Genomic DNA, 55,121 nt, shown 5'->3' with positions numbered 1-55,121 from the left:
TCGGCGGCTGCGACAGGTGCCGGCTGTTCGACATTCTGCGCCACCGTGCTGGCGGTCGTCATTGAAGAGACTTGGGAAGATACCTGGGGAGCAGCGGCCTGTGCAGACGCTGCCGGGTTCGGCTGCGGTGCGGGCACGGCTGCGGGCATGGCTACGGACTGTGTTGCAGGGACGGCCACCGGCTGCGGCGTCGCGGCAATGGCTGTCGGCTGTACGGACGGCGTTGCCGGGCGAATGTCCGGCGCACCCGCCTTTTCAGCGGAAGAAGGCGAAAGCGACGGCGGCTCGCGCGTCACCTTTTCGCCGCGCGCACGCGCTGCACTCCAGGCGGAGACGAGCTTGGCCTCGGCAATGCCCTGAATGGACGGCGCCGGTGCCTTCTGGCTGGCGCTGAATGCCGACTGGAAGGTCTTTTCATACGACGCATAGGACATGGCCTCGCCGCCAGCAGAGGGCGGGCAGGCATCCGTCGGGGACAGCGGCTGGCCATCCGGCGTCGATACGTTGAAGACGTAGCGCTTCTCGCAGACATCGACCTTCGGCGGGACCTTGGTGGTCTCAAACGCGTCGTAACCCTGCTTCAGCATCTTCCAGAAGGAATAATTCGGGTCGTTCTTGTAGCGCGCCATGTTGGCGGCGGTCATGCGGAACGGGAATGCCTGAATCTGGAAATCGCGCTGGCCGCCCTTGAAGGCGTCGCGACCAAAGGCGTAAATCTCGGCGACCTGTTCGTCGGTCATCGAATAGCAGCCCGATGACGAGCAAGCGCCATGCACCATCAGGTGCTGGCCAGTGCGGCCATTGGCGCGGTCATAGGCGTTGGGAAAGCCGATGTTGAACGACAGATAATAGTTCGAATTCGGATTCATCTGCGCGGGGCGGACGGTGTAGAAACCTTCCGGCGCCTGACGGTCGCCCTCGATATATTTCGGCCCGAGCTTGCCCGACCATTTGCAGATTTCATAGGATGCAATCTGGTCGTATTTGCCGTTGTTCTTCTGCTTCCAGACCTCGAGAGTGCCTTCTTCCTTGAAGATGCGCACCATGATCGGCGACGTGCGGGTCATGCCCTTCGCCTTCATCTTCGCAACAACCTTTTCGGGAAGCGGTTTTTCAGCCCTGAGGCTCAGATCGGATACGGACGAACCCTGACAGCCCGCGAGGAGCGCGGTTGCCATTACGGAGGCTAGAATTGCGGTTCTGATCTTCATGTCGCATCAAGTCTGTTAGAGCTACGCCAGAGACTTTATGAGCAAAAGTCAATTTCCTGAAGGTCCAATCCTATAAACGAAACCTTACGGTATCGTTTATGAATTCTTGCTCAGATAGCTAAAATCCAGCGCGTCGGCAATATGGCCGAATTTGCAGCATGATGCAAATCCGGGAAGCGCGAGGCTTCCCGGATGCAATATCAATCAAGTGATGATGAAAATCAGAGGTTGCGGCCGATTGCGAGGAACTTCTGGCGGCGTTCCTGCTTCAGCGTTTCGCCGTCGACATCCTTCATCGAACGCAGCGATGCGGTGATGATGTCGCCAGCCGCATCGATGACGGCTTCCTTGCCGCGATGCGCGCCGCCCATGGGTTCGGGAATGATGCCGTCGATGACCTTGAGGTCGAACAGGTCCTGCGCGGTGATGCGCATGTTGGAGGCGGCATCCTTGGCGCGGGTCGAATCATGCCAGAGGATCGAGGCCGCGCCCTCGGGCGAGATCACCGAATAGATCGAATGCTCAAGCATATAGACGCGGTTCGCCACCGCGATTGCAATCGCGCCGCCGGAGCCGCCTTCACCGATGATGATCGAGATGACCGGAACGCGCAGCTTGAGGCATTCCGCCGTCGAGCGGGCGATGGCTTCCGCCTGTCCACGCTCTTCGGCGCTGACGCCCGGATAGGCGCCTGCCGTGTCGACAAAGGTGATGAGCGGCAGCTGGAAACGGTCGGCCATTTCCATGATGCGGACGGCCTTGCGATAGCCTTCCGGGCGAGCCGAGCCGAAATTGTGCCTGAGGCGCGTCTTGGTGTCGGAACCCTTTTCCTGTCCGATGATCGCGACGGCCTGGCCGTTGAAGCGACCGAAACCGGCCTGGATGGCTTCGTCATTGGCGAATTTGCGGTCACCGGCAAGCGGGGTGAATTCGGTGAACAGCCGGTCGATATATTCCAGGCAGTGCGGACGGTCCGGATGGCGGGCGATCTGCGCCTTCTGCCATGGGGTCAGCTTGCGGTAGATGTCCTTCAGCGCATCGGCCGAACGCTTCTCGAGGCGACGAATCTCGTCGCTCATCTCGACGCTGCCCTGTTCCTGCGCGAGCTTCTTCAGCTCAAGAATCTGGCCTTCGAGGTCGGCGACGGGTTTTTCAAAATCGAGATAGTTGTACATCGGGCCTGACTGTTCGTGCTTTTTCCAAAGGGAGTAGCGCTATTGCGAGCCTGAAAAAGGCTGTTTTACGGCGCCTTACATATTCACTGCGGGCTCATCTTGCAAATTTTCGGTTTTCTCATAACCGGACAGAAGCTAATCGGCAAGCGGATGATGCTCGCTGACAAGCTTATGCAGTCTTTCCTCCAGCACATGCGTATAGATTTGCGTTGTGGAAATGTCGGCATGGCCGAGCAATTGCTGCACGGTGCGCAGGTCCGCCCCGTTCTGCAAAAGATGGCTGGCAAAGGCATGGCGAAGCACGTGCGGCGAGATGGCGGCTGCCGACAAGCCCGCTCGTGCCGCAAGCCCCTTCAATTCGCGGGCAAAAACCTGGCGCGCCAGATGGCCGCTTTCCGAAAAAGCCGGAAACAGCCATGGATTATCGTCGCTGCCGGGCAAGGAATCCCGCAAGGTCAGAAAACGTTGCAAGGCTTCGCGCGCCTTGGGCGAAAGCGGAACCATGCGTTCCTTGGAACCCTTGCCGCGCACCAGCAGAAAACGATGGTCAGTGCGCGCGACGGTGACGGGCAGGCCCACAAGTTCCGAGACGCGAAGCCCAGTGGCATAAAGCGTTTCGAGAAGCGCATGAAGGCGCAGCGCCTTGATGCGCTCGGCTGGCTCCGTTGTTTCATCGGCTTCAAGCACTGCCCGGTCGAGAAGCCGGGTGACGTTTTCGACGCTCATGATCTTCGGCAGCGGCTTTTGCTTTTTGGGCGCATCGACGGTGCCGGTCGGGTCGTCCTGCCGATAGCCTTCCGAATAGAGAAAGCGGAAGAACTGGCGCAGCGCCGACAGGCGCCGGGCCTGCGAGGTGGCGGCAAAGCCTTCCGTCGCCATGGCATCGATGGCGCTGCGGATATGGTCCGGCCCGGCCTCGGTGAGATTGACGCCGCGGGCTGCCAGCACTTCCGCCACCGCTTCCAGATCGCGCCGGTAGGATTCAAGCGTGTTTTCCGCCGCTCCGCGTTCGGCGCTCATCATTTCCAGAAAATTCTCGATCGCCAGCGATGCGCGCATCGTCACTCCTGCGGTGTCTGTGGCGATTGGGTGTCCGTGCCGGCGGTTTCCGCCGGGGCAGGCTCGGCCGTGGGGCGCGCGATCGTGACCGGCTTCAGTTTCGAGGACGGAATTTCGACGGTAATCTCGCGCGTGTCGGGCTCCACGAAATTGGCAAGCGCATACATCGCGCCATAGATGATGGCGGCGGCAAGGGCGAGAAAGGTGACGAGGCGCGTCAGCGTGGGCATGCATCTTTTATGCTGTGGCATTGAGACGAAAGCAAGGAGGGCGGACGAAAGCGAGGATGGTGACGAAAGAGCGGGCAAAAAAAGCCCTGCTTCCGGTCCTCCGCATCGCGAAAACCAATCAAAGCAATTGACGTCGCCCCGTTTTTCATGTGGAACCGGAACAAATGGACGAGGTCAATGAGCAGTACGGCAAAACAAAACAATCTACATGAGAAAGCGGCGCAGATCCGCGATCTGCTCGGTTCGAAAGTCGTGGTGCTTGTGGGGCTGATGGGCGCGGGCAAATCCACCGTCGGGCGCAAGGTGGCGAGCCTGCTCGGCCTGCCGTTTCGCGATGCCGATACGGAGATCGAAGCGGTTTCCCGCATGACCATTCCCGAACTGTTTGAAGCCTATGGCGAGGTCGAATTCCGCGATCTGGAACGCCGCGTCATCATGCGCCTTCTGGAAGACGGGCCGATGGTGCTGGCAACCGGCGGCGGGGCCTATATGAATGCCGAAACACGCGCTGCAATTGCGCGGGCAGGCGTTTCCATCTGGCTCAATGCCGAGATCGATATTCTGATGGAGCGCGTCTCGCGCCGTCAGAACCGCCCGCTTTTGAAAAACAGCGATCCGCGCGGCGTCATGCAGCGGCTGATGAACGAGCGTTATCCCGTCTATGCGCTGGCCGATATGGAACTGATGTCGCGTGACGACAAGAAGGAAGTGATCGCCGCCGAACTGATCGATGTTCTGGCCGATCATCTCGAAAGATTAGAGGCATAAGGGCTGTCAGACCGACAGAACCGGTAATGTCCTCGCATGTATTGGAGACTACGCATGAACGCGCCTTCCATCGCCGGTGTCACCACCGTTCCCGTGTCGCTCGGCGACCGCTCCTATGATATCCTCATCGGTAAGGGACTGGTTGACCGTGCGGGCGAGGAAGTGGCAGAGCGTCTGAAAGGCGTGCGCGTGGCGGTGGTGACGGACGAGAATGTCGCCAAGGCGCATCTTGAGCGCCTGACCGAAAGCTTCGTCAGGACCGGTATCGATGTGACGCCGGTGATTGTCACGCCAGGCGAGAAATCAAAATCCTTTGCAACGCTGGAAACCGTCACCAATGCCGTCCTGGCGGCGCGGCTGGAACGCGGCGATGCGGTGGTGGCGTTTGGCGGCGGCGTGGTTGGCGATCTTTCGGGCTTCGTTGCCGGGATCGTGCGGCGCGGCATGAATTTCGTGCAGATGCCGACCTCGCTGCTGTCGCAGGTGGATTCCTCCGTTGGCGGCAAGACCGGCATCAACACCGCCCACGGCAAGAACCTCGTCGGCGTCTTCTATCAGCCGCAGCTCGTGCTGGCCGATACGGACGTGCTCGATACGCTGAGCCCGCGTGAATTTCGGGCCGGTTATGCCGAAGTTGCGAAATATGGCCTGATCGACCGCCCGGACTTCTTCGAATGGCTGGAAAAGAACTGGCAGGAGGTTTTTTCAGGCGGCGCGGCGCGGACGGAAGCCATCGCCGAGTCCTGCCGCTGCAAGGCGGCTGTCGTTGCGCGTGACGAGCGCGAAACCGGCGACCGCGCGCTTCTCAATCTCGGCCATACGTTCGGCCATGCGCTGGAAACGGCGACCGGCTACGATTCCAGCCGCCTCGTGCATGGCGAGGGCGTCGCCATCGGCATGGCGCTGGCGCATCGCTTCTCGGTCAAGATGAACCTCTGCGGCATCGAGGATGCGGAGCGCGTCGAAGCGCATCTGAAGGCCGTCGGCCTGCCCTATCGGCTGTCGGATGTGCCGGGCGGATTGCCGCCGGCAGAAAAACTGATGGATTATATTGCGCAGGACAAGAAAGTGGCGCGCGGCGCGCTGACCTTCATCCTGACGCGCGGTATTGGCCAGTCCTTCATTGCAAAGGACGTGCCGCCAGCCGCCGTGCTGGAATTTCTGAAAGACCGTCTGGAAACGAAATAATACCAAGTTAACTGATTGAGACTTGGTTAGGCTCGTGCGGCGATTGAGCAACTTCAGGGCGTGATGCGTCAGCATCCTGGCGCCCTGCTATAAGAGGACAAGGCGAATGGCTTTCGGGCTTTGGGTCATGTGCGGCATCATCCTGCTCTGCGTCATTCTCTCGGCGTTTTTCTCAGGCTCCGAAACGGCGCTGACCGCCGCCTCACGGGCCCGCATGCTTACGCTCGAACATAATGGCGACGAGCGAGCGGGGCTGGTCCAGCGCCTTATCAGCCGCCGCGACCGGCTGATCGGCGCGCTTCTGATCGGCAACAACCTCGCCAATATTCTGGCTTCCTCGATTGCCACCAGCATCTTTTTGAACCTGTTCGGCGATGCGGGCGTCGCCTATGCCACGCTGGCGATGACGATCATTCTGGTCATCTTCGCTGAAGTGCTGCCGAAATCCTGGGCAATTTCCGGTCCCGACCGTTTTTCGCTGGCGGTTGCGCGCGGCGTGTCGCTTGTCGTCCTGATCCTCGGTCCGATTTCCAGTGCCGTGAACTGGATCGTGCGCGCGATCCTCAAGCTGTGCGGCGTCAATCTGGCGGCAGGCCGTTCCATGCTGAGCCCGCAGGAGGAACTGCGCGGCGCGGTGGAGGTGCTGCATCGCGACAAGTCGCTCATCAAGGAAGACCGCGACCAGCTGGGCGGCCTCCTTGACCTCAAGGAACTGGAAGTCAGCGACGTGATGGTGCACCGGACCTCGATGGGCACTGTCAATGCCGATGCCGCGGCGGAAGAGATCGTGCGCGATATTCTGGCGAGCCCCCACACGCGCATGCCGCTCTGGCGCGACGATATCGACAATATTGTCGGCATTATCCACACCAAGGATCTGCTGCGCGCGCTCTACGATGTCGACAATGATTTCACCCGCATCGACATCATGAAGGTCGCGCGCAAGCCGTGGTTCGTGCCCGACACGACGACATTGCAGGACCAGCTCGACGCCTTCCTCCGCCGCAAGGCGCATATCGCCATCGTCGTCGATGAATATGGCGATGTGCAGGGACTGGTGACGCTGGAGGACATTCTGGAAGAGATCGTCGGCGATATTGCCGACGAGCACGATATCGACATGCAGGGCGTTCGCCTGCAGCCTGACGGCTCGGTGATCGTCGACGGATCGCTGCCGATTCGCGATATCAACCGTGCGCTTGATTGGTCCTTGCCGGATGAAGAAGCGACCACGATTGCCGGTCTCGTCATTCATGAGACCCAGACGATCCCGGAAGTGAAGCAGGCTTTCACTTTCCATGGGAAACGCTTTTCCGTGCTCAAGAAGGAAAAGAACCGCCTGACGCGCTTGCGCATCGTGCCGCTCGACGCCGATGGAAAACCTGCCCCGATTGTTGCGGCTTTACCGCGCTGACAGCCCTTCAGACGAACTGTTGCAGCCGCCCTTCGATGCCGTGCAGGCCTCCCGTCACGACGGCAGTGGCAAACCGGCAAAAAACAAAATAGCCTTCGTGCAAAAGCGAGGAGAGAAAATGTACCCCGATATCAAGGAAGCCAACGGCGCGTGTCACTGCGGCACCGTGCGTTTTCGCGTCAAATTATCGAACGGCCTGCATACGGCCCGGCGCTGCACCTGTTCCTATTGCCGGATGCGCGGGGCCGTGGCGGTTTCGGCTGATCTTGGCGGGCTGGAAATCCTTGAAGGCGAAGACGCGCTGACGCTCTACACCTTCAATACCGGCATAGCGAAACACTATTTCTGCTCGAAATGCGGGATTTACACCTTCCACCAGCGCCGCTCCAATCCGAACCAGTACGGCGTGAATGCCGCCTGTCTGGAAGGCGTCTCACCGTTTGATTTCAAAGCTGTTCCGGTCAGCGACGGCGTGAATCACCCGTCCGACACTCCAAACCGAAAGGGGTCGGGTGTGGTGGGGTATCTGCGTTTTGAGCCAGCCGTTGACGGAGACTAATTCCGCGCCCGTTGCTTCTGTTCGTTCTTCTCCCTTGAAAACACCGTGGGCGGCAGCGGGTCGAGGCCGCGAATAATGTCCGCTCCCTTTTCGCCGATCATGATGGTCGGCGCATTGGTGTTGCACGATGGAACACGCGGCATGACCGAGCTGTCACAGACCCGCAGGCCCTCCAGTCCTCGCACCTTAAGATCGAGATCGACAACGGCCATGGCATCGGTTCCCATCTTGCAGGTGCCGACCGGATGATGATCGGTCTTGGCATTGGCGCAGGCATAATCGAACAGCTCGTCATCGCTGGCGACCTTCGGCCCCGGCAGGCGCTCGGCCATGACATAGGGCTTCAAGGCGTCCTGGCTCATGATTTCGCGGGCGATCTTCAGGCCTTCGAGCGACATTTTGCGATCATGCGGATCGCTCCAGTAATTGGGATCGATCAGGGGGGCGACTGTCGGATCGCTGGAGGCAAGCCGTATCGTCCCGCGCGAACGCGGATGCAGATAGGCGGAATTGAGCGTCACGCCGGCATTCTTGAGCTTCTCGACACCGGCTTCAATGCCTGATCCCAGCCCCAGATGGAACTGGATATCCGGCGAGCGGGCATCCGGGTCCGCATACCAGAAACCACCGGTTTCAAACAGGCTGGATGCCACCGGGCCGGAACGCAACAGCATATATTGCAGGCCTGCGGCAAGCGTGCGGTGCAGCTTTGCCACGCCGTCATAGGTGTGGTCGCCGGTGCATTCGGCGATGACAAACAGGTCGAGATGATCCTGCATGTTTTCGCCCACCCCCGGCAGATCGTGTTTCACACCAACGCCGACCTTTTTCAGATGATCGGCGGGGCCGATACCCGATTGCAGCAGGAGCTTCGGTGAGCCGATAGCGCCGGACGAGACAATCACCTCGCGGTTTGCGCGCAAGACCTCGCCGCTCATCAGCGCAACGCCGGTTGCGCGCGTCTTCTCAAGCACGACGTTGGCTACCTGTGCATTCATGCGGATTGTCAGATTCTGGCGCCCCTTGATCGGCGCGAGATAGGCAAGCGAGGCCGAGGAGCGGCGGCGGTTGCGCTGGGTGAGCTGGTAAAAGCCGACGCCCGCCTGCTCACGCCCGTTGAAATCGGGATTATAGGGAATGCCCAGCTCCTGCCCGGCGCGGATATAGGCATCGCAGATCGGCAATGGCGCGGAAGGCATCGAAACGCCCAGCGGCCCGCCATAGGAATGATAATCATCGTTGAAGCGCTGATTGTCCTCGGCGCGTTTGAAATAGGGCAGCACATGGCGATAGTCCCAGCCGGTGCAGCCATCCTCTCCGGCCCAGAGATCATAATCGGCGGCATTGCCGCGCGTATAAATCTGCGCATTGATCGAGGAGCCGCCGCCGATGACTTTCGCCTGCGTATAGCGCAGCACGCGGTTTTTCAGGTGCTTTTGCGGAACGGTTTCAAAACCCCAGCTGGCAACGCCCTTGGTCATCTTGGCGAAACCCGCAGGCATGTGGAACAGCGGATTCCAGTCGCTTCCGCCCGCCTCCAGCAGCAGCACTTTTGTCGACGCATCTTCGCTCAGGCGATTGGCGAGAACGCAACCGGCGGGCCCGCCGCCGACGATGATATAATCGTAATCCATCGCGCTACCCTTACAGTTTTGCAATCGACAGGCCGCCATCGGCATGGATCGCCGAGCCTGTCGCAAAGATGAAATCGCCACCGGCAAGCCCGGCCACGATCGCGCCGACATCGCCCGCCTCGCCCCAGCGCTTCATCGGCACCAGACCGGCTTCGATCAGTCCGTCATAACGCTCGGCAACTTTAGCTGTCATATCGGTGCGGATGATGCCGGGGCGCACCTCGAACACGCCAATCCGCGCTTCGGCAAGACGCAGCGCCAGCCCCTGCACGAAGGCGGTGAGGCCTGCCTTGCTGATGCAGTAATCAAGCCGCTCGGGCGAGGTCATCACCGACGAAACAGAACTGATGGTTATGATGCTGCGTGGAAAGCGCACTTCGGCTGCGGCCAGCATGGCCTTCACCACGGCCTGCGTGAAAAACACCGTGCCGCGCAGGTTCACATCCATGATCGTGTCGAAGTTCTCAGGCTTCAGCCCCAGAAAATCGCCGCGCTCGACCGAACCCATGCCTGCATTGTTGACGAGGCAATCGATGCCGCCGAATTCCTTCATCACCGCGGAAACGGTTTTCTCATGCATTCCAACGGCGGCGAGATCGCTTTCAAAGAAAGCCACCTTTCCGCCAAGACCGCGCAATTCATGCGCGACGGCCTCGTCGCATTCACGGTCGGTGATCGCCAGATCGAAACCCTTGGCGGCAAGCGCGCGGGCAATGCCAAGCCCGATCCCGCGCCGCCCGCCGGTCACCAGCGCCACAGGTCTTTGACGGTTCATGCCAGCACCTCCCGGTTCAAATGGTCCGCCACGCGCAGGGCTTGCGCGGCAATGGTCAGCGCCGGATTGACCGCCGCCGATGTCGGCAGGAATGACGCATCGACCACATGGAGATTGGGATGGTCATAAGCGCGGCACCAGGGATCAAGCGGTGCCGTCGCCGGATCGTTGCCGATGCGCACCGTGCCACATTGATGCGACGGCGTGCGCCGATCAAAGGCCCGCGACAGCACCACCGGAAAGCCCGCCGCACGCAGCGCAGATTTGAGCTTTTCCACCAGCATCAGATGCGCCTTCCAGTTGCTGCGCATCCAATGCAGGACGATGCGGTCGCCATCCACGCTCACGCGGCTTTCCGGCGATGGCAGGTCTTCGCTCATGGCGTAGAAATCGATTGTATGCCCGGCAATGCGGTTCAACAGCCATTCGGGCACTTGGCGCATATTGGATTTCAGGATCGCCCCCGACACGCGACCCAGCAATTGCACATTGCCGAGCGGCGGCCCGCCTGCCCCGTCCGACAGATAATAATCGTTAAAACCGAATGTCTTCTGGTAGACGCTGTCATTGCGATAGCGCGGATCGAAAGCGATCACCGCACTGGAATTATGATTCATGAAATTGCGGCCGACCTGATCGGAACGGTTCGCCAGTCCCGAACGCAGCAGAAGCGCCGCCGACTGCACAGCGCCCGCTGAGAGAATAACCAGCTTCGGGCGCAGGACCAGCGCCTCACCGTTCTTCACATAATGCACCGCCACAATAGTCTTTCCATCCGGCCCCGCTTCCAGCCGCGTCACACGCGCGGAAGTTTCGAGCCGGACATTCCGATATTGAAGCGCTTGCGCAAGCGGGCAGCTTTCCGCGTCCATCTTGCCGTCATCGCAATTGGGATGCGCGTCCCACGGCGTCTTGGCCTTTGCCAGCCAGCGCTCGATATCAACACCCAATGGCAAGGAAGCTGGATGAAGTCCCGCCTTTTTCAGCCGCGCCCGCACATCGGCAATCGGGCGCTCGTCGCGCACCGGCGCATAAGGATATGGCTTTGAATGATGCGGCTCGGTCGGGTCGTCGCCCAGTTCGCCGCGCACCTGAAACAGCTCTTCCGCCTTGCAATACCACGGCTCCAGTTCCTCATAGGCAAAGGGCCATGCGGGCGACACGCCTTCCAGATGCGCCAGCTCCTCAAAATCCTCGCGCCGATAGCGGATCAGCACCGCGCCATAGAATTTGGAATTGCCGCCGACATTGTAATAATTGCCGGGATTGAAAGGCGTGCCGTCCGGCTCATGCCAGAACTCTTGCGGGCGGAAGAAACCGCGCTGAAAAATGGCGCGCGGGTCGCGGTTTTCCGGCCTGTCGGCCAGGCGCTCTCCCGCCTCCAGAATAAGAATATCCGCGCCCGATGCGGCAAGACCGGCGGCCATTGTCGCGCCGCCGATACCCGATCCGATAATGACGATATCCGGCTGTCCTCCCAAAGCCGTTACTCCCTACCTAGCCTGCGGCATCCACCAGCCCGTCCGCGCACCGATATGCATGTTGAGCGTCTTGGTCTCGGTGTAATCCTCCACCGCATGACGCCCCAATTCGCGCCCCAGACCGGACTGGCGATAGCCGCCGAAAGGCAGTTCCGGCGTGCCGTCCATGAATGTATTCATCCAGACAGTACCCGCCCGCACCTTGCGCCCGATGGTCATGCAGGTATCGAAATCGCGGCTCCACACGCCCGCCGAAAGCCCGTAATCAACCGCATTGGCAATCGAGATCGCCTCATCCACCGTATCGAAGGACAGCACCGACAAAACCGGCCCGAACACTTCCTCGCGCGCCACGGCCATGTCGGCCTTTACACCGGCAAGGATGGTCGGTCCCATATATTGGCCAAGGCCGAGGTCCAGCACATCGCCGCCATGGGCAATCGCAGCGCCTGCCTTTTTGGCCTGATCGACATAGGCGCCAACCTTTGTCAGATGCTGCGGCGTGATGATCGCGCCGACCTGCGTGCTGACATCAAGCGGATCGCCAACGATCACCTTTTTCGACAGATCGGCCACACGCCCGACAATCTCATCGACAATCGAACGGTGCACGATCAGGCGCGACCCGGCATTGCAGCACTCGCCCGCATTGAACCACGCGCCGAACACCGCCGCGTCGATAAAGGCATCCATATCCGCATCCGGGAACAGGATTTGCGGGTTCTTGCCGCCAAGCTCCAGCGACACTTTCTTAAGCGTTTGCGCCGCATTGGCCATGGTCAGCTTGCCGACGCCGGTCGAGCCGGTGAACGACACCATGTCCACATCCGGATGCGTGCTCATATGCTGGCCGACATCGGCACCCGTTCCGGTGACGATATTGACGACGCCGTCCGGCACACCTGCCTCGGCCAGAATTTCACCGAGCAGCAATGTCGAGCCAGAGGTCAGTTCCGAAGGCTTCACCACTGCGGTGCAACCGGCAGCCAGCGCGAAAGGCAGCTTTTGCCCGACGATCAGGAACGGGAAATTCCACGGCGTAATGATAGAAACAACGCCAATTGCCTCGCGCAGCACGACACCAAGCGTGCCATCACCCAGCGTGTTGTAGCTTTCGCCATGCAGGTCGCGTGCAAGCGCTGCCGCATAACGCCAGATATCGACAGCGCCACCGATTTCTCCCCGCACTTGGCTAATTGGTTTGCCGGCTTCAATCGCATCGAGATAGGCAAGCTCTTCCGCCCGCGCCTCGATCAGATCAGCGGCTTTCAGCAGCACCAGCGAACGCTGCGAAGCAGTTTTCGACGACCAGCGCCCATCATCGAAAGCCTTGCGGGCGCTCGCAACGGCGCGTTCCACATCGGCCTTGTTGCCCGCCGGATAACGGCTGACGGTGACGCCATGGCCGGGCGCCACGCGCTCAATCGTTTGGCCGCTCTCACTTTGCACCCATTTGCCATCGATCAGCATGGAGAATTCGCGGACTTCCAGCCCGGTCAACGGCTGCGGTTTCACAACAACGCTCATCACCATTTTCCTTCAAAATTCGCTTCGCGCTTTTCGGTAAACGAGCGCACGCCTTCTTTCAGATCGCCGGTCTTGGCGACGAGGATGGACCCCAGCGCCTCGACGGCGGTTCCGTTGTCCTCGCCATTGGCGACAGACAGCATCAGCTTGGAAATTTCGAGCGCTGCCGGTCCGCGTTTTGCCACCCGCGCCGCATAATCCTGCGCCGCCTGCAAGGCTTCGCCCGTATCGACCACATGATCGACCAGTCCATGCGACAGCGCTTCGTCTGCCGTGAACATTTCGCCGCCCAGCACCATGCGGCGCACGATCTGCGCCCCGAAACGGCGCACAAGGCGCTGCGTGCCCGACCATCCGGGCACCATGCCGAGCGAGGTTTCCGGCAGGCCGATCTTCGCCTGCCGCTCGACAATGCGGATATCGGCAGCGCCCGCCAGTTCCAGCCCGCCGCCCAGCGCATGACCGTTCATCGCCGCGATCAATGGCACACGCAAAGTCGCAAGCCGCTCAAACACGCGATGCCCGTAGCGCACCCAGGCATGGCCGAATTCTTGCGGTTCCATACCGCCCCAGGCCTTGATGTCGCCGCCTGCGGAAAAAGCCTTGCCCTCACCGGTCAGGATCGCAACCCGCACGCTGCTGTCAGCCTCCACCCGGTCACAGGCGGCAGACAATTCCTGCAAAAGCTCGATGTCGAAGGCATTGAGCTTTTCGGGCCGCTTGATCGTCATGACGGCGATGTGGTTTTCGATGGCAATTTCTATTCTGTCAGCCATGTTGCGCCTCCAGCTTTCGGGCAGGTTTTTGCGGCAGCGAAAGCCCGATTGGTTCTTCGCGGAACAGCGCCTCATCCATGGTCTTGAGCCGGTCAGAGACAATCAGCGGAAACTCGGCTTGATCCAGAATATGCGCCTGCAAGTCGATACCGGGCGCAATCTCGGTCAGCACGATGCCGTCCGCCGTCAGCTTCATCACGGCGCGCTCGGTGACATAGGTAATGTCCTGCCCCTGCTGGACGCCACGCGGGCCGGAGAAGGTGACATGCTCGACTTGCGTGACAAGCTTTTTCAGCTTGCCTTCTTTCTCGATCACCAGCTTGCCGTCAGCGACCGACAGTTTAGCCCCGGCATTGAACATGCCGGAGAAAACAATCTTCCTGGCGCGCGCGGTAATATCGACAAAGCCGCCAGCACCCGCCGTCACATGCGGACGGAATGAAAGCTTCGACACATTGACCGAACCGTCGCGCCCGATCTCCAGGAAGGACAGAAGCGAGGCGTCAAAGCCCGCCCCCTGAAAATAGGTGAACTGATAGGGCGACGGCATATAGGCGTCGGCATTGGATGCGCAGCCAAAGGCAAAATCCAGCAACGGCACGCCGCCGACAGCGCCCTGCTCGATCACCCATGTCACCGCGCCATGCAGGCCCTCTTCCAGCAGAATGCGCGGCACATTGGCGGAAATGCCAAAGCCAAGATTGACCGCACTTCCCGCCTGCAATTCCTGCGCCACACGCCGCGCAATCGCCTTCTGGATATTGAACTCGGGCAGACGGAACGTATCCAGCGGGCGGAAAATCTCGCCGGAAATAGCCGGATCATAGAGCGTCTGCGTCGTCTGCTTCTGGTCGGGATCGACCACGATATAATCAACCAGAACACCCGGCACGCGCACATCATGCGGCTTCAGCGTGCCTTCCTTGGCAATGCGCTTCACCTGCGCAATGACGATGCCGCCATTGTTGCGTGCCGCCAGCGCCTGATCCAGACCGCCGAGATAGGCACCCTCGTGCTCATAGGTGAGATTGCCGCGTTCATCCGCAGTCGTTGCCCGGATGATGGTGACATGCGGCACGATATTGGGGAAGAACAGCCAGTCCTCGCCCTCAAAGCTGACATGCTTGACGACAGGTTCCTCCCGCGCCTTGTCGTTCATCGCCGTGCCCTGACGCTTGGGATCGACGAATGTATCAAGCCCCACTTTGGTCAGCACGCCGGGGCGCTTGGCGGCAGCTTCGCGGTGCATGTCGAACAATATGCCGGACGGGATATTATAGGCCGGGATCTCGTTATTGGTGATCATCTGCCAGATCAGCGGCGGCTCGGCGCTTGATGGCCCGGACGGATAGGAACCGCCAATGATCTTCTTGAGAAGCCCCTTCTTGGCGATGTAATCGACACCCTTGATGCCGCTCATATCGCCCGCCGCGATCGGGTGCAGCGTGGTGATGTTTTGGGGATGGCCGGTTGCATCGAACCGCTCGCCAATGGCCTTCAGCATCATATCCGGGCAGCCAAGGCCGCTCGATGACGAAACGGAAACCACTGCATTGTCGGGGATAAGTGCAGCGGCTTCTGCAAATGAAATATGCTTGCTCATAAGTCTCAAAGTCCTGAATGAACGGCGGTTGCCTTGCCGGTCTTGGCAGCTTCAGCGACGGCAAGCCCGGTCGCAAGCGACCAGATGCCGTCCTCCAAAGTGGCCGAAGGCTGGCCCCTGCCCTCAATGGCATTGTGGAAAACCTGCAAGGCGGTTTCGTAGAGATTTTTGTGGTCGAGCGGCAATTCGTGCTCGCCGTTCTTGTCACGCAGGATGACGGTTCCCAACGGCTTTTGGGTCATCACATTGCGCGCAATCAGCGAGCCTTCGCTGCCATGCACCTCGAAGCCGGTTTCGGCATATTTGGTGGTGAAGGCATCATGAAACTGGGCAATCGCGCCGGATGGAAAACGCAGAACGCCCATCACGCCGTCTTCCAGCCCTTCGCCACATAAGCCGCCCTGTTGGCTGAAAGCGACCGCTTCGACCGGGTTTTCACCCAGCACAAAACGCAGCGTATCCGCATCATGCACGGTAATATCCAGGATCACGCCGCCGCCCGCATCGGGGCGCTCGATGCGCCAGCCTTGCAGATGCGGCGGCAGGTAAACCGCATGGAAAACGCGGGCACCCAGCACCTTGCCGATCTTGCCCGCAGCAATGGCATCACGCATGGCGCGGTGGCTTGCGGCATTGCGCAAATGATGGTTGGTGCCTGCCACAACGCCCGCCTCGCGCACGGCTTTCAGCATCTGATGCGCGTCGCCGATCGTCAGCGCCAGCGGCTTTTCGCACAGGATATGCTTGCCCGCTTGTGCCGCGGCAATCGCCTGATCGCGATGCAGTTCATTGGTAGTGGAGATATAAACGGCGTCGATTTCCGGGTCGGACAAAAGCGCTTCGAGGCTTGTCACGAAGCGGGCGATCCCGTTTTCACGGGCATAGGTTTCGCCGCGCGCGGCATTGGTGCTGTAGACGGAAACAACTTCCCCGCCGGTCGCGCGAATGGCTCCGATCACCCATTCTTTCGCAATGGTGCTTGCGCCTATAAGGCCCCACTTTGCCACTTGAATTTCTCCTCCGGTTTTCTGAGCGGCGCGCCGCAACTTGCACGCACCGCAAGACGCACCGACAAGCGCTGCGCCTCCGCCTCCACCCGTTCCGAATTGATCTGCTTCAGCAAAAGCTGCGCCGCACGTTCTCCCAAACCTTGCGGATCGACAGCCACGGTCGTCAGTGCTGGAACAGCGGTCTTTGCTTCAATCACATCGTCAAAGCCGACCACGCCGAAATCCCGGCCCGGCTCCAGATTTGCGGCGCGCAGGCCGTCACAAACACCAAACGCCACCGCATCGTTGAAACACACTGCCGCCGTCGGTTTCAGGCCGTGCCGCAGCATCTGTTCGACCGCCTCGACGCCGCCAGCGCGTGATGGGGCGGAGGTAAAGACCAGCGCCTCGTCGAAGCCGATGCCCGCCTGCTCCAGCCCTGCGCGATAACCCGAAACGCGCTCGGCAAACACCGCTATATCCGCATAACCGCCCATGAAGGCGATGGACCTATGCCCCAGCGACACCAGATGCTCGACCGCCTTCGCAACACCGCCGCGATTATCCGAAACGATGGAGGAAACGCCGGCGCCCGGCACCTCGCGAACCATCTGCACAACCGGCAGGCCGCTTTTCGCCAATGGTTTCAGATCACCAGCGTCTGTTCCACGTGCTGGCGAAATAATCAGCCCGGCAATGCCGTGTTCGCGCATCGAAGCAATCACCTCGCGCTGACGGTCAACGCTTTCCGCCGTATTGGCCAGAAACTGCACATAGCCAGCCGACTGCATGACGCGATCCACACCGACGGCAAGTTCGGCAAAGAAACTGTTGGTCAGATCATTGACCACAAGGCCGATGATTTTCGACTTCGCCTGACGGAGATTGGCCGCCGAACGGTTATAGACATAGCCAAGTTTCTCGATTGCCGCCTGAACCTTGGCGCGGGTTTCGGCATGAACCAGCGGACTGTCACGCAGCACCAGCGAGACGGTCGATTTCGACACGCCAGCCTCGCGCGCAATATCGATAACGGTGACGCTGCCCTTGCTCATGATCTGCTCCGGTTTCGATTGCCGATTTAATTGGAACGTTCCAACACTGTCAAGAGCCGAGAGAAAAACCGTTCTGCGCCTTGAGTTCGCCACAATTCAAGCCAGTTTTCGGTTCATGTTTTTTCCGAGAATCCGTATTTGGCGCAAAACACGCTCAAATCACACTTTCGCCACAATTTTTGACCGAATTGCCATTTGGAACGTTCTAAATTAAAACGGCATGAGAGGCGGAGGAACAATCATGGGCGATCATCAACTGATCCTGCCAGACGGTAATGGAAGCCTGAATGCCTACAGGCTGACCGGGACACAAACCCCGCGCCCCAAAAACCCGCCGCAGTTCAACCGCATCGCCTATGCGGCAGCGCATGTGGTTTCCGATCCGCTGCAAGATACCCGCCCGTGGAACGACCCGGCCATCGACTGGGACGCGACCATGGCTTTCCGCCATCATCTGTGGGGCCTCGGTTTCAGGATCGCGGAAGCGATGGATACGTCGCAGCGCGGCATGGGGCTGAACTGGGCAGGCGCACAGGAACTGATCCGCCGCTCACTGGCGGAAAGCAAGACCGTAGCGGGTGCCGATCTCGCCAGCGGCGCTGGCACCGACCACCTCGATCCGGCGGAAGCAAAAAGCCTCGACGACATCATCAAGGCCTATGAAACACAGGCCGGTTTCATCGAAAAACACGGCGGTCGTTTCATCCTGATGGCCAGCCGCGCACTGGCCCGCATTGCCAGGTCGCCCGACGATTATGCCAGAGTCTATGGCCGGATTCTCGCGCAGGCCCGTGAAAAGGTCGTGCTGCACTGGCTGGGCGATATGTTCGACCCACAGCTCAAAGCCTATTGGGGTTCGGAAAATTTCGATGAAGCACTGAACACCGTCATTCGCATCATCGAAGCCAATCGCGACAAGGTGGAAGGCATAAAAATTTCGCTGCTGGAAGAGCGCTATGAAATCGCGTTACGCAACCGCCTGCCGGAAGGCGTGCTGTGCTTCACGGGCGATGATTTCAACTATGCGCCGCTGATCGAAGGCGACGGAAACAGGCACAGCCATGCGCTGCTCGGCATTTTCGATGCGGTCGCCCCGCAGGCTTCCAGCGCTCTGGCGGCGCTGGCAGCGGGCGACAATGCCCGCTTCCGCGCGATCATTGAGCCGACCGTGCCGCTATCGCGAAAAATCTTTGAAGCACCGACGCAATATTACAAGGCGGGCGTGGTGTTTCTCGCCTGGCTGAACGGCCACCAGACCCATTTCACCATGCCCGCCGGAATGCAGTCGGCGCGTGGCATTTTGCACTACGCCGACATTTTCCGCCTTGCCGATCAAGCCAATGTGCTCGACCAGCCGGAACTCGCCATCCGCCGCATGAAAAAGCTGATGGCCGTTCACGGCATATCGTGAAAACAGGCGGGGTTCACCGCCTGTTTCCAACTCGTCACCGCCAGCCGAGGCCCGGCGCGACATGCTTGAGGATCGACTCGATCACATGCGCGTTGTACTCGACGCCAAGCTGGTTCGGCACGGTGAGAAGCAGCGTATCGGCTTCGGCAATCGCCTCGTCCTTGGCCAGTTCCTCGATCAGCCGGTCAGGCTCGGCAGCATAGGACCGCCCGAAGACGGCCCGCAGGTCTTCCTCGATATAGCCGATGGAATCCTGTTCCTTGCCGCCATTGCCGAAATAGGCCCGGTCGCGATCATCGACCAGCGCGAAGATGCTGCGGCTCACCGAGACACGCGGCGTGCGCGTATGTCCGGCTTCCTTCCAGGCTTCACGATAGGCGCGAATCTGCTTGGCCTGCTGGATGTGCAGCGGCTCGCCAGACTCGTCCTTCTTCAAGGTCGAGCTTTGCAGGTTCATGCCAAGCTTTGCCGCCCACACAGCCGTAGCATCCGATACAGCACCCCACCAGATCCGGTCGCGAAGGCCTTCCGAGTGCGGCTCAAGACGCAGCAGACCGGGAGGGTTCGGAAACATCGGGCGCGGATTGGGCTGGGCAAAGCCCTGTCCCTTCAGCGCCTCGAAAAACACCTCGCCATGCTGGCGGCCCATATCGGCATCGGTCTTGCCCTCTTCCGGCGCATAGCCGAAATAACGCCAGCCGTCGATCACCTGTTCCGGCGAGCCGCGGCTGATGCCAAGCTGCAAGCGGCCCTTGGAGATCAGGTCGGCAGCGCCTGCATCCTCGACCATATAGAGCGGATTTTCATACCGCATGTCGATGACGGCGGTACCGATCTCGATCTTGCTGGTTTTGGCGCCAATGGCTGCAAGCAGCGGAAAGGGCGAAGCGAGTTGGCGCGCAAAATGGTGCACGCGGAAATAGGCGCCATCGGCCCCCAGTTCCTCGGCGGCGACGGCCAGATCGATCGACTGCAGCAATGTATCGCTTGCCGAACGGGTTCCCGATTGCGGCGACGGCGACCAGTGGCCGAAGGAAAGAAAGCCGATTTTCTTCATGATGATGTTCCCTGATTGCGGGCAAAAATTTGGTTCCAGTCCAATATGGCGGCACAGGGCACGATTGGAAGGGCGCCAAACACGGACACAGTGTTCAGTATTCGCAACCTGCAGCTTTCGCGCGGGAAGCAACCGCACCTTCTTCGGATACGTTGACAGTCTATCCGGAGCCGATTAAGCCTCAAATCTGGCGGATAAACCTTCAATCTGAGGTTATTGGAGAAAAGGTGTTTGCCGATAAGCAACGCACCAAAACAGGGGAGATTTTCATGCGTTCTATGCTTCTGGCCTTGCTGGCCGCAACGGCCATTGCCACTTCGGCACAGGCAAAAGACGTCACCGTCGCCGTAACCGCCATCGTTGAACATCCGGCCCTCGACGCCGCCCGCGACGGCGTGAAGGACGCGCTGGCGGAAGCAGGCTTCAAGGAAGGCGAAAACCTGAAATTCGTCTACCAGTCCGCACAGGGCAACCCGGCAACCGCAGCGCAGATCGCCCGCCAGTTCGTCGGCGAAGCGCCGGACGTGATCGTCCCGATCTCCACGCCGTCGGCACAGGCTGTCGTTTCGGCCACCCGCGATATTCCGGTGGTCTTCACCGCCGTTTCCGATCCGGTCGGCGCGCAGCTCGTCAAGGACATGGCAAAGCCCGGCGGCAATGTCACCGGCCTTTCCGACATGTCGCCTGTGGCGGAGCATATCAAGCTCATCAAGGAAGTGATGCCGAACATCAAGAAGCTCGGCTATCTCTACAATTCCGGCGAAACCAATTCCGTGTCGCTTCTGGCGGCGCTGAAGGAAGCTGCTTCCGCCGAAGGCATCGAAATCGTTGAATCGGCCGCCACCAAGTCGGCTGAAGTCCAGGGCGCTGCCCGTGCGCTCGTTGGCCGCGCGGATGCGATGTATGTCCCGACCGACAACACCATCGTCTCGGCTCTGGAAAGCGCCGTCGGCGTTGCCGAGGAAAGCAAGCTGCCGCTCTTCACCGCCGATACGGATTCCGTGAAGCGCGGCGCAGTGGCTGCGCTTGGCTTCAACTATTACGATGTCGGCAAGCAGACCGGCGCCGTCGTGGTCAAGATTCTGAAGGGCGAAAAGCCGGGCGACATTTCGGTCGACATCGCCAAGGGTACCGATCTCGTCATCAATCTTGGTGCAGCCAAGAAGATGGGCGTCGAGTTCCCGCAGGCCGTCATCGACCGCGCTACCAGCAAGATCGACTGATCCAGCGATCCGTCTCCGACATTTGCGTCGCCGGTCGATGCAAATGTCGGAACAAAGTTCTACCGGCTTTGAGAGCATTTCCAGCAAAAGTGCGAAGCGGTTTTGCGTTGGACAATGCGGGAAAACAAAGCATTTCCAGCAAAAGTGTGAAACGGTTTTACGTTCGGAAATGCTGAGAAAACAAATAGATAGAAGACTTCCAATTTTAGAGCATAATCCGACCGGAGTGAAACGAGGATCGATAAGATTATGCTTGAAATAGAAGAAGTTCGAGCGCCGATCTGATCCAATCGGATCGAAACGCGCACTAACGGAGCGCTGTCTGCTTCTGCCAGATCGCGCTCCATGCCGGGCCCACCCATCATATGTGAGGCCATGCGCCAGAATCGGAATCAGGCCGCTTCTTTCAAGATCGGGCGGATGGGCAGCGGTGCCGTGCCCAGATATCCCGCGACCATCCGGGTGATATGTTCCACAATCTCGTCCTCATCGGACAGGGAATGCCCGCAATCGTTGAGAACTATGGCATGGGTCAGCGTCTCCACGGTGGTTACGCAAATAAACGCAGCCGTATCAAGGTCCTTGACCTGAACGTCATCCCTGCATTCTTCGAGATAATGGCGAACCAGATGTAGCGTATCCTTGCGGATCGCTTCCACCTCGGCCAGTTTTCCGATTCTGGGGACTTCTTCCTTCAGGATGCGGTGGAGCTCGGGATCAACCCGATGCGCGGCGATCATGGCGCGAATGAGTTCCCGCATGGCGCTGTTCAGGTCGTCCGACGCGCACTCCCGCATGGAATTTTCAAGCAAGGCCAGAATTTCGCGATTGTGCCGCGCGACAAGCGCCGCCACCAGCGACTCCTTGTTTGGAAAATACTGATAGAGCGACCCGATGCTCACACCGGCTACCGCGGCGACGCGGTTTGTGCTGGTCCGGGCATAACCTTCACGCACCAAAACGCGAGCAGTGGCATCCAGTATCGCTTCGACGGTCATTCTTGACCTCTCCTGCGAGGCGGATTTTCTGGGATTTGTGGCGCGCAGCTTGGCCATGTCGCGATTTTTCCGAATGCGAGTAGACAATGTGAGTAAACACTCACATATTTTGTATAAATCGTCAACAACAATGAATGAGAAGTATTTTTCAGTGAAAGGTCACTGAAATTATCACGTACCATTCACCGTTAAACATGGGTTCTATAGAAAGATGAAGTTCATCAATGCTGCGTTGCTTGTTGCCATAATGGTAACAGGAGCGGGATGCGTGAGTGCTGCGCAAAACGATGTTCGCTCTATCCAGGCGGACTGTGTGAATGCAAACCATGGCCGGGCATTCAATGAAAATTGCGACGCGCCCAAACTGGGGTGGAAGGGCGCGAATGGAAGTGATTTCCTCATCAGCCGCTGATTGACCGGCAGAGCGCGTCACGCAGGGAAATCAGTCCACAGGACTGATTTCTGCTCCTGCTCGATCAGATAGGACGCGCTCCAACCTTTTGTTTTTACCGCATTATCCGACGCAAAACCGCTTCGCACTTTTGCTGGAAATGCTCTGTCTCTACGCATTATCCGACGCAAAACCGCTTCGCACTTTTGCTGGAAATGCTTTGTTTCCCGCATTATCCGACGCAAAACCGCTCCGCACTTTTGCTGGAAATGCTTTGACTGATCACCGCTTCGATTCTCGGCCAATCATTCTGCGAAGAGTGTCATCCCCCAGCATGAAGTGGTGAAGCATTGCCATCGCGACATGCCCTGCAATCGCCGCCAGCAAAACCCAGCCCAGCAAGCTGTGGGCTGCATTGCCGGGAGCCGTCAGCGCCGTATTTTCCACAACGGCAGGCGTGAATATTTCGACGCCGAGGAACGAAAAACCGTATTGATCCCCTGCCGCCCGCATCAGCGCCAGCAAGGGCACCAGGAGCATGAGAGCGTAGATACCCAAATGCCCGGCGGCGGCCAGTCTTCCCGACAGCCCAGGCGCGTGGTGCCGACGGCCGAGATTCAGGATTCCCCATGCTCCACGCAGAAAGGCCAACAAAAACAAAGTGAACCCGACTTGTTGGTGCAGCGGCCAAAGCGCATCGCTTACGGCGCCCTCTCCCGACAGAGAAAGGGTAATTGCGATACCAAACTGCAAGATAAATAAAACGGCCATCGACCAGTGGAATATACGGCTCACCAACCCATAGCGATTAACAGAGTCCAACATTGAAGAAGCACTGCTCATGAATATTCCTATATAATTAGATATTATTTTATATATTTCTTATTATAGAACGATAGATTGAAGTATAACCTATTCTGTATTCTATTTTTTATAACGAATCAATAGCCACCAAGCCTTGGCATGCTTCGATACGAATGGATCAGACCTGCGCTCCAGATGTTTTCCTTTTAACGTGCATCCCGAAAATCGTTTCCCACTTTTCGGGATGGGCACGAACCGCAGCGCGATAAACCGCGATCCCCGCCGATTTACAACATCGCCCTGGAATCCATGGAATGGGGAATGAACTCGCTTGATGGCGCTTTTTGGCGCATTTGTAGCGATAATGCTTGCGCGCTGGCGCTTTTTGCGTTGTATCGCCAAAGCGATATAGCAAGAAACCGCTAGCAATGCGGCAAATGAAATTTGCAGTGCCCTGCACCCGGCTGGATGCAGTTTTGCTGCAAGCATAAACCGGGGAAATGTTTCAGGTGACAGGCTCACCGGAAGCGAACTCAGAACAAACCGGTCGTGACTGAATCTGGCCGAGCGGACCATCCGGGAATTCCCGGTTTTCGCAACGCCGACGATGAAAGCCGCCCTGTAGCGGAAATCGTTCGTTTTGGTCGCGGCGAGAAACAAGGAATGACATTGTGAGTCAGATCGCCTTCTGGGGTGCGGTCGAATTGGGCCTCGTCTTCGCATTTGTAGCCATCGGCGTCTATCTGGCGTTCCGTGTCCTCGATTTCCCCGATCTGACGGTTGACGGTTCGTTCCCGCTGGGCGCTGCCGTCACCGGCGTGCTGATCCTCGGAGGCATGAATCCCTGGCTCGCCGCGGCCATCGCCATGATTGCCGGTGCCGCTGCCGGGCTTGTGACCGCAACGCTGAACGTGCGTTTCAAGATTCTCAATCTTCTCGCCTCCATCCTGACCATGATCGCGCTGTTCTCGGTCAATCTGCGCGTCATGGGCGCGCCCAACATCTCGCTCATCAGCCAGGACACCATGCTGACGCCGTTCTTCGGGCATGGCATTCCCGAATATTATGTGCGCCCGCTGTTTCTCTTCGTGCTGGTTGCCATCGCGGTCTTCCTCGTCTGGCGCTTTCTGGAAAGCGACATGGGGCTTGCCATGCGCGCAACCGGCGCCAATCCGAGAATGGCGCGCGCCCAGGGCGTTCGCACCGACCGGCAGATCTATCTCGGCATGGCGCTCTCCAACGCACTGGTGGCGCTCGGCGGCGCGCTCTTCGCGCAGACAAACGGCTTTGCCGATGTGACCTCCGGCGCGGGCACCATCGTGGTTGGCCTTGCGGCGGTCATCATCGGTGAAACGCTGCTGCGCAGCCGCTTCATACTGGTCATCCTGCTTGGCTGTGTGCTTGGTTCGATCATCTATCGCATCGCCATCCAGTTTGCGCTTTCCAAGGGTTCGGCATTCGGCCTGCAGGCATCCGATCTCAACATCGCGACCGCCCTTCTCGTCACCTTCGCCCTGATATTGCCGCGCCTGCGTCGCGGAGGAGCATCCGCATGATCGAACTTTCCAATCTCGATGTCGTCTTCGGTCGCGGCACTCCGCTTGAAAAACAGGTACTGAACAAGATCAACCTGACCATGGATCAGGGCTCCTTCGTCACGGTCATCGGCTCGAACGGCGCCGGTAAATCGACAATGCTGGGCGTTCTCGCAGGCGATGTCATCCCCACTGCCGGAAATGTCGTCATCAGTGGCAAGGATGTGACCCGCAAATCCACCGCCGACCGCGCCGGCCTGGTCGCCCGCGTGTTCCAGGACCCGCTGGCCGGAAGCTGCGGCACGCTGACCATCGAGGAAAACCTCGCCTTGGCCGCCTCACGCGGCAAGGCGCGCGGCCTCACCCACGCGCTCAATTCGAACCGCCGCGCCTGGTTCCGCGAGCGCGTGGCAAGCCTCAATCTGGGGCTGGAAAACCGCATGCATGACCGCATGGAACTGCTCTCCGGCGGCCAGCGGCAGGCGCTCTCGCTCATCATGGCAACGCTTTCCGGTTCGGAAGTCCTGCTGCTCGACGAGCACACGGCAGCGCTCGATCCCGGCATGGCCGAATTCGTCATGGAACTGACGCGCACGCTTATTGCCGAAAACAAGCTGACCGCGCTGATGGTCACCCACTCCATGCGGCAGGCGCTGGATTATGGCGACCGCACGATCATGCTGCACGGCGGCAAGATCCTGCTCGACGTGACCGGCGACAAGCGCAAGACGCTCGGCGTTGAAGACCTCATCGAAATGTTCCGCAAGGTGCGCGGCCAGACGCTCGATGACGATGCGCTTCTGATCGAATAGAGCATGATTCCCAAAAGTGGGAACCGCCTGCGCAGGGAAATCAGTCCAGTGGACTGATTTCTGATCCTGCTTCCATCGGATAAAATCATGCTCAAACAAAACGCAGGTTTTGCAAACAGCTATGTTTCACAGCCGCCGTCGACGCGACCGGCGGCTGTTTTGTTTCTGCTCGAAATGTTCTAAGAACCGGATATGGCGCAGAAAAAAGCAAATGAAGTCGACAGTTTTCTGGCAAGGCCGACGAGCTCGTTCCCGGTCGTGCTGCTTTACGGACCCGACAAGGGGCTGGTGAGCGAACGCGCACGCCGTTTTGCCGAAGCCAGCAAGCTGCCGCTGGATGACCCGTTTGCCGTCATTCGCATGGAAGCCGACGAGATCGAGGCCGACCCGGCGAAGCTCGCCGACGAAGCCCGCACGATCTCCATGTTCGGCGGCCAGCGCCTGATCTGGATCAAGAACGCCGCTGGCCAGAAGAAGCTGGCCGAAGCGATCAAGCTGCTTGCGACCGAGCCGCCGCAGGAAACTTTCGTGCTTGTCGAGGCGGGCGATCTCAAGAAGGGTGCGGGTCTGCGCAGCGCTGTGGAGAACGCGTCTGCGGGCATGGCCCTGCCTTGTTATTCCGACGATAGCCGCGGGATCGACGGCGTCATTGACGACGTTCTGGCCGAATGGAAGATGCAGATCACGCTTGACGGTCGCCAACTCCTGCGCGCCAGCCTTGGCGGTGATCGTCTTGCCACGCGCGGCGAGCTTGAAAAGCTCTGCCTTTATGCACGCGGCAAGGAACGGATCGATATAGACGATGTGCGCGAAGCGGTGGGCGATGTCGCCGGGCTTTCCACCGATGAGGTGATCGACGCGGTACTGGCGGGCGATCTCGCGCGCTTCGAAGTTTCCTTTGACCGCGTGGTGAAATCCGGGACAGCGCCCTTTCTCGTGCTCAACACAGCGATGCGCCAGTTCCAGCAGGTGCAAACCTTGCGCCATATCGCCGATACGGAGCGCAAAAGCGCTTCCGTGGTTGTGGCGGCGGCGCGCCCGCCGATCTTCTTCAACCGCAAGAAGCTGATTGAGAATGCGGTCAGCCGCTGGAGCGGCGAAAGCCTTGCGCGCGTGATGGAACGCCTGCAACGCGCCGTTCTCGAAAGCCGCCAGAATGCGGGCCTTGCCATTCCGATCATCCGCCAGTGCTTGCTGGCAATCGGGGTAGAATCACTTCGAAACGCCCGGCGATAGCAAAGCATTTCCAGCGTAGCGGTTTTGCGTTGGATAATGCGAAAAGAAAATAGATAGAGTGCTTCCACTTGAAATGCAGAGAAGAATCTATCAGTCACCTCTGGTATTTTTTCGATACAAACGAAAAAGCTCGCCGCAAATATAAGCAACGAGCTTTTAATTTATATATTGCTTTGAAGATCAGCTCTGGAGACGACGGCAAATCTCATCAAGTTGCTCGAGAGAACTATAGCGTATCTTGACCTCACCGCCCCGATCGCGATGATTGATTTCGACCTTCATGCCGGTAACATCAGAAAGCAGCTTTTCGAGCGCCTTGGTGTCGGCATCCTTCTCGACCGGACCTGCCTTGCCTGGCTTGGCTTCCGCGCCGCCCCGTGCTTCCGCCTGCGCAAGCGCCTCGACCTGACGAACCGACAGGCCTTCCTTGACGATCCGTTCCGCCAGCGCGGTCGGGTTTTCCATCGTGATGAGGCTGCGGGCATGACCTGCCGAAAGCGCGCCATCGACAATGAAGTCCTGCACAGGCTGCGGCAGTTTAAGCAGGCGCAGCGTGTTGGCGACATGGCTGCGGCTTTTGCCGATGACCTGCGCCAGATCGTTCTGCGTATAATCGTGATTGTCGATAAGCTGTTGATATCCAAGCGCTTCTTCAACCGCATTCAGGTCGGCGCGCTGGACGTTTTCGATGATCGCGATTTCAAGTGCCACACGGTCATCGACATCACGAACAATCACCGGGATCGTATCGACACCGGCGCGCTGCGACGCGCGCCAGCGGCGTTCACCGGCGATCAGCTCGAAGCGGTCTGGCTGGCCCGGTGCGGGGCGCACGACGATCGGCTGCACAACGCCATGTTCCTTGATCGACTGCGCCAGATCTTCCAGTTCGCCTTCCGAAAACATGCGGCGCGGATTGCGCGGATTGCGCGTCACGAACTCAATCGGAACATTCCGCTCGATGGGAACCGGTGCCTTACGCTCTTCAGCAGGGCGGTCGATCTCACCGATCAGCGCCGCTAATCCGCGGCCAAGGCGCTTTTTTGAAGGATCGTCATTCATCGTTCGGCTTATTCCTGAATTGTTTCGTCATCGAATCGATCGGCTCATGCGGCCTGCAATTGCCGCTCGCGCTGGATAACTTCCGACGCCAGTTGCAAATAGGCCTGACTGCCAGCACATTTCAAATCGTAGAGAATGGCTGGCTTGCCATGTGACGGCGCTTCCGACACACGCACATTGCGTGGAATAACGGTGCGATAGACCTTTTCGCCCATGAAAGAGCGAACATCATCCACCACCTGCGCGGCAAGATTGTTGCGGCTGTCGAACATGGTCAGCACAATCCCCTGGATCGACAGCTCGGGATTGATCGACGACCGCACCTGATCGACAGTCTGCAAAAGCTGGCTCAAGCCTTCCAACGCAAAAAACTCGCATTGCAGCGGCACCAGAACGGAATCGGCTGCCGCCATTGCGTTCAGCGTCAGGAGATTGAGCGATGGCGGACAATCGACCAGCACATAGGAAAAGCGCTCGGACACGCCGGAATCAAACCGCAAGGCGTCGCGCAGGCGGCGCGTGCGGTCGGCCGACTGCGCAATTTCCATTTCAATGCCGAGAAGGTCGAGCGTCGATGGCACGATATGGAGGTTCGGCACATCGGTCGGCATTGCGGCGTCCGGAACGGACGATTCCTGCGTCAGCACGTCGTAGGATGACAATGGCCGATTGCGGCGATCGATGCCGAGGCCGGTGCTGGCATTGCCTTGCGGATCAAGATCGACGATCAATACCGTTTCGCCAATAGCGGCCAAGGCCGTGGCCAGATTGATGGCGGTGGTCGTCTTGCCCACGCCGCCCTTCTGGTTTGCAATGGTTATGATCCTGGACATTTTGTTCATCACCGTCGCCTTGCTGCTGCCCGCCCGTTCGAAATTTTCAGCCATCAACCGGTCTTGCGCCGAAGATTGCTGATTTCGAGAATGACCGAAGCCTGATCGATAGCACTTTGATGTTGTACCAGATCGAAACTCCAACCGACACGGCTTTCATCGATCTCGCGCTGATAATCCCGACCTTTTTGGAAGAGAGCCTTGGCGCCATTGGTGAGCCACGGCTCTGCCAGACCAAAAAGATCGTCCAGTGATGCCAATGCGCGTGCCGTAACCACCTGCGGGGTCTCGATCTTCTGCCACATCGCTTCTATGCGCGCTGAGTGAATGCGTGCCGGGACGTTCAAATGGCCGGCTGCGGTGCGCAAAAACGCCGCCTTCTTCCCCGCACTCTCGACAAGATCGATAGCGCTACCGGATTGATCTGCAAGGAAACAGGCCGTGACGATGCCTGGAAACCCGCCGCCGGAGCCGATATCCAGCCAGTTCTTGGCGTCACTCGCCAGCGGAAAGAGCTGGGCGCTGTCCAGAATATGCCGCGTCCACAACTCATTCAGGGTCGAGGGCGATGCGAGATTGATCGCCTTCGACCATTTGCGAAACAGTTCTTCAAAGGCAATCAAGCGACCCGCTGTTTCACGTGAAACAGCGGGAACAATTGCTTTCAGGCTCTCAAAACGGGTATCGGCGCTCATGCAGCGCCCTGCCCTTCGATGAGGTCCGCAGCCGCCTTATGGCGATAACCGAACTTCTTGATCTGTGCGATGAGAAGCGCCAGCGCCGCTGGCGTCATTCCATCGACACGCTGCGCTTCGGCGATTGTTTCCGGCTTGCGCTGCTTGAGCTTGTGCTTCAACTCATTGGAAAGACCGGATATTCCATCAATATCCAATCCAGCCGGGATAAGCAGTTGCTCCTCGCGTTCCATCACCGCGATGTCGCTTTTCTGGCGGTCCATATAGACAGCATATTGCGCCTCGATCTCCAGCGCTTCCCGCGTTGTCGGATCGATGGCTTCCAGTTCAGGCCAGATGGACTTCAGCCGGGCGAGATCGATTTCCGGATAGGACAGGAGATCATAGGCCGACCGGCGGACACCATCCTGATTGAGCCGCAAATCGTAGCGATTGGCGAGATTAGGCGTGATTGTCAGCGATTGGGTTAGCGACCGCGCCGCGCCCAACGCCGCCTCGCGTGCTTCAAAGCGCTCTTTGCGGGCCTGCCCCAATATGCCAAGCTTTTCTGCCAGCGGCGTGAGACGCTGATCGGCATTGTCCGCACGCAACGACAGACGGAACTCGGCCCTAGAGGTAAACATGCGATAAGGTTCGCTGACACCGCGCGATGTCAGGTCATCGACCATGACGCCGATATAGGCCTCGGTGCGCTGGATAATGACGGGTTCGCCGCCCGACGCCCGGCGCGCGGCATTGATGCCAGCGAGCAGACCTTGCGCGCCAGCTTCTTCATAGCCAGTCGTGCCATTGATCTGTCCAGCCAGAAACAAGCCAGTGACTTTTCGGGTTTCAAGGCTGCGCTTCAACTCGCGCGGATCGATGAAATCATATTCAATCGCATATCCGGGTTGCAGCATATTGGCCTTTTCAAGCCCTGGTATCGTCTTCAATATATCAAGCTGCACGTCCTCGGGCAGCGACGTCGATATGCCGTTTGGATAAACGGTATCGTCATCCAGACCTTCCGGTTCAAGGAATATCTGGTGGCCATCGCGGTCGCCAAACTTGACGATCTTGTCTTCCACGGACGGGCAATAACGAGGACCAATCCCCTCAATCGAGCCTGAATACATCGCGGAACGATGCAAATTGGCGCGAATGATAGCGTGGGTTTCCGGGGTTGTGCGAGTGATGCCACAATCGATTTGCGGCGTGGTGATCCGATCCGTCATCAGCGAAAACGGCACTGGATCTTCGTCGGCAGACTGCATGTCCAGGCTTTGCCAGTCAATGGTGCGGCCATCCAGTCGTGGCGGGGTGCCCGTCTTGAGACGGCCGAGCGCAAAGCCGAACGATGTCAGTCGTTCGGACAGGCCGAGCGCTGGCTTCTCACCCATGCGGCCAGCCGGAATTTTCTTCTCGCCGATATGGATCAACCCGTTCAGGAATGTGCCGGTCGTCAAGACAACGGCACCGCATGTCAGTGTCCGTCCATCGGACAGAACAACACCGGCAACGCGCCCATCCTGTTCCAGCAGATCATGCGCACCGCCCTCCACGACAGTCAAATTGTCCTGCGCGGCAATCATCTTCTGCATGGCGAGCCGATAAAGCTTGCGGTCGGCCTGGGTTCGGGGGCCACGGACGGCAGGCCCCTTGCGGCGGTTTAACAGGCGAAACTGGATGCCAGCTTCATCGGCGACGCGGCCCATCAGGCCATCAAGCGCATCGATCTCGCGCACAAGATGCCCCTTGCCCAATCCGCCGATAGCTGGATTGCAGGACATGACGCCAATCGTATCAAAGCGATGCGTCACGAGCGCCGTCTTGGCACCTGCGCGCGCAGCAGCAGAAGCGGCCTCGCATCCCGCATGGCCGCCGCCGATCACAATGACATCAAAGGCTGTAGCTTCGGTCGAACTCATTTGGTTCATCCTGACGCAACTCGAATCCGTTTCTGAAAGATGTCTCTTTGCCACGAATGGGTTTGAAACGAAAGATTAAAGTGAGCGCCGGGGCGATCAAATATCCCGGTTAGCTCGACTCATGAATGCGTGAGGGAGTCAATCGGCGCAGCGATATTCCACAGATGTTTCACGTGAAACAATCCTGGCAACGGTTACGCGCCGTGTTTCACGTGAATCATTTTCCGATGCAGAATTGCGAGAAAATGACGTCTAAAATTTCCTCTACATCGACGTCGCCAGTAATCCGTCCGAGGTACTGGGAGGCCAAACGCATATTCTCGGCGCGAAGTTCCAGCGGCAGATGTGTGCCCGCCAGGGCTCTGTCGATCTCCGTCCCCGTTGAGCGCAACAGATTGATGTGGCGCTGGCGCGTAGGAACCGCATCTTCGATTTGCCCGATCTGGGCTTCGGCAAATGCTTGCAGATCGGAGAGCAGTCGGTCCAGCCCCTCCCCGGATTTCGTCGAGATTCGATAGGCCCAGTCGCTAGATGATGTGTCGTTCAGGTCGGCTTTTGTTCCCACCCTCCACAAAGCTGCGGAGGTTTCCTCTGTTGCGATCGGGATGGGATCATTCATATCTTCCAGTTCCAAGACCAGATCGGCGTCGGCCATGCGAGCCCGGGCACGCTCAATACCGATCTTTTCAACCACGCTTTCCGTCTCGCGCAGCCCTGCCGTGTCCGTCACGTAAACCGGAATGCCGCCAAGATCGAGTTTGACTTCCAGAAGATCGCGGGTGGTTCCCGCTTCCTCCGATATAATCGCCACTTCGCGACCAGCCAAAAAATTCAACAGACTGGATTTACCGGCATTTGGTGCGCCGACAATAACGACGTGCAATCCATCGCGCAGCATGGAAGCACGTTTGCCGCTTGCAATATGGTTTTCGATCTCGCTCTTTAGTAGCGCCAGCGATTGCCAGACCTGCTCCGACACCGAACCCGGAACATCGCTTTCATCGGCAAAGTCCAGCTCCGCCTCAATGAAGGCACGCGCACGCAACAACTGTTGACGCCATTCGGTATAAAGTTCGCGCTGCGTGCCGGAAGCCACCTGCAAGGCAAGACGTCTTTGTCCTTCGGTTTCCGCCGCGATCAGATCGGCGAGACCTTCGGCAATGGTCAAATCCATCTTGCCATTGGAGAAAGCCCGGCGCGTAAACTCGCCTGCTTCGGCTATGCGGCACCCTGCCAGCTCGCCCAGTTCGGTCAGGAGCTTTTCGACAACCGCTTTGCCGCCGTGCAAATGAAATTCGGCGCAATCCTCTCCGGTAAAACTGTTCGGGCCGGGAAAGAACAGCACCAGTCCCCGATCAATCGGATCGCCATTACGGGAGCGAAATAGCTTGTAAGCTGCATTGCGCGGTGTCGGAATGGTGCCGATTATCGTTTCGAGTACGAATCGAACGCGCGGGCCGGAGATGCGCACGACTGCCACGCCGGACGGCAAGCGCCCGCTCGATAAAGCAAAAATCGTGTCTTGGAGGGAAGCGACCTCGCTCATTCCATTTCCTGACCTATAATTATAAGCATGAAGCAGCCACTATTGCTGAAGGAATGGCATATTCATTCGCGCAGTGAAAGAAAAGCCCTATGACAGAACCAGACCGCAATCGCCTCGCTGGCAGCAACCGCCTCGCCGATGAACCGAGCGCCTATCTGCGCCAGCATGCCGACAATCCTGTTTACTGGCAGCCATGGGACAGGCAGGCGCTGGATGCGGCGAAGGAACTCGACCGGCCCATTCTGCTTTCCATTGGTTACGCGGCCTGTCACTGGTGTCACGTCATGGCACATGAGTCATTCGAGGACCCTGACGTCGCTGAAGTGATGAACGCGCTTTTCGTCAATGTGAAGGTGGACCGCGAGGAGCGGCCCGATATTGACCAGATTTATATGGCAGCACTGGGAGCAATGGGACAGCAGGGCGGATGGCCGCTCACCATGTTTCTGCGCCCTGATGGCAAGCCGTTCTGGGGCGGCACCTATTTCCCGCGGCACAAACGTCACAACATGCCCGGCTTTGTCGACGTGCTGCACGCGGTCAATAACCTCTGGCACAAGGATAAAGAGAAAATTAACCATAACGCGCAAGCCGTTTTCGACCATCTGGAAGGTCGTCTGGCCGCGCAGATCGCCCCGCTAACAAATGAAGTGGAGCGATTTGACGAGATCGCCACCCGAATCGGCAGCCTGATGGATCCAGCCCGCGGCGGCATGGAGGGAGCACCAAAGTTCCCCAACGCGCCTTTCATGGACAATCTGTGGCTGTCATGGCTTTATAGCCGTAACGAGACGCATCGGGACAATTTCCTCCTCTCGCTCAAGGTGATGCTGCAAGGAGGGATTTACGATCATCTGGGCGGCGGGCTTTGCCGCTACTCCACCGATGCCGAATGGCTGGTCCCGCATTTCGAAAAAATGCTCTACGACAATGCCCAGTTCATCCGCCATGCGACCTATGCTTTTGCCGAAACCGGGAATGATTTGTTTCGTCTGCGAATCGAAGAGACGATCAACTGGCTGATCCGGGAAATGCGCCTGTCCGATGGAAGCTTTGCATCCAGTCTGGATGCAGACAGCGAAGGCGAGGAAGGACGGTTTTACGTCTGGAGCGAGCAGGAAATCGACGAGCTCCTCGGTGACGACAGCAAAATCTTCAAGGATTACTATGGCGTCACGGCGGGCGGAAACTGGGAAGGCCACAATATTCTGAACCGCCTTCATGCGGTCAATGACAGCGCGATCCTGCCGCCATCAATAGCAGCATCGCAGCAAAAACTGCTTGCGCGCCGGCAATTGCGAATACGTCCTGGACGGGACGAGAAAGCGCTGACCGACTGGAACGGACTTGCCATCCGCGCGCTGGCCGAAGCGGGCCGCAGTTTTGGCAGACAGGACTGGATCAATCTTGCGGTGGAAGCCTATCGTTCCATCACCAGTAGCTTTCGGGACGGCCGCATCGCGCATTGCCGCATGGAAAACTCGCTTCTCTACCCTGCCCTTTCGACCGATTATGCATCGATGATCAACGGGGCAATCGCTCTTTATGAAGCAACGAGCGAGCAGGCTTATATCGATGACGCATTGAAGTTCAAGAAGGCGCTTGACGATGCGCATCTTGATGGCGCGGGTAATTATCGACTATCCGCGCTGGACGCCGATGACGTCATTCTGCACGCCTATGGCGATTACGATGAAGCCATACCGAGCGCCACCAGCCAGATCATCGAAGCGCTGACAAGACTGTTTCTGGCAACGGGCAATATCGAACTTTATCAGAGCAACGAGACCCTGATTGAACAGGCGCTTGGGCGGGCCTTCGCACAGCAATATGGCCAGATCGGAATATTGAACGCGGCGCGTTTTGCGGCCGAACCGCTTTCGCTTGTCGTCGCCGCCGAGGATGACGGAGAACTTGTTTCGACAGCGAATCGAAATCCCGATCCCCGGCGCGTGGATAAATTCGTGCGCTTCGAACCCGGCAAGACGATAGAACTACCGACAGGAGGAACCGCAGACGTGGAGCATCCGTCGGCCTGGTTCTGCAAGGGACATGTCTGCCTGCCGCCTGTCGAAAACGCGGATGCTTTGCGGCTATTGCTCGGCAAAACATCGTGAAACAAAAACGCCGCAACGGTTTCCCGTGCGGCGTTTCAAATGGCGCTATAGAGCCGATTACGTATTCATCGAATCGAAGAATTCGCCATTGCTCTTGGTCTGCTTGAGCTTGTCGATAAGGAATTCGATCGCGTCGGTCGTGCCCATTGGCGCGAGAATACGGCGCAGAACGAAAATCTTCTGCAGATCGGCGCGGGGAACCAGCAGGTCTTCCTTGCGGGTGCCGGACTTGAGAATGTCCATGGCCGGGAAGATACGCTTGTCGGCCACCTTGCGGTCGAGCACGATTTCCGAGTTGCCGGTGCCCTTGAATTCTTCAAAGATCACTTCGTCCATGCGGCTGCCCGTATCGATCAGCGCGGTGGCGATGATGGTGAGCGAGCCACCCTCTTCGATGTTGCGTGCAGCACCGAAGAAGCGCTTCGGACGCTGAAGCGCGTTGGCGTCGACACCGCCGGTCAGAACCTTGCCGGAAGACGGCACAACGGTGTTGTAGGCGCGACCGAGACGGGTGATCGAGTCGAGCAGGATCACAACGTCGCGGCCATGTTCGACAAGGCGCTTGGCCTTTTCGATGACCATTTCGGCAACCTGAACGTGACGCGCCGCCGGTTCATCGAAGGTCGACGAAATCACTTCGCCCTTCACCGAACGCTGCATGTCGGTCACTTCTTCCGGACGTTCATCGATCAGAAGAACGATGAGATAGCATTCGGGATGGTTTGCGGTGATCGAATGGGCGATGTTCTGCAGAAGAACGGTCTTACCGGTACGCGGCGGCGCGACGATCAGGCCGCGCTGGCCCTTGCCGAGCGGTGCCACCAGATCGATGACGCGCGGCGACAGATCCTTGGAGGTCGGAACTTCCAGTTCCATCTTGAAGCGCTCATTCGGGTAGAGCGGCGTCAGATTGTCGAAGTGAACCTTGTGACGGATTTTTTCCGGATCTTCGAAATTGATCGTATTGACCTTGAGCAGCGCGAAATAACGCTCGCCTTCCTTGGGACCGCGGATCGGTCCTTCGACCGTATCGCCGGTCTTGAGCGAGAAACGACGCAGCTGCGAGGGAGAAATATAAATATCGTCAGGACCCGGCAGGTAGTTGGCGTCGGCGGAACGCAGGAAGCCAAATCCATCCTGCAGCACCTCGACGACGCCCTCGCCGATAATTTCGACGTCCTGGGCTGCCAGCTTCTTGAGGATCGCGAACATCAGTTCCTGCTTGCGCATGGCGCTCGCGTTTTCGACCTCAAGCGTTTCGGCAAAAGCCAGCAGCTCCACCGGTGTCTTGTTTTTCAGTTCTTGTAGTTTCATTTCCTGCATGGATGAGGAACTCTTTTTAAAATGTAAGGAGAAAATGCAGTTGTTCGGAAAGGTGGCCACTTGGATCGTGACCGGCATCGAAGGCCTGCTGTCTTGAAGGGAAGAGGCTTCCTACATACTGATTTGCAGCGTGTAGAGCAAGTCTCATGTAGGGATAGCACGAAATTTCTGCAACAGAAAAATGGCGGAAACCCGGCACAATGTCAGGCCCGAGAGGTTTCCGCCCGAATATTTCAGGCAATCAGAACGGTTTCACGATCACCAGAATGACGATGAGGATCATCAGGAGGGTCGGAATCTCGTTGACGATTCTCCAGTGTTTCGCCGGTTTCGTATTGCGGTCCTCGGCAAAAAGCCGCGTGGATTTTGCCAGATATCCGTGCAATCCGGACATGAGAACAACCAGAAGCAGCTTGGCATGCAGCCAGCCGCCCTGAAATCCGAAGATTTCCCAGGCCATCCACAGGCCGGCGATCCAGGTCACGGCCATGGCGGGATTGATGATGAAACGCAGCAGGCGGCGCTCCATCACCTTGAAGGTTTCCGATTTTTCGGAGCCGGGCGCGGCATCTGCGTGATAGACGAAGAGGCGCGGCAGGTAGAGCATCCCCGCCATCCATGCGATGACGGCAATCACGTGCAGCGATTTGACCCAGAGATAGGCGTCGGCTGGATTCACGTGAAACAATGCCCAGACGCCGAGCGCGACCACGACCAGCGAAACGACTGTGCGAATGGCAACCGCCGATCCGCGATTTTCCGGAGCTGTCTGGCTCATGATTTTCCTCCGCGAATACGGTCGATCATGCGCTGCACATTTTCGATTGGCGCTTGTGGCGTGATTCCGTGTCCAAGATTGAAGATCAGCGGGCCCTGGCCCAGACGTTCGAGAACCGCATCCACGCCTTCATCCAGAGCGCTGCCGCCAGCCACCACGCGCAGCGGATCGAGATTGCCCTGCACCGCGCCCTCTTCCTGCAAGGCAGCCGCAAAGGACAGGGGAACCGACCAGTCAAGGCCAAGCGCGTCCACACCGGTCTTCTGGCGATAGCTCGCATAAAGCATCCCGGCTCCTTTCGGGAAGCCGATGATGCGGGCCTCCGGATAAACCGCCCTCACCTTCTGGACGATCCGGGCAACGGGCTGGATGCAGAAACGCTCAAAGCAGTCCTCGTCCAGAACGCCCGACCAGGAATCGAAAATCTGAACCGCGTCTGCACCCGCATCGAGCTGTTCGATGAGATATTCGGCGGAAACATCGGCAAGATCGTTCAGGAGCTTTTCAAAGGCTTCCGGAAAGCGATAGGCGAAAAGGCGGGCGGGCGCCTGATCCGGCGTGCCGTGACCGGCAATCATGTAGGTTGCAACGGTCCAGGGAGCGCCGCAGAAGCCGAGCAGCGTGGTTTCGTCGGGCAACTGCTCGCGCAGCAGCCGAACCGTCTCGTAGACCGGCTCAAGCCTTTTGGCGACGCCTTCGGTCTCAAGCCAGAAAATCTCGTCGGCATCAATTGGCGTCATCAAAGGTCCTCTTCCTTCTTCAAAGCGAAGGTCGCGCCCAAGGGCGTGAGGGATGACAAGAATGTCCGAAAAGAGAATGGCTGCATCAAAGCCAAAGCGGCGGATCGGCTGAAGGGTCACCTCGACGGCCAGATCGGGCGAGTAGCACAGATCGAGAAAGCTTCCAGCCTTTTTGCGGGTCTCGCGATATTCGGGAAGATAGCGTCCGGCCTGTCGCATCATCCAGATTGGAGGCGGAAACACCGTTTCGCCGTCGATCACTCTCAAGACCTTGCGCTTCATCTGATTTTTATCCGCTTTGTTGGTTGCCTGATCCGGCGTTGGTCAAAAGTTATCCAGTCCGGTTCTCATAAAGAAGGGATGATTCAGGAATCTTTTGATTCTTAGAGTCTGTTGGAATCGGGGATTAAGCTCTGTCCCGGTTTTTCCCACAGTTCCGAAATTGCCGTCTCATCCTGTGCAATTATTCACCGACAGTCTGACCAAATAAAAAGAAAACTCAATTCCCTCTTTTAATATAAAGGGTTACCAATTGACGCAGTTCATGCCGATTTGTGGAAAAGCTGGGAATTACCGCGGAATTTCGCGTTCTCATGAGTCTTGTCCACAGATGTTGATGAACACTCGCCACATGTTGGCCCGCTGTGGATGACTTGCCAAGTTTCCCACCGCCTGCCATGGCTTGTGGAAGACGTTCGTCCGTTACGCACAGCCGTCAACAGGAGGGCAACAAAACTGTGGTGAGACCGCTTTCCTACTTTCATCTTCATCTGATTTCTGATGCGACCGGAGAGACTCTCCTCGCGGCGGGCCGCGCGGCGGCGGCGCAATATGCCAGTGCGCGCGCCATCGAGCATATCTATCCGCTGATCCGCACTGAAAAGCAGCTGCGCAAGGTTCTCGAAGGCATCGATGCGGAGCCCGGCATCGTCCTCTATACAATCGTGGACCAGAAACTGGCGGCGATCATTGACGAATCCTGCGCGGAAATGGGGGTTCCCAGCGTTTCCGTGCTGGAGCCGGTGCTCAACACGTTTCAATCCTATCTCGGTGCGCCCGCCCACCGCCGCGCCAGCGCGCAGCATGTCCTTAATGCCGATTATTTCCGGCGGATCGACGCGCTCAATTTCACGATGGAGCATGATGACGGGCAATTGCCCTATGACATCGAGGAAGCAGACGTCATTCTGGTCGGCATTTCACGCACATCCAAGACGCCGACGAGCATTTATCTCGCCAATCGCGGCATCAAGGCCACCAATGTTCCCATCGTGCTTGGCATTCCGCTGCCGGAAGTCCTGTTCACAACCAAACGACCGCTGATCGTCGGGCTGGTCGCCACCGCCGAACGGATTTCGCAAATCCGCCAGAACCGGCCGCTCGGCAATGTGCCGTCATTGGATACCGGGCTTTATACGGACCGCGTTTCCATCTCGGAAGAACTGGCTTATGCGCGTAATATATGCAATCGGCACGGCTGGCCGATCATAGATGTGTCGCGCCGGTCGATCGAGGAAACCGCGGCGGCTATCCTCGCTTTGCTGCGCGAAAAGACGAACAGAAGGGATTTCGACCATGACTGAACTTATCCTTGCCTCCAAAAGCCCTTTCCGTTCGGCCTTGCTGAAAAATGCCGGCATCGCTTTTTCGACGGCAAGCGCGGAGGTCGACGAGCGCGCTGTCGAAGCCCCGCTTTACGAAACGGGCGCCACGCCGGAAGAGGTCGCGCAGGTTCTGGCCGAGGCGAAGGCGCTCGATGTGAGCGAGAAGAACCCCGGCGCGGTGGTGATCGGCTGCGACCAGACCCTGTCGCTCGGCGACAAGATTTTCCACAAGCCCGCCGATATGGAAGCGGCGCGCCGCCAGCTCCTGAAATTTTCCGGCATGACCCACCAATTGAATAGCGCTGTCGTGCTGGCGAAGGATGGCAAAACCCTGTGGCGTCACGTTTCGATCGCTCGCATGACGATGCGCGATCTCGATCCCGGTTTTGTCGGGCGTTATCTCGGCCGCGTCGGGGACACTGCCCTTTCCAGCGTCGGCGCCTATCAGGTCGAGGGGCCGGGCATCCAGCTCTTTGAAAAGATTGATGGCGATTATTTCACGATTGTCGGCCTGCCGCTCCTGCCGCTGCTCGACGAACTGCGCAAGGAAAAACTGATCGATGGCTAAGAAGGCATTTGTCACCGGCTTTCCGATAAAACACTCACGCTCGCCGCTGATCCACGGTTTCTGGCTCGCCGAACTCGGGATAGACGGTTCCTATGAGGCCATAGAAGTAAAGCCCGGGGACTTTGCTTCCTTCGCTTCGTCACTGGCCGAAAACGGTTTTGCCGGTGGCAATGTCACCATTCCGCACAAGGAAGCAGCCTTCGCCGCCGTGGAAAGTCTGGACGAGGCGGCCAAAGCCATAGGCGCGGTCAACACGCTCTGGCTTGAGGGCGGCAGGCTTCACGGCGGCAATACGGATGCCTACGGTTTTGCCGCCAATCTCGATGCGTCGGCTCCCGGCTGGGACAATGCCGACAGCGCCCTTGTCCTGGGGGCCGGCGGCGCAAGCCGGGCGATCGTTCATTCGCTCCTGTCGCGCGGCTTTGCGAAAGTCGCCATCGTCAATCGCACGGTGAGCCGGGCGCAGGATCTTGCGGCCCATTTCGGACCGCGTGTCTCGGCGCATGGATGGGATGCGGCGCAGGACCTCGTTTCCGATGCCGGACTGATCGTCAACACCACATCGCTCGGCATGAGCGGCCATGATGACGGGGAAACATTCCCGCTCGATCTCGGCAAGGCGTCGCCAAAGGCAGTCGCTACCGATATCGTTTATGTGCCGCTTCAAACGCCGTTTCTGAAAAAGGTCGAAGAAGCCGGACTGGCAACCGTGGACGGGCTTGGCATGCTGCTGCACCAGGCTGTTCCGGGTTTTGAGCGCTGGTTCGGCAAAAGGCCACAAGTGACGAAAGCCCTGCGTGAGCATATTCTGGCGGATATGAAAAAGGCTGGTGTCTTATGATTGTGCTCGGACTGACCGGCTCCATCGGCATGGGAAAAACAACGGCGGCGAACATGTTCGCCGAAGCCGGCGTGCCGATCTATAGCGCCGATGACGCCGTGCATCGGCTCTATTCCGGTCGCGCGGCCCCGCTGATTGAGGCTGCTTTTCCGGGCACGGTGGAAAACGGTGCGGTCAACCGGGACAAGCTTTCCGCCGCCGTCATTGGAAAACCGGACGCCCTGAAAAAGCTGGAGGCTATCGTCCATCCGCTCGTGCGGGAGGAAGAAGAAGCCTTTCGCCGCGAGGCGGAAGAAACTGGCGCGGCCTTGGCGCTGATCGACATTCCGCTGCTTTTCGAAACCGGCGGCGACAGGCGTGTGGACAAGATCGTGGTCGTCTCCGCGCCCGCCGAAGTGCAGCGCGCCCGCGTGCTTGCAAGGCCGGGCATGAGCGAAGAAAAGCTCGACGCCATTCTCGCCCGCCAGACACCGGACGCCGAAAAGCGCGCGCGCGCCGATTTCATTATCGATACGAGCGGGAGTTTCGACAATTTGCGCCGCCAGATTACCGAAATCGTCGCGGAATTAAGTGGAAAGCCTGCGGTCGCGACCGAATAGCGGCGGCCGCTGTGCTATAGCTGCTCAAGATATTTGCCGAGAGGTTCTTCAATGCGTGAAATCGTTTTCGATACGGAAACCACCGGTCTGGAAAGGCTCGAGGACCGTGTGATCGAAATCGGCGGCGTGGAACTGATCAACAAGTTTCCCACAGGCCGCACGTTCCACAAATACATCAACCCGCAGGGTCGTCAGGTTCATCCCGAGGCGCTTGCGGTGCACGGCATCAGCAATGAACAATTGCTCGACAAGCCGACATTCGCGGAAATTCTGGACGAGTTTCTGGAATTTTTCGACGGCGCGAAGCTCGTCGCGCATAATGCCATGTTCGACCTTGGCTTCATCAATGCGGAACTGGCGCGGCTCGGAAAGGCTGAAATCCAGGCGGAACGCATCGTCGATACGCTGGCGCTGGCGCGCCGCAAGCACCCGATGGGTCCGAACTCGCTCGATGCGCTGTGCAAGCGCTATGGCATCGAAAACGGCCACCGCACCCTGCACGGCGCCTTGCTCGACTCCGAGATTTTGGCGGAAGTCTATATCGAACTGATCGGCGGCAAGCAGACGGCGCTTGGTCTCAGCATGGGGGGAACCGCAAGCGGCGGCAATGCCGGGGATAGCGGCGCGGCCATCATCCTTGCTGCGCGCCCAAGGCCGCTTGCGCCGCGCATTTCCGATGAGGAACGAGCGGCTCACGCAGCACTCGTGGCCGAACTCGGCGACAAGGCCATCTGGAAGAAATATCTGTCCTAGGCGGTTCCTATTTTGGAGCGCCGATCTGATCCAGTCAGGTCGAAACCGCTCCAAACGAAAAAAGCCCGGTCGAAACCGGGCTTTCTTGCATCATGAAGCCTGCGATCAGCTCTTCACAGCCGACTTGGCCTGTTCTTCGGCCATGCGGGACTGGAACATCTGCGCGAAATCGATCGGGTCGATCATCAGCGGCGGGTAGCCGCCGTTGCGCGTCGCGTCGGCGATGATCTGGCGTGCGAACGGGAACAGGAGACGCGGGCATTCGATGAACAGAAGCGGCAGCATGTGCTCCTGCGGGATGCCCTGAATGCGGAACACGCCGCCATAGACCAGCTCGGTGTTGAAAAGGACGTCCTTGCCGTCAACGGCCTTGGCTTCCAGCGTCAGCACAACATCGAAGTCCGTTTCGGACAGCGGATTGGCGTTGACGTTGACATTGATGTTGATGGACGGCGCCTTCTCGCGCGGACGCAGCGACAGCGGCGCGCCCGGGCTTTCAAAGGACAGGTCCTTCACATATTGCGCCAGAATGTTGAGGGACGGCTCGGCCGTCGCGCCATTGCCGTTCTTTACTTCGCCCGCGGCCTTATCGCTCATTATCGGTATGCCTTCTATCGGTGATTAAGATTTTTGCGCTTCCGGTGCAGCCTGCGCGCAAGCCGCTCCGGAAGGTCGGAGTGTTTGGCTAGCATGTGCGCGGGCATGAGGCAAGAAAGGCTTTTTAGGTTAGTATTTGCGCATTCAGCGATTGTCACTTGCCGGATTTATCGTCGGGCCGGGCGGTGTAATCTTCGGGATCGAGATCGATGACATGGTCCTGACGCGGATTGTGGCCGGGGCGCTGCTGCCCGTAACCGTGCGAATAGCGTGCCGACGTGGCGACGACCATGCGGCCGCGCATGAATTTTTCCCACATGACATCGCGAATGAACGGAACGAACAGCAGAATGCCGATGGCGCTGCTCACAAAGCCAGGCACGATCAGCAGGATCGCCGCCAGAACCAGCATGGCGCCATGCACCACTTCGCGATCCGGAACGCGCCCGGCCGCGGTTTCGGTGCGAATGCGCTGCAAAAGCCCGATGCCCTGCACGCGCAGGAGGAAAAAGCCCAGCATCGCGCTCAGGATGACCAGGCCGAGGGTCGCGAAAACGCCGATCTTGCTGCCGACGATGACGAAACCGGCAATTTCGATGAAAGGCATCGCCAGCAGGACGAGAGGGGCGAAAGAGGAGGACACGGAGGTTACGACCTTTGTTGTTTGGTTCCGGGGTTCAGTCTAGCCTGAATTGTAACTTTTTAAGGTTCGGAACGAAATTGAAACTGTCTGTCATGCAATATCAAATAGGTACGCATGATCGGGATTTGAATGATGACGTAAGCCGATCTATATGTATGGGATATAAATGGCAGCGCATCCCGAAAAATGCGAAGCGGTTTTCGGAAAAAGATGCGCGTAAGGACAAATGGATAGAGCATTTCCAATGGTTCAATCAGAACGGGAAATGCTCTAGGGATAGGAAAGGCGAAACGCCGGTTCCTTCAATTAGCGGCAGGCGGCATGGAATTTTTTGATTTTGGCACGATATTCTTCTTCATCGCAGCGGTGATCATCTTTCTCCAGCTGAGGAATGTTCTTGGCCGTCGTACCGGAAATGAAAAACCGCCCTTCGATCCGTACACGTCCGCACGCAGTGCCGATGCTGCACCGGCGAGCAGCGAGACGGACAATGTCGTCTCTCTTCCGCGCCGGACGGGCGAAAAGGATTTCACCGCCATCGACAAGGCGGCGCCTCTTGGCACGCCCGTCAATGACGGCCTGCGCGCGATTTATACCGCCGATCCGTCGTTCGATCCGGCCAGTTTCGTGGAAGGCCTCAAGATCGCTTATGAGATGATCGTGATGTCGTTTGCCGATGGCGATCGCAAGGTCCTGAAAAATCTGCTTTCCAAGGATGTATATGAAGGGTTCGTTTCGGCGATCGATGAGCGCGAAGCCCGTGGCGAAACCGTGCGTTCGTCCTTCGTCGGCATCGACAAGGCGGCAATCACCGGCGCCGAGATGAAGGGTTCGGAAGCGCATGTGACGGTCAATATCGTCAGCCAGATGATTTCCTCCACCTATGACAAGGACGGCAAGCTGATCGACGGCGATCCGGATAATGTGATCGAGATCAAGGATCTGTGGACCTTTGCCCGCGATACGCGGTCGCGCGATCCGAACTGGAAGCTTGTCGCGACCGAGGCGGACGATTAAGAGAAAAATATGAATCGGGCCGCTGACCCAACGCAGCGGCCTTTTTGTTTGTGCTCGGAGTATTTTTGAGCCAAAAGTGCGAAGCGTCTACGCAGGGAAATCAGTTCACTGGACTGATTTCTTATCCTGCTTCGATGCGTCGGATAATGCGTAAAAACAGAGGGATAGCGCTGTTCCAATGACTGTGTGTAGTTGGAGCGGCTCTGGCTGGACGGATGCGGCGATGAACGGCTTGGCGAGGATTTTGCGCCCGGTGGCCTTTTCGGATTGTCCGGGCTGGAACCGCGACGATCAGTCCGCTGCATTCGCCGCATTTCGCCGTTCGGCCGATTACGCTGCCCACCAGACCTACAAGAGCAGCAGTCTTGGCATCCGTTTCGAAGCGCTGGCGCCGATCTTCGCCGCCGCGCGCGCCCTCGACAATCCGGGCGTGGCGGAAGCGCGGGCTTTCTTCGAACAGAATTTTCTCCCCTGCCGCATCGTTCCCGAACAGGGAAACGGCTTTGTCACCGCATTCTACGAACCGGAGATCGACGCCTCGCTTCACGCCGACAGCCGGTTCAAGGTGCCGTTCTATCGGCAGCCGGACGATCTTGTGAAGGTAACGGACGATATTCGTCCTGAGGGTTTTGATCCGTCCTTTGCCTTTGCGCGCCGGACGGAAAACGGTCTGGCGGAATACGACGACCGCCGCATGATCGAACTGGGCAGCCTTTCCGGGCGTGGACTGGAAATCGCTTTCGTCGCCGACCGGGTCGATGCCTTTTTCGCGCATGTGCAGGGCGCGGCGCGCCTGAAACTGCGCGATGGCGGCTTGCTGCGCATCACCTATGCCGCCAAATCCGGCCACCCGTTCACAGGCATTGGCCGCATTCTGGTCGCCAATGGCGAAATTCCGGCCTCGGAAATTTCCATGCAGACGATCCGGCGCTGGCTGGCCGAACATCCCGACCGGGCCGATGACCTCATCTGGCAGAACCGGTCCTATATTTTCTTCCGGGAAGCCCCGGTGGACGACCCGGATGCCGGTCCGATTGCCGCCGCAAAAGTTCCGCTGACCGCCGGGCGTTCGCTTGCCGTCGACAGATTGCTCCACACATTCGGGACGCCGATCCATGTCAGTGCGCCAACTGTGACCGTCTTTGACGGCCAGCCTTTTGCGCGGCTGATGATCGCGCAGGACACCGGAACGGCTGTCGTCGGCCCTGCCCGCGGCGATCTGTTTGCCGGCTCCGGTGATATTGCCGGCGAGATCGCCGGTGGCGTGAAGGACGATGCGGATTTCTATGCGCTGGTGCCGCGCACCCTGCTGGGGGCTTGAATGGCACGCGCAACCGACAAGCCGGAACAGGATTATCTGCGGCCCGAAGACCGAATCTTATGGGAAACGGTCGCCAAAACCGCAAAGCCGCTGGTAAAGCCGAAGGCGAAACCGGACGCGCTTCCCGATTTCAAGACATTGATGGCGGAAGAAGAAAAGCGCCCGGCCCAGGCGAAGGTCCAGCCTGCGGTGGAGGCGAGCAAGCCGAAGAAGGGCTTGTCGGCGCTCGGCGAAATGCAGATTCAGTCGCTCGACAAGCCGACACATCGAAAAATAGCGAAAGGCCGCGTCGATATTGAAGCCCGCATCGACCTCCACGGTCTTACGCAGGGCGAAGCGCACGGCCTGCTCTATGGGTTTCTGGTCAGCGCGCATGCACGCGGCCTGCGTCATGTCATGGTCATCACCGGCAAGGGCCGTTCGTTCGGCAGCGAAGGCATTTTGCGGCAGGCGGTGCCGCACTGGTTTTCCACGCCGCTGTTCAGGCTTCTGGTCAGCGCCTATGAGGATGCGGCGCGTCACCATGGCGGGCATGGCGCGCTTTATGTCAGGCTTCGCCGCCAGACCCAGAACACGGCCCAGCAAGTACTACCGGGAGGAAACAGGCCGCGATGACGCCATTTGGGATACGCCTGCGCGAGTTGCGGGAAGAGCGGGGGGTGACCCAGAAGGACATGGCGGCGGCGCTTCGCGTTTCGCCGGCCTATCTGTCGGCGCTGGAACACGGACGGCGCGGCCAGCCGACCTGGGACCTGCTGCAGCGCATCATCACCTATTTCAACATTATCTGGGACGAGGCGGAAGAGTTGCAGAACCTCGCCGCCGTATCGCATCCGCGTGTGGTGATCGATACGTCGGGCCTGTCGCCGCAGGCAACCGAGCTTGCCAATCTTCTGGCGCGCAATATCCGCATCATTGATCGCGAGACGATCAAGCATCTGAGCGAGGAAATCGAGGCGGCGCGCAAGCGCCGCCGCGGGATCAAGCCTGTTCAGCCCCTGTGATGTTCAGCCCCTGTACTGTTCAGCCATGTGATCAGAACAGCGCTTTCAATTCATCGAGCTTCGAATTGACCAGCCAGCCATAGTAATTTTCTTGCGGCAGCACGGGGTTCTGACCGTCTGCCTTTCGCCTGGCATTTTCGTTGGCCAGTGCCCGCGCGCGCGCTTCCGCACCGCCGGTATTGTAGAGCGTGGCGGTGAGGCCCGGATTCTTCGAAATGTCGAAATCGGCGATCTGCCGGTAGGAGTTGATCGACTGTTTCAGCGTTGCCGCGATGTATGGTAGTGTCAGGTCGGGGTCCATGATCGTCTTGTAGACCACATTGCCGTCTTCGGCGTTGAGCTTGGGTAGGCCGGAAACGCGGTTCACCATGTCCGACATCTGCAAGGCCGTCAGCGGGTTGATCTGGCCAAGGCCGAATGTCTGGCCCGCATAGAAAGGCTGGAAGAACACCGCGCTGAAACGATTGTTGGGATAGGCGTTGCCGCCGACCGACTTGCCGCGGAAATTCTTGTTCCAGATATTTTCCCGGCAGGACCACAGCGAATAGCTGTCCTTGTGCTTCAGGCAGTCGGCAAATTCAGGCCGCTTGATGAACTGGCCGATGCTCTCGCCATTATAGCCGAAGCTCACGCCCTGATTCACATAGGACATGGCCTTGACGTAATAGGTCTGCAGCCGGTCATAGACGTCGACATTATAGGTATGCTCGCCGACGATCGCGCCGACAATGTGAATGGGATCGATGCCATAGGCTGCCGCCGTTGACCGGATCTTGGAGCGCAGCGCGGCATCCTTTTTCAGGAGGCCGTAGATCTTCTGATACTTCTTCTCGTAGGTCGTGCTCAGTTCACGCGTGCGCTTGGCGGATGCGCCGGGGATCGGCGGCTGTTCCGCATTGCGATTGCCGGGAGGGACGAGTGTCGCCGCTTGCGCGCTCTGGCTGGCTACAATGAAGGCGAGGCAAAGGCCAGCAAAGCGGTTCAGTGATCTGGTCATTGTGCGGAAACGGCCCCAATATGGTGAAGATCTGGTAAATTGGCCGGAAAATAGAAAACCCCCCGATGCAAGTCGAGGGGTTTTTGCGCATTCCTTGACAAGTGGCCGGAAGCCGTGGCTTTCCGGTCACTTACAGGCGTCTTCATCAGAGAATGAAGCGCGACAGATCGGTGTTCTTGGCAAGACCGCCGATCTTGTCCTTCACATAGGCCGCATCGATGGTGAAGACCGCGCCGGTCTTGTCGGGAGCGGTGAACGAGATTTCGTCCAGAACCCGTTCCATCACCGTTTGCAGGCGGCGCGCGCCGATGTTTTCAACCGTTGCATTCAGATCGACGGCGATATCGGCCAGAGCGTCGATGGCGTCATCGGTGATTTCGAGCTTCACCTCTTCCGTCGCCATCAGGGCGATATACTGCTTGATCAGGCTTGCTTCGGTCTCCGTCAGGATGCGGCGGAAGTCCTCACGCGTCAGCGCATTGAGTTCCACGCGGATCGGCAGACGGCCCTGAAGCTCCGGCAGGAGATCGGACGGCTTGGAGACGTGGAACGCGCCGGATGCGATGAACAGCACGTGGTCGGTCTTGACCGGCCCGTATTTGGTCGCAACCGTCGTGCCTTCAACCAGCGGCAGGAGATCGCGCTGCACGCCTTCACGCGACACGCCTGCACCCATGCCGCCTTCCCGCGATGCAATCTTGTCGATCTCGTCGATGAACACGATGCCCTCGTCTTCGGTGACGCGAAGCGCTTCCTGCACGATCTGGTCCTGATCCAGAAGCTTGTCGGATTCGTCGTTGATCAGGATCGCATAGGAATCCTGCACCGTGGTCTTGCGCGTCTTGGTGCGCCCGCCCATCGCCTTGCCCAGCATGTCGGACAGGTTCATGACGCCGATATTGGCGCCCGGCATCCCCGGAATCTCGAAGCTCGGGCCGGAGCCGGTATCGGCGACCTCGATTTCGATTTCCTTGTCGTCCAGCTCGTTGTTGCGCAGCTTCTTGCGGAAGCTGTCGCGGGTTGCGGGGCTCGCCGTCTTGCCGACCAGGGCATCCAGCACGCGTTCCTCTGCATTGAGATGCGCCTTGGCCTTCACGTCCTCGCGGCGCTTTTCGCGCACCAGCGTGATGGCAACCTCGACCAGATCGCGGACGATCTGCTCGACGTCGCGGCCCACATAGCCGACTTCGGTGAACTTGGTCGCTTCCACCTTGACGAAAGGCGCACCGGCGAGCTTGGCGAGACGGCGGGAAATTTCCGTCTTGCCCACGCCGGTCGGTCCGATCATCAGGATGTTCTTCGGCATGACCTCTTCGCGCATCTGGCCTTCGAGCTGCTGGCGGCGCCAGCGGTTGCGCAGCGCAATGGCGACGGCGCGCTTGGCGTCGTTCTGGCCGATGATGAAACGGTCGAGTTCCGAAACGATTTCACGGGGGGAGAAGTTACTCATGATTATAACCCACTTTGCCACTGCTTGATGAACTCGAACGGATGCAGCAGCATGATCACGTTGAGCGTAAGATTGTCGCGGATGACGATCAGCGCCAGGATTTCAAAGAACAGCGCTATGGCGACGGTTATTTTCGTTGGCAGTCTGGCTGCGAGCAAAAAGCCAAGAGCAGCGGCAACCGTATCGGCAACCGAATTCACGATGCTGTCGCCAAAATAGTCCACCGAGGACGTATTGGCGCGATAGCGTTCGATGATGAAATTCGAATTCTCGATCAGTTCCCAAACGGCTTCGATGCCGACCGCAGCCGCAAGCCTCAGGCCGAGCGGGGCTTTGGGTGCGATGACCGTGAACAGCCAGTAGAACAGAAAGCCATGGATGATGTGCGACAGCGTATACCAGTCGGATATATGCTGCGAGTTTTCGGACATCAACGAACCGGACCATAATTTTATGGTTCCGCATTCGCACATGGCGATCCGCCCGTCGAGATAGAGCCAGAAGGCTTGTACCGCGACGATGGCGAGAACGATCAGGGCGCCCAGGCCCCAGCGTTGCGCATTCGGTTTTGAGGCCTGCGCCAGCGAGCTCATTCTGCGTCCAGGCTTTCCACGAGGATATTGTGGTTGGTGTAGATGCAGATATCGGCGGCGATTTCCATCGCCTTGCGGGCGATTTCCTCGGCTGACTTGTCGGTGTCGATCAGCGCGCGGGCGGCGGCCAGCGCATAATTGCCGCCCGAACCGATGGCCATAACGCCATGTTCGGGTTCAAGCACGTCGCCGGTGCCGGTCAGCGCCAGCGTCACCTTGCTGTCGGCAACCAGCATCATGGCTTCCAGCTTGCGCAAGTAGCGGTCGGTACGCCAGTCCTTGGCAAGTTCGACCGAAGCGCGCATGAGCTGATCGGGATATTGTTCGAGCTTGGCTTCGAGGCGTTCCAGCAGGGTGAAGGCGTCGGCGGTGGCCCCGGCAAAACCGGCAATCACATTGCCCTTGCCGATGCGGCGCACTTTACGCGCATTGCCCTTCATGACGGTATTGCCCAGCGAAACCTGTCCGTCGCCGGCAATGACGACCTTGCCGCCCTTGCGCACGGTGACGATGGTGGTGCCGTATATGGTTGTGGGATTGTGGTCGATCATGGATGCTCCTTTGGCGAGCTGTGTATTCCCGGACGGCGAAAACACAGGTCCCTTGCTATGCGGTTATACGCATTTCGATCTGATTATTTAAGAAGGCGTTGCCGAATTGCAAATGGCAAACCGGCAAAAGGAATTGGCAAAGTGGGCAAGCTGTTCTAGAACGCCTCCAAGCTATAGGATGAGGAAAGCTTATGACTGCTGAAAGCACCCGCAAGGCAAGCATCGAACGCTCCACGAAGGAAACGAGCATTGCCGTTTCAGTCGATCTGGATGGCGTCGGCAAGTTCGACATCACCACTGGCGTCGGCTTCTTCGATCATATGCTGGAGCAGCTTTCCCGACATTCGCTGATCGATATGCGCGTGATGGCCAAGGGCGATCTGCATATCGATGATCACCACACGGTCGAGGATACCGGCATTGCGCTCGGTCAGGCCATTGCCAAGGCCTTGGGCGAACGCCGCGGCATCGTGCGCTATGCCTCGATGGACCTCGCCATGGACGATACGCTGACCGGCGCTGCCGTTGACGTGTCGGGACGCGCCTTTCTGGTCTGGAACGTCAATTTCACCACGGCCAAGATCGGCACGTTCGACACCGAGCTGGTGCGTGAGTTCTTTCAGGCTTTCGCGATGAATGCGGGCATCACGCTGCATATCAACAATCATTACGGCGCCAATAACCACCATATTGCGGAGTCGATCTTCAAGGCGGTGGCCCGGGTTCTGCGCACGGCGCTGGAAACCGATCCGCGTCAGAAGGATGCAATCCCCTCCACCAAGGGCTCGCTGAAAGGCTGAGTGATGGCGCAATTCGTCGTTCTTGAACCGGAAGATACCCAAGCAATTCCCGGAAAAGTGGGAACCGGTTTTCCGTCTGGAACTGCGATGCAAAAAAGCCTTGAGCAAACCGTGTTCGTGCGCGACGGATTCCATGTGCTGGGACTGCTGTTGCCCTTCGTCTGGCTGCTGGCGCAGCGTCTGTGGTTCGAAGCCTTCGCTGTGTTGGGCGTCACGATCCTGCTTGGTCTCGTTGCGACCCACTTCGGCATTGACGGTGCGGTGCCTCTTCTAACCCTGTTCATGTCGCTCTTTGTCGCGCTGGAAGGCGTCAACTGGAAGATCGCCAAGCTCAGGCGTCAGGGTTTTGTCGAAAAGGCGGTCATAGACGCGTCCGATCTGGAAGAAGCGGAAATCCGCTATTTCCACGGCCTCGAAGATGCGGGCAAGCCAGCCGCACCGCTTGCGGGCCAGCCTGCCCCCGACTGGCGCACCGACTGGACTCAGGCAACCCCTCGTCCCATCTATTCCTCATTTGGCTCAACGATCGGATTCGTGGGTCATCGCGGAGAAAACTGAAAATGCGTGTTGCAATCATCGATTACGGCTCTGGCAATCTGCGCTCGGCCACCAAGGCTTTTGAGCGTGCCGCGCATGAGAGCGGTATCGCGGCGCAGATCGACCTGACGGCGGATGCCGACCGCGTGGCGACGGCTGACCGCATCGTGCTTCCCGGTGTTGGCGCCTATGCCGATTGCCGCCGCGGCCTCCATGCCGTTCCCGGCATGGTGGAAGCGCTGGAAGATGTGGTTTTGAAAAAGGCGCACCCTTTCCTTGGCATCTGTGTCGGCATGCAGCTCATGTCCGAGCGCGGGCTTGAAAAGGAAATCACGCAAGGTCTTGGCTGGATTGCCGGCGACGTGCGTGAAATGACGCCATCCGACCCGACGCTCAAAATTCCGCAGATTGGCTGGAACAGGATTCACGTGAAACATTCTCACCCGGTCTTCGACGGGATCGAGACCGGCGAGAACGGCTTGCATGCCTATTTCGTGCATTCCTATATGTTCGACGCGAAGAACAAGGCTGATGTGCTGGCTGTGACCGATTACGGCGGCGATGTCACCGCAACGGTCGGTCGCGACAATATGGTCGGAACGCAGTTCCACCCGGAAAAGAGCCAGTTGCTCGGCCTTTCGCTCATTGCCAATTTCCTGAAATGGAAGCCCTGAGATTATGATCCTATTTCCCGCCATCGATTTGAAAGACGGTCAATGCGTGCGCCTGAAGCTCGGCGACATGGATCAGGCCACCGTCTATAATGAAGACCCGGCAGCGCAGGCCAAGGCCTTCGAGGATCAGGGTTTTGAGTGGCTGCATGTGGTTGATCTCAATGGCGCTTTCGCAGGCGAAAGCGTCAACGGCAAGGCCGTTGAAGCGATCCTGAAAGCCACGAAAAATCCGGTGCAACTCGGTGGCGGCATCCGCACGCTACAGCATATCGAGAACTGGCTTTCCAAGGGGCTGCGCCGCGTCATCCTCGGCACGGTCGCCGTGCGCGATCCGGCGCTGGTGATCGAGGCCTGCAAGGAATTTCCGGGACAGGTTGCCGTTGGCATCGACGCCAAGGGCGGCAAGGTTGCTGTCGAAGGCTGGGCTGAAGCATCGGAACTGGGCGTAATCGAACTCGCGAAAAAGTTCGAGGGCGCAGGCGTTGCCGCCATTATCTATACCGATATCGACCGTGACGGCGTGCTGGCTGGCATCAACTGGGATTCGACGCTGGCGCTTGCCGAAGCTGTTTCCATCCCGGTGATCGCTTCGGGTGGTCTTGCCTCGATGGACGATATTCGCCGCCTTGCCGCACCGGATGCCGCGAAACTGGAAGGTGCGATTTCGGGACGTGCGCTTTACGATGGCCGCATCGATCCGGCGGAAGCATTATCCCTGTTGGGGGCAGCGTCGTCCGCAGCCGCACAGCGGCGAGGACGCGCAGATGAGGGAACGACGGTATGACACTCAAGGCACGCGTAATTCCTTGTCTCGATGTGAAGGACGGACGAGTCGTCAAGGGCGTCAATTTCGTCGACCTGATCGATGCGGGTGATCCGGTGGAAGCCGCCCGCGCTTATGATGCGGCGGGCGCAGACGAATTGTGCTTCCTCGACATCACGGCGTCCTCGGACAATCGCGAGACAATTTTCGATGTGGTGGCGCGAACGGCCGAACAGTGCTTCATGCCGCTCACCGTTGGCGGCGGCGTGCGGCAGGTTGCCGATATTCGCAAGCTTCTGCTGGCCGGTGCCGACAAGGTGGCCATCAACACGGCTGCGGTGAAGACCCCGGAATTCGTCGCCGAAGCTGCCGACAAGTTCGGCGATCAGTGCATCGTGGTTGCCATCGACGCCAAAAAGGTTTCGGGCGAAGGCGAAGCCGATCGCTGGGAAATCTTCACCCATGGCGGTCGCCAGGCGACCGGCATCGATGCGGTGGAGTTCGCGCAAAAGGTGGTGAGCCTCGGTGCGGGCGAAATCCTTTTGACCTCGATGGACCGCGACGGAACCAAGGCCGGTTACGATGTGGCCCTGACGCGCGCCGTGGCTGACAGCGTCCGCGTTCCGGTGATCGCTTCGGGCGGTGTCGGAAATCTCGACCACATGGTCGCGGGCATTCGCGACGGTCACGCGACGGCGGTGCTGGCCGCCTCCATCTTCCATTTTGGCACCTATACGGTTGGCGAGGCCAAGCGTTATATGGCCGAAGCGGGCATTCCAATGCGGCTTGATCCAGTCCACTAGAGCATTTCCAGCAAAAGTGCGAAGCGGTTTTGCGTCGGATAATGCGTAAAAACAGACAGATAGAGCGGTTCTAACGTTTCCATTTAAACGGGAGCCGCTCTAGAACAATATTTAGGGAAATCCGATGACCGATTTCACTCTTTCCGACCTTGAACGGATCGTCGCGGAGCGTGCCAGCGTGACGGACGGCTCGTCCTATACGGCAAGTCTGGTGGCAAAGGGGCAGTCGCGCGCGGCGAAAAAGCTGGGTGAGGAAGCCGTGGAAACGGTCATTGCCGCCATTGAAGGCAATCGCGCGGAAGTGATCACCGAAAGCGCTGATCTGCTTTATCACCTGCTTGTGGTTCTCAAGGTTGCCGACGTGCCGCTCGATGAGGTTCTTCAAGAGTTGCAACGCCGCACGGCGCAGACCGGCCTTGAGGAAAAAGCCGGTCGTCCGAAAGCCTAAATGCAAATTGGACCGGAAGCTGTTAGTGCAGAATTGGCGTTGAGGGAGAGCAGCGACAATATGTGGGAAAAAGTGGACCAGCTAACGCCGTCGCGTTACTCGCCTTACCGTTTCTTCTCGGCTGAGGAATGGGCGGGCTTCCGTGCCGATACGCCGCTTACCTTGACTTATGACGAGGTCAAGCGGCTGCGTTCGCTGGGCGACCCCATCGATCTCGACGAGGTGCGGCGCATCTATCTGTCGCTGTCGCGATTGCTGTCGGCGCATGTGGAGGCAAGCCAGCTCCTGTTCGAGCAGCGCAAGCAGTTCCTCAACATGGAGGAGTCGTTCAAGACGCCTTTCATCATCGGCATCGCCGGCTCGGTCGCGGTCGGAAAATCCACGACCGCACGTATCCTCAAAGAGCTGCTTGCCCGCTGGCCATCAAGCCCCAAGGTCGACCTCGTGACGACCGATGGTTTTCTCTATCCCAATGCGGTTCTGCGCGAGCAGAACATGATGGAGCGCAAGGGCTTTCCCGAAAGTTACGACGTCGGCGCGGTCCTGCGCTTCCTGTCGGCGATCAAGGCTGGCATGAGCCAGGTGCGCGCGCCGCTCTATTCGCACTTGAGCTACGACGTGTTGCCGGGCGAATATCAGATCGTCG

At 58.7% G+C, this 55,121-nt stretch carries 56 protein-coding genes (2 of these 56 running past the window's edge); 26 read left to right on the top strand and 30 right to left on the bottom strand.

Annotated features, from left to right (window positions below; translation table 11 throughout):
- The 4 genes from AC0TNJ_RS12215 to AC0TNJ_RS12200 form a co-directional block, all read right to left on the bottom strand.
- On the bottom strand, nucleotides 1-1,211 hold the 5' portion of the coding sequence (locus tag AC0TNJ_RS12215; RefSeq protein WP_473771297.1) for a L,D-transpeptidase family protein. The gene continues 37 nt to the left of window position 1, outside the view; the window shows 1,211 of its 1,248 coding nt (coding positions 1-1,211); the start codon lies at nucleotides 1,209-1,211; its stop codon lies off the left edge, out of view.
- 221 nt (nucleotides 1,212-1,432) lie between these two features.
- Nucleotides 1,433-2,386, bottom strand: a complete 954-nt coding sequence (locus AC0TNJ_RS12210) for an acetyl-CoA carboxylase carboxyltransferase subunit alpha (RefSeq protein WP_121999880.1) — start codon at nucleotides 2,384-2,386, stop codon at nucleotides 1,433-1,435.
- A gap of 135 nt (nucleotides 2,387-2,521) precedes the next feature.
- Nucleotides 2,522-3,445, bottom strand: a complete 924-nt coding sequence (gene xerD, locus AC0TNJ_RS12205; protein WP_473771296.1) for a site-specific tyrosine recombinase XerD — start codon at nucleotides 3,443-3,445, stop codon at nucleotides 2,522-2,524.
- A 2-nt stretch (nucleotides 3,446-3,447) separates the two neighbouring features.
- The gene (locus tag AC0TNJ_RS12200; RefSeq protein WP_121999878.1) at nucleotides 3,448-3,675 is read right to left on the bottom strand and encodes a hypothetical protein; all 228 of its coding nucleotides are present in this window, start codon (nucleotides 3,673-3,675) and stop codon (nucleotides 3,448-3,450) included.
- A gap of 177 nt (nucleotides 3,676-3,852) precedes the next feature.
- Here AC0TNJ_RS12200 and AC0TNJ_RS12195 point away from each other — a divergent pair, with 177 nt between their 5' ends.
- The 4 genes from AC0TNJ_RS12195 to AC0TNJ_RS12180 all read left to right on the top strand — a co-directional run bounded on the left by AC0TNJ_RS12195 (nucleotide 3,853) and on the right by AC0TNJ_RS12180 (nucleotide 7,604).
- Entirely contained in the window at nucleotides 3,853-4,443 is a 591-nt protein-coding gene (locus tag AC0TNJ_RS12195; RefSeq protein WP_121999877.1) for a shikimate kinase, read from the top strand.
- A gap of 54 nt (nucleotides 4,444-4,497) precedes the next feature.
- Nucleotides 4,498-5,631 carry a 3-dehydroquinate synthase gene (aroB, locus tag AC0TNJ_RS12190; RefSeq protein WP_473771295.1) on the top strand — a complete coding sequence of 378 codons (1,134 nt, stop codon included), beginning with the start codon at nucleotides 4,498-4,500 and terminating at the stop codon, nucleotides 5,629-5,631.
- A gap of 106 nt (nucleotides 5,632-5,737) precedes the next feature.
- Nucleotides 5,738-7,045 (top strand): HlyC/CorC family transporter, encoded by a 1,308-nt coding sequence (locus AC0TNJ_RS12185; protein WP_473768049.1) that lies wholly within the window; start codon nucleotides 5,738-5,740, stop codon nucleotides 7,043-7,045.
- A gap of 118 nt (nucleotides 7,046-7,163) precedes the next feature.
- Complete coding sequence (locus AC0TNJ_RS12180; protein ID WP_473771294.1) at nucleotides 7,164-7,604, top strand: GFA family protein; 441 nt, start codon at nucleotides 7,164-7,166, stop codon at nucleotides 7,602-7,604.
- On the opposite strand, the gene AC0TNJ_RS12175 is transcribed toward AC0TNJ_RS12180, so the two are convergent.
- Genes AC0TNJ_RS12175 through AC0TNJ_RS12140 form a run of 8 tightly spaced genes read right to left on the bottom strand, consistent with a single transcriptional unit; the run spans nucleotide 7,601 to nucleotide 17,444 of the window.
- On the bottom strand, nucleotides 7,601-9,238 hold the full coding sequence (locus tag AC0TNJ_RS12175) for a GMC family oxidoreductase (RefSeq protein ID WP_473771293.1): 1,638 nt from the start codon (nucleotides 9,236-9,238) through the stop codon (nucleotides 7,601-7,603). The two genes, AC0TNJ_RS12180 and AC0TNJ_RS12175, sit on opposite strands and share 4 nt — an antisense overlap.
- 10 nt (nucleotides 9,239-9,248) lie before the next feature.
- Nucleotides 9,249-10,013: a 3-ketoacyl-ACP reductase gene (locus AC0TNJ_RS12170; RefSeq protein ID WP_473771292.1), complete on the bottom strand. Its 765-nt coding sequence runs from the start codon at nucleotides 10,011-10,013 to the stop codon at nucleotides 9,249-9,251.
- On the bottom strand, nucleotides 10,010-11,494 hold the full coding sequence (locus AC0TNJ_RS12165) for a GMC oxidoreductase (RefSeq protein ID WP_473771291.1): 1,485 nt from the start codon (nucleotides 11,492-11,494) through the stop codon (nucleotides 10,010-10,012). Before AC0TNJ_RS12165 ends, AC0TNJ_RS12170 begins: the two co-directional genes overlap by 4 nt.
- 12 nt (nucleotides 11,495-11,506) lie before the next feature.
- Nucleotides 11,507-13,027 carry an aldehyde dehydrogenase family protein gene (locus tag AC0TNJ_RS12160; protein ID WP_473771290.1) on the bottom strand — a complete coding sequence of 507 codons (1,521 nt, stop codon included), beginning with the start codon at nucleotides 13,025-13,027 and terminating at the stop codon, nucleotides 11,507-11,509.
- Entirely contained in the window at nucleotides 13,021-13,797 is a 777-nt protein-coding gene (locus AC0TNJ_RS12155; RefSeq protein WP_473771289.1) for an enoyl-CoA hydratase/isomerase family protein, read from the bottom strand. The genes AC0TNJ_RS12160 and AC0TNJ_RS12155 overlap by 7 nt, the downstream gene beginning before the upstream one ends.
- Nucleotides 13,790-15,400 (bottom strand): acyl CoA:acetate/3-ketoacid CoA transferase, encoded by a 1,611-nt coding sequence (locus tag AC0TNJ_RS12150; protein ID WP_473771288.1) that lies wholly within the window; start codon nucleotides 15,398-15,400, stop codon nucleotides 13,790-13,792. The genes AC0TNJ_RS12155 and AC0TNJ_RS12150 overlap by 8 nt, the downstream gene beginning before the upstream one ends.
- Before the next feature lie 5 nt (nucleotides 15,401-15,405).
- On the bottom strand, nucleotides 15,406-16,407 hold the full coding sequence (locus tag AC0TNJ_RS12145) for a Gfo/Idh/MocA family protein (RefSeq protein WP_473771287.1): 1,002 nt from the start codon (nucleotides 16,405-16,407) through the stop codon (nucleotides 15,406-15,408).
- Nucleotides 16,386-17,444: a LacI family DNA-binding transcriptional regulator gene (locus AC0TNJ_RS12140; RefSeq protein WP_473771286.1), complete on the bottom strand. Its 1,059-nt coding sequence runs from the start codon at nucleotides 17,442-17,444 to the stop codon at nucleotides 16,386-16,388. Before AC0TNJ_RS12140 ends, AC0TNJ_RS12145 begins: the two co-directional genes overlap by 22 nt.
- Nucleotides 17,445-17,685: 241 nt before the next feature.
- Between AC0TNJ_RS12140 and AC0TNJ_RS12135 the strand changes: the two genes are divergently transcribed.
- Nucleotides 17,686-18,855, top strand: coding sequence for a dihydrodipicolinate synthase family protein (locus AC0TNJ_RS12135; protein WP_473771285.1), 1,170 nt, complete (start codon nucleotides 17,686-17,688; stop codon nucleotides 18,853-18,855).
- A 34-nt stretch (nucleotides 18,856-18,889) separates the two neighbouring features.
- Here AC0TNJ_RS12135 and AC0TNJ_RS12130 read toward each other — a convergent pair whose 3' ends face one another.
- Entirely contained in the window at nucleotides 18,890-19,912 is a 1,023-nt protein-coding gene (locus AC0TNJ_RS12130) for an LLM class flavin-dependent oxidoreductase (protein WP_473771284.1), read from the bottom strand.
- 269 nt (nucleotides 19,913-20,181) lie between these two features.
- On the opposite strand from AC0TNJ_RS12130, the gene AC0TNJ_RS12125 reads away from it, so the two are divergent.
- Entirely contained in the window at nucleotides 20,182-21,135 is a 954-nt protein-coding gene (locus AC0TNJ_RS12125; protein WP_121999865.1) for an ABC transporter substrate-binding protein, read from the top strand.
- Between the two features lie 392 nt (nucleotides 21,136-21,527).
- On the opposite strand, the gene AC0TNJ_RS12120 is transcribed toward AC0TNJ_RS12125, so the two are convergent.
- From AC0TNJ_RS12120 to AC0TNJ_RS12110, 3 genes are all read right to left on the bottom strand, one after another.
- A complete protein-coding gene (locus AC0TNJ_RS12120) occupies nucleotides 21,528-22,133 on the bottom strand; it encodes a TetR/AcrR family transcriptional regulator (protein ID WP_473771283.1) in 606 nt (201 codons plus the stop codon).
- 673 nt (nucleotides 22,134-22,806) lie between these two features.
- Complete coding sequence (locus AC0TNJ_RS12115) at nucleotides 22,807-23,367, bottom strand: cytochrome b (protein ID WP_473771282.1); 561 nt, start codon at nucleotides 23,365-23,367, stop codon at nucleotides 22,807-22,809.
- A gap of 81 nt (nucleotides 23,368-23,448) precedes the next feature.
- Nucleotides 23,449-23,904, bottom strand: coding sequence for a hypothetical protein (locus AC0TNJ_RS12110; protein WP_473771281.1), 456 nt, complete (start codon nucleotides 23,902-23,904; stop codon nucleotides 23,449-23,451).
- A 95-nt stretch (nucleotides 23,905-23,999) separates the two neighbouring features.
- On the opposite strand from AC0TNJ_RS12110, the gene AC0TNJ_RS12105 reads away from it, so the two are divergent.
- From AC0TNJ_RS12105 to holA, 3 genes are all read left to right on the top strand, one after another.
- Nucleotides 24,000-24,884 carry an ABC transporter permease gene (locus AC0TNJ_RS12105; RefSeq protein ID WP_121986877.1) on the top strand — a complete coding sequence of 295 codons (885 nt, stop codon included), beginning with the start codon at nucleotides 24,000-24,002 and terminating at the stop codon, nucleotides 24,882-24,884.
- A complete protein-coding gene (locus AC0TNJ_RS12100; RefSeq protein ID WP_122002801.1) occupies nucleotides 24,881-25,675 on the top strand; it encodes an ABC transporter ATP-binding protein in 795 nt (264 codons plus the stop codon). Before AC0TNJ_RS12105 ends, AC0TNJ_RS12100 begins: the two co-directional genes overlap by 4 nt.
- A gap of 192 nt (nucleotides 25,676-25,867) precedes the next feature.
- Nucleotides 25,868-26,911 (top strand): DNA polymerase III subunit delta, encoded by a 1,044-nt coding sequence (gene holA / locus AC0TNJ_RS12095; RefSeq protein WP_473771280.1) that lies wholly within the window; start codon nucleotides 25,868-25,870, stop codon nucleotides 26,909-26,911.
- A 180-nt stretch (nucleotides 26,912-27,091) separates the two neighbouring features.
- Here the strand turns inward: holA and AC0TNJ_RS12090 are convergent, their stop codons facing one another.
- From AC0TNJ_RS12090 to mnmE, 5 genes are all read right to left on the bottom strand, one after another.
- Nucleotides 27,092-27,973, bottom strand: a complete 882-nt coding sequence (locus tag AC0TNJ_RS12090) for a ParB/RepB/Spo0J family partition protein (protein WP_121986874.1) — start codon at nucleotides 27,971-27,973, stop codon at nucleotides 27,092-27,094.
- Between the two features lie 44 nt (nucleotides 27,974-28,017).
- Nucleotides 28,018-28,815 carry a ParA family protein gene (locus AC0TNJ_RS12085; protein ID WP_121981401.1) on the bottom strand — a complete coding sequence of 266 codons (798 nt, stop codon included), beginning with the start codon at nucleotides 28,813-28,815 and terminating at the stop codon, nucleotides 28,018-28,020.
- A 44-nt stretch (nucleotides 28,816-28,859) separates the two neighbouring features.
- Nucleotides 28,860-29,501 (bottom strand): 16S rRNA (guanine(527)-N(7))-methyltransferase RsmG, encoded by a 642-nt coding sequence (rsmG, locus tag AC0TNJ_RS12080; protein WP_473771279.1) that lies wholly within the window; start codon nucleotides 29,499-29,501, stop codon nucleotides 28,860-28,862.
- The gene (gene mnmG / locus AC0TNJ_RS12075) at nucleotides 29,498-31,408 is read right to left on the bottom strand and encodes a tRNA uridine-5-carboxymethylaminomethyl(34) synthesis enzyme MnmG (RefSeq protein WP_473771278.1); all 1,911 of its coding nucleotides are present in this window, start codon (nucleotides 31,406-31,408) and stop codon (nucleotides 29,498-29,500) included. Before mnmG ends, rsmG begins: the two co-directional genes overlap by 4 nt.
- Nucleotides 31,409-31,625: 217 nt before the next feature.
- Nucleotides 31,626-32,954, bottom strand: coding sequence for a tRNA uridine-5-carboxymethylaminomethyl(34) synthesis GTPase MnmE (gene mnmE, locus AC0TNJ_RS12070; RefSeq protein ID WP_473771277.1), 1,329 nt, complete (start codon nucleotides 32,952-32,954; stop codon nucleotides 31,626-31,628).
- An 89-nt stretch (nucleotides 32,955-33,043) separates the two neighbouring features.
- Between mnmE and AC0TNJ_RS12065 the strand changes: the two genes are divergently transcribed.
- Nucleotides 33,044-35,071 carry a thioredoxin domain-containing protein gene (locus AC0TNJ_RS12065; protein WP_473771276.1) on the top strand — a complete coding sequence of 676 codons (2,028 nt, stop codon included), beginning with the start codon at nucleotides 33,044-33,046 and terminating at the stop codon, nucleotides 35,069-35,071.
- A gap of 57 nt (nucleotides 35,072-35,128) precedes the next feature.
- Here the strand turns inward: AC0TNJ_RS12065 and rho are convergent, their stop codons facing one another.
- The 3 genes from rho to hemE all read right to left on the bottom strand — a co-directional run bounded on the left by rho (nucleotide 35,129) and on the right by hemE (nucleotide 38,194).
- The gene (gene rho, locus AC0TNJ_RS12060) at nucleotides 35,129-36,394 is read right to left on the bottom strand and encodes a transcription termination factor Rho (protein ID WP_105543315.1); all 1,266 of its coding nucleotides are present in this window, start codon (nucleotides 36,392-36,394) and stop codon (nucleotides 35,129-35,131) included.
- A 241-nt stretch (nucleotides 36,395-36,635) separates the two neighbouring features.
- Nucleotides 36,636-37,172, bottom strand: a complete 537-nt coding sequence (gene hemJ, locus AC0TNJ_RS12055; protein ID WP_473771275.1) for a protoporphyrinogen oxidase HemJ — start codon at nucleotides 37,170-37,172, stop codon at nucleotides 36,636-36,638.
- Complete coding sequence (gene hemE / locus AC0TNJ_RS12050) at nucleotides 37,169-38,194, bottom strand: uroporphyrinogen decarboxylase (protein ID WP_473771274.1); 1,026 nt, start codon at nucleotides 38,192-38,194, stop codon at nucleotides 37,169-37,171. Before hemE ends, hemJ begins: the two co-directional genes overlap by 4 nt.
- A 455-nt stretch (nucleotides 38,195-38,649) precedes the next feature.
- On the opposite strand from hemE, the gene AC0TNJ_RS12045 reads away from it, so the two are divergent.
- Genes AC0TNJ_RS12045 through dnaQ form a run of 5 tightly spaced genes read left to right on the top strand, consistent with a single transcriptional unit; the run spans nucleotide 38,650 to nucleotide 42,277 of the window.
- Nucleotides 38,650-39,495, top strand: coding sequence for a pyruvate, water dikinase regulatory protein (locus AC0TNJ_RS12045; RefSeq protein ID WP_122002810.1), 846 nt, complete (start codon nucleotides 38,650-38,652; stop codon nucleotides 39,493-39,495).
- The gene (locus AC0TNJ_RS12040; RefSeq protein ID WP_473771273.1) at nucleotides 39,488-40,084 is read left to right on the top strand and encodes a Maf-like protein; all 597 of its coding nucleotides are present in this window, start codon (nucleotides 39,488-39,490) and stop codon (nucleotides 40,082-40,084) included. Before AC0TNJ_RS12045 ends, AC0TNJ_RS12040 begins: the two co-directional genes overlap by 8 nt.
- Nucleotides 40,077-40,925 carry a shikimate dehydrogenase gene (locus tag AC0TNJ_RS12035; RefSeq protein ID WP_473771272.1) on the top strand — a complete coding sequence of 283 codons (849 nt, stop codon included), beginning with the start codon at nucleotides 40,077-40,079 and terminating at the stop codon, nucleotides 40,923-40,925. Before AC0TNJ_RS12040 ends, AC0TNJ_RS12035 begins: the two co-directional genes overlap by 8 nt.
- Complete coding sequence (coaE, locus tag AC0TNJ_RS12030) at nucleotides 40,922-41,524, top strand: dephospho-CoA kinase (protein ID WP_473771271.1); 603 nt, start codon at nucleotides 40,922-40,924, stop codon at nucleotides 41,522-41,524. Before AC0TNJ_RS12035 ends, coaE begins: the two co-directional genes overlap by 4 nt.
- Before the next feature lie 51 nt (nucleotides 41,525-41,575).
- On the top strand, nucleotides 41,576-42,277 hold the full coding sequence (dnaQ, locus tag AC0TNJ_RS12025; protein ID WP_473771270.1) for a DNA polymerase III subunit epsilon: 702 nt from the start codon (nucleotides 41,576-41,578) through the stop codon (nucleotides 42,275-42,277).
- Between the two features lie 105 nt (nucleotides 42,278-42,382).
- On the opposite strand, the gene secB is transcribed toward dnaQ, so the two are convergent.
- Both secB and AC0TNJ_RS12015 read right to left on the bottom strand, forming a co-directional pair.
- Nucleotides 42,383-42,874 carry a protein-export chaperone SecB gene (secB, locus tag AC0TNJ_RS12020; protein ID WP_006468052.1) on the bottom strand — a complete coding sequence of 164 codons (492 nt, stop codon included), beginning with the start codon at nucleotides 42,872-42,874 and terminating at the stop codon, nucleotides 42,383-42,385.
- Between the two features lie 154 nt (nucleotides 42,875-43,028).
- The gene (locus AC0TNJ_RS12015) at nucleotides 43,029-43,517 is read right to left on the bottom strand and encodes an FxsA family protein (RefSeq protein WP_473771269.1); all 489 of its coding nucleotides are present in this window, start codon (nucleotides 43,515-43,517) and stop codon (nucleotides 43,029-43,031) included.
- A 321-nt stretch (nucleotides 43,518-43,838) separates the two neighbouring features.
- Between AC0TNJ_RS12015 and AC0TNJ_RS12010 the strand changes: the two genes are divergently transcribed.
- The 4 genes from AC0TNJ_RS12010 (at nucleotide 43,839) to AC0TNJ_RS11995 (ending at nucleotide 46,859) form a co-directional block, all read left to right on the top strand.
- Nucleotides 43,839-44,534: a Tim44/TimA family putative adaptor protein gene (locus AC0TNJ_RS12010; protein WP_122002816.1), complete on the top strand. Its 696-nt coding sequence runs from the start codon at nucleotides 43,839-43,841 to the stop codon at nucleotides 44,532-44,534.
- A gap of 223 nt (nucleotides 44,535-44,757) precedes the next feature.
- A complete protein-coding gene (mltA, locus tag AC0TNJ_RS12005) occupies nucleotides 44,758-45,855 on the top strand; it encodes a murein transglycosylase A (RefSeq protein WP_473771403.1) in 1,098 nt (365 codons plus the stop codon).
- Entirely contained in the window at nucleotides 45,856-46,470 is a 615-nt protein-coding gene (locus AC0TNJ_RS12000; protein ID WP_473771268.1) for a Smr/MutS family protein, read from the top strand.
- Nucleotides 46,467-46,859 (top strand): helix-turn-helix domain-containing protein, encoded by a 393-nt coding sequence (locus tag AC0TNJ_RS11995; RefSeq protein WP_473771267.1) that lies wholly within the window; start codon nucleotides 46,467-46,469, stop codon nucleotides 46,857-46,859. Before AC0TNJ_RS12000 ends, AC0TNJ_RS11995 begins: the two co-directional genes overlap by 4 nt.
- Before the next feature lie 31 nt (nucleotides 46,860-46,890).
- On the opposite strand, the gene AC0TNJ_RS11990 is transcribed toward AC0TNJ_RS11995, so the two are convergent.
- From AC0TNJ_RS11990 to hslV, 4 genes are all read right to left on the bottom strand, one after another.
- The gene (locus AC0TNJ_RS11990; RefSeq protein ID WP_473771266.1) at nucleotides 46,891-47,856 is read right to left on the bottom strand and encodes a DUF1402 family protein; all 966 of its coding nucleotides are present in this window, start codon (nucleotides 47,854-47,856) and stop codon (nucleotides 46,891-46,893) included.
- Nucleotides 47,857-48,001: 145 nt separating this feature from the next.
- Nucleotides 48,002-49,306, bottom strand: a complete 1,305-nt coding sequence (gene hslU / locus AC0TNJ_RS11985; protein WP_122002820.1) for an ATP-dependent protease ATPase subunit HslU — start codon at nucleotides 49,304-49,306, stop codon at nucleotides 48,002-48,004.
- Nucleotides 49,307-49,308: 2 nt separating this feature from the next.
- Nucleotides 49,309-49,899, bottom strand: a complete 591-nt coding sequence (locus tag AC0TNJ_RS11980; protein ID WP_122002821.1) for a DUF2585 domain-containing protein — start codon at nucleotides 49,897-49,899, stop codon at nucleotides 49,309-49,311.
- Nucleotides 49,896-50,450, bottom strand: coding sequence for an ATP-dependent protease subunit HslV (gene hslV, locus AC0TNJ_RS11975; RefSeq protein WP_122002822.1), 555 nt, complete (start codon nucleotides 50,448-50,450; stop codon nucleotides 49,896-49,898). The genes AC0TNJ_RS11980 and hslV overlap by 4 nt, the downstream gene beginning before the upstream one ends.
- A 191-nt stretch (nucleotides 50,451-50,641) precedes the next feature.
- Between hslV and hisB the strand changes: the two genes are divergently transcribed.
- From hisB to coaA, 7 genes are all read left to right on the top strand, one after another.
- Nucleotides 50,642-51,250, top strand: coding sequence for an imidazoleglycerol-phosphate dehydratase HisB (hisB, locus tag AC0TNJ_RS11970; RefSeq protein WP_112586829.1), 609 nt, complete (start codon nucleotides 50,642-50,644; stop codon nucleotides 51,248-51,250).
- Between the two features lie 3 nt (nucleotides 51,251-51,253).
- Nucleotides 51,254-51,808: a DUF2628 domain-containing protein gene (locus tag AC0TNJ_RS11965; RefSeq protein ID WP_473771265.1), complete on the top strand. Its 555-nt coding sequence runs from the start codon at nucleotides 51,254-51,256 to the stop codon at nucleotides 51,806-51,808.
- Between the two features lie 2 nt (nucleotides 51,809-51,810).
- Nucleotides 51,811-52,461 carry an imidazole glycerol phosphate synthase subunit HisH gene (gene hisH / locus AC0TNJ_RS11960; protein ID WP_473771264.1) on the top strand — a complete coding sequence of 217 codons (651 nt, stop codon included), beginning with the start codon at nucleotides 51,811-51,813 and terminating at the stop codon, nucleotides 52,459-52,461.
- Between the two features lie 4 nt (nucleotides 52,462-52,465).
- The gene (gene hisA / locus AC0TNJ_RS11955) at nucleotides 52,466-53,245 is read left to right on the top strand and encodes a 1-(5-phosphoribosyl)-5-[(5-phosphoribosylamino)methylideneamino]imidazole-4-carboxamide isomerase (RefSeq protein ID WP_473771263.1); all 780 of its coding nucleotides are present in this window, start codon (nucleotides 52,466-52,468) and stop codon (nucleotides 53,243-53,245) included.
- The gene (hisF, locus tag AC0TNJ_RS11950; RefSeq protein WP_473771262.1) at nucleotides 53,242-54,027 is read left to right on the top strand and encodes an imidazole glycerol phosphate synthase subunit HisF; all 786 of its coding nucleotides are present in this window, start codon (nucleotides 53,242-53,244) and stop codon (nucleotides 54,025-54,027) included. Before hisA ends, hisF begins: the two co-directional genes overlap by 4 nt.
- A 124-nt stretch (nucleotides 54,028-54,151) precedes the next feature.
- A complete protein-coding gene (locus AC0TNJ_RS11945) occupies nucleotides 54,152-54,475 on the top strand; it encodes a phosphoribosyl-ATP diphosphatase (protein WP_122002826.1) in 324 nt (107 codons plus the stop codon).
- A 60-nt stretch (nucleotides 54,476-54,535) separates the two neighbouring features.
- Nucleotides 54,536-55,121 carry the 5' portion of a type I pantothenate kinase gene (gene coaA / locus AC0TNJ_RS11940; RefSeq protein WP_121981221.1) on the top strand. The gene runs 383 nt beyond the window's last position, so only the first 586 of its 969 coding nucleotides appear in the window; the start codon lies at nucleotides 54,536-54,538; the stop codon falls past the right edge of the window.

The organism is Ochrobactrum sp. PL_is483 (assembly GCF_055816855.1).
The sequence above is the reverse complement of the archived record's forward strand: the minus strand, read 5'-3'. Positions and strand labels throughout refer to the sequence as shown.

Bases quoted from the DNA above. Each gene is read 5' to 3' on its own strand.
- AC0TNJ_RS11945 (WP_122002826.1), top strand. From the start codon at position 54,152: ATGACCGATTTCACTCTTTCCGACCTTGAACGGATCGTCGCGGAGCGT.
- mnmG (WP_473771278.1), bottom strand. From the start codon at position 31,408: ATGAGTTCGACCGAAGCTACAGCCTTTGATGTCATTGTGATCGGCGGC.
- rho (WP_105543315.1), bottom strand. From the start codon at position 36,394: ATGCAGGAAATGAAACTACAAGAACTGAAAAACAAGACACCGGTGGAG.
- xerD (WP_473771296.1), bottom strand. From the start codon at position 3,445: ATGCGCGCATCGCTGGCGATCGAGAATTTTCTGGAAATGATGAGCGCC.
- hisF (WP_473771262.1), top strand. From the start codon at position 53,242: ATGACACTCAAGGCACGCGTAATTCCTTGTCTCGATGTGAAGGACGGA.
- AC0TNJ_RS12100 (WP_122002801.1), top strand. From the start codon at position 24,881: ATGATCGAACTTTCCAATCTCGATGTCGTCTTCGGTCGCGGCACTCCG.
- hslV (WP_122002822.1), bottom strand. From the start codon at position 50,450: ATGATCGACCACAATCCCACAACCATATACGGCACCACCATCGTCACC.
- AC0TNJ_RS12000 (WP_473771268.1), top strand. From the start codon at position 45,856: ATGGCACGCGCAACCGACAAGCCGGAACAGGATTATCTGCGGCCCGAA.
- AC0TNJ_RS12180 (WP_473771294.1), top strand. From the start codon at position 7,164: ATGTACCCCGATATCAAGGAAGCCAACGGCGCGTGTCACTGCGGCACC.
- AC0TNJ_RS12085 (WP_121981401.1), bottom strand. From the start codon at position 28,815: ATGAACAAAATGTCCAGGATCATAACCATTGCAAACCAGAAGGGCGGC.
- hemJ (WP_473771275.1), bottom strand. From the start codon at position 37,172: ATGAGCCAGACAGCTCCGGAAAATCGCGGATCGGCGGTTGCCATTCGC.
- AC0TNJ_RS12130 (WP_473771284.1), bottom strand. From the start codon at position 19,912: ATGAAGAAAATCGGCTTTCTTTCCTTCGGCCACTGGTCGCCGTCGCCG.
- AC0TNJ_RS12155 (WP_473771289.1), bottom strand. From the start codon at position 13,797: ATGGCTGACAGAATAGAAATTGCCATCGAAAACCACATCGCCGTCATG.
- dnaQ (WP_473771270.1), top strand. From the start codon at position 41,576: ATGCGTGAAATCGTTTTCGATACGGAAACCACCGGTCTGGAAAGGCTC.
- AC0TNJ_RS12195 (WP_121999877.1), top strand. From the start codon at position 3,853: ATGAGCAGTACGGCAAAACAAAACAATCTACATGAGAAAGCGGCGCAG.
- AC0TNJ_RS12010 (WP_122002816.1), top strand. From the start codon at position 43,839: ATGGAATTTTTTGATTTTGGCACGATATTCTTCTTCATCGCAGCGGTG.
- AC0TNJ_RS12035 (WP_473771272.1), top strand. From the start codon at position 40,077: ATGGCTAAGAAGGCATTTGTCACCGGCTTTCCGATAAAACACTCACGC.
- rsmG (WP_473771279.1), bottom strand. From the start codon at position 29,501: ATGAGCGCCGATACCCGTTTTGAGAGCCTGAAAGCAATTGTTCCCGCT.
- AC0TNJ_RS12185 (WP_473768049.1), top strand. From the start codon at position 5,738: ATGGCTTTCGGGCTTTGGGTCATGTGCGGCATCATCCTGCTCTGCGTC.
- mnmE (WP_473771277.1), bottom strand. From the start codon at position 32,954: ATGAGCGAGGTCGCTTCCCTCCAAGACACGATTTTTGCTTTATCGAGC.
- AC0TNJ_RS12120 (WP_473771283.1), bottom strand. From the start codon at position 22,133: ATGACCGTCGAAGCGATACTGGATGCCACTGCTCGCGTTTTGGTGCGT.
- AC0TNJ_RS12160 (WP_473771290.1), bottom strand. From the start codon at position 13,027: ATGGTGATGAGCGTTGTTGTGAAACCGCAGCCGTTGACCGGGCTGGAA.
- AC0TNJ_RS11990 (WP_473771266.1), bottom strand. From the start codon at position 47,856: ATGACCAGATCACTGAACCGCTTTGCTGGCCTTTGCCTCGCCTTCATT.
- AC0TNJ_RS12210 (WP_121999880.1), bottom strand. From the start codon at position 2,386: ATGTACAACTATCTCGATTTTGAAAAACCCGTCGCCGACCTCGAAGGC.
- AC0TNJ_RS12170 (WP_473771292.1), bottom strand. From the start codon at position 10,013: ATGAACCGTCAAAGACCTGTGGCGCTGGTGACCGGCGGGCGGCGCGGG.
- AC0TNJ_RS12135 (WP_473771285.1), top strand. From the start codon at position 17,686: ATGGGCGATCATCAACTGATCCTGCCAGACGGTAATGGAAGCCTGAAT.
- AC0TNJ_RS12115 (WP_473771282.1), bottom strand. From the start codon at position 23,367: ATGAGCAGTGCTTCTTCAATGTTGGACTCTGTTAATCGCTATGGGTTG.
- hisH (WP_473771264.1), top strand. From the start codon at position 51,811: ATGCGTGTTGCAATCATCGATTACGGCTCTGGCAATCTGCGCTCGGCC.
- AC0TNJ_RS12140 (WP_473771286.1), bottom strand. From the start codon at position 17,444: ATGAGCAAGGGCAGCGTCACCGTTATCGATATTGCGCGCGAGGCTGGC.
- AC0TNJ_RS11980 (WP_122002821.1), bottom strand. From the start codon at position 49,899: ATGAGCTCGCTGGCGCAGGCCTCAAAACCGAATGCGCAACGCTGGGGC.
- aroB (WP_473771295.1), top strand. From the start codon at position 4,498: ATGAACGCGCCTTCCATCGCCGGTGTCACCACCGTTCCCGTGTCGCTC.
- AC0TNJ_RS12175 (WP_473771293.1), bottom strand. From the start codon at position 9,238: ATGGATTACGATTATATCATCGTCGGCGGCGGGCCCGCCGGTTGCGTT.
- AC0TNJ_RS11965 (WP_473771265.1), top strand. From the start codon at position 51,254: ATGGCGCAATTCGTCGTTCTTGAACCGGAAGATACCCAAGCAATTCCC.
- hisA (WP_473771263.1), top strand. From the start codon at position 52,466: ATGATCCTATTTCCCGCCATCGATTTGAAAGACGGTCAATGCGTGCGC.
- AC0TNJ_RS12090 (WP_121986874.1), bottom strand. From the start codon at position 27,973: ATGAATGACGATCCTTCAAAAAAGCGCCTTGGCCGCGGATTAGCGGCG.
- coaE (WP_473771271.1), top strand. From the start codon at position 40,922: ATGATTGTGCTCGGACTGACCGGCTCCATCGGCATGGGAAAAACAACG.
- AC0TNJ_RS12200 (WP_121999878.1), bottom strand. From the start codon at position 3,675: ATGCCCACGCTGACGCGCCTCGTCACCTTTCTCGCCCTTGCCGCCGCC.
- AC0TNJ_RS12150 (WP_473771288.1), bottom strand. From the start codon at position 15,400: ATGAGCAAGCATATTTCATTTGCAGAAGCCGCTGCACTTATCCCCGAC.
- holA (WP_473771280.1), top strand. From the start codon at position 25,868: ATGGCGCAGAAAAAAGCAAATGAAGTCGACAGTTTTCTGGCAAGGCCG.
- secB (WP_006468052.1), bottom strand. From the start codon at position 42,874: ATGAGCGATAAGGCCGCGGGCGAAGTAAAGAACGGCAATGGCGCGACG.
- AC0TNJ_RS12040 (WP_473771273.1), top strand. From the start codon at position 39,488: ATGACTGAACTTATCCTTGCCTCCAAAAGCCCTTTCCGTTCGGCCTTG.
- AC0TNJ_RS12125 (WP_121999865.1), top strand. From the start codon at position 20,182: ATGCGTTCTATGCTTCTGGCCTTGCTGGCCGCAACGGCCATTGCCACT.
- hisB (WP_112586829.1), top strand. From the start codon at position 50,642: ATGACTGCTGAAAGCACCCGCAAGGCAAGCATCGAACGCTCCACGAAG.
- AC0TNJ_RS12110 (WP_473771281.1), bottom strand. From the start codon at position 23,904: ATGGTCCGCTCGGCCAGATTCAGTCACGACCGGTTTGTTCTGAGTTCG.
- AC0TNJ_RS12065 (WP_473771276.1), top strand. From the start codon at position 33,044: ATGACAGAACCAGACCGCAATCGCCTCGCTGGCAGCAACCGCCTCGCC.
- mltA (WP_473771403.1), top strand. From the start codon at position 44,758: ATGAACGGCTTGGCGAGGATTTTGCGCCCGGTGGCCTTTTCGGATTGT.
- hemE (WP_473771274.1), bottom strand. From the start codon at position 38,194: ATGAAGCGCAAGGTCTTGAGAGTGATCGACGGCGAAACGGTGTTTCCG.
- AC0TNJ_RS11995 (WP_473771267.1), top strand. From the start codon at position 46,467: ATGACGCCATTTGGGATACGCCTGCGCGAGTTGCGGGAAGAGCGGGGG.
- hslU (WP_122002820.1), bottom strand. From the start codon at position 49,306: ATGAGTAACTTCTCCCCCCGTGAAATCGTTTCGGAACTCGACCGTTTC.